This window comes from Candidatus Methylomirabilota bacterium (genome assembly GCA_003104975.1).
Lineage (GTDB): Bacteria > Methylomirabilota > Methylomirabilia > Methylomirabilales > Methylomirabilaceae > Methylomirabilis.
Window position 1 is genome coordinate 1 of record PQAM01000007.1, and the last position, 57,201, is coordinate 57,201.

57 protein-coding genes (1 of these 57 only partly in view) are annotated in these 57,201 nt (G+C 58.9%); 45 read left to right on the forward strand and 12 right to left on the reverse strand.

Features of this window, described 5'->3' with window-relative positions:
• Nucleotides 1-152: 152 nt before the first annotated feature.
• The 6 genes from C3F12_03365 to gnd form a co-directional block, all read right to left on the reverse strand.
• Nucleotides 153-638, reverse strand: coding sequence for a hypothetical protein (locus C3F12_03365; GenBank protein PWB47738.1), 486 nt, complete (start codon nt 636-638; stop codon nt 153-155).
• A 2-nt stretch (nt 639-640) separates the two neighbouring features.
• A complete protein-coding gene (locus tag C3F12_03370) occupies nt 641-976 on the reverse strand; it encodes a transcriptional regulator (protein ID PWB47790.1) in 336 nt (111 codons plus the stop codon).
• Between the two features lie 211 nt (nt 977-1,187).
• Entirely contained in the window at nt 1,188-1,970 is a 783-nt protein-coding gene (locus tag C3F12_03375; protein PWB47739.1) for a hypothetical protein, read from the reverse strand.
• Nucleotides 1,922-2,713 (reverse strand): 6-phosphogluconolactonase, encoded by a 792-nt coding sequence (pgl, locus tag C3F12_03380; GenBank protein PWB47740.1) that lies wholly within the window; start codon nt 2,711-2,713, stop codon nt 1,922-1,924. The genes C3F12_03375 and pgl overlap by 49 nt, the downstream gene beginning before the upstream one ends.
• An 8-nt stretch (nt 2,714-2,721) precedes the next feature.
• Nucleotides 2,722-2,904 carry a hypothetical protein gene (locus tag C3F12_03385; protein ID PWB47741.1) on the reverse strand — a complete coding sequence of 61 codons (183 nt, stop codon included), beginning with the start codon at nt 2,902-2,904 and terminating at the stop codon, nt 2,722-2,724.
• A 5-nt stretch (nt 2,905-2,909) separates the two neighbouring features.
• Nucleotides 2,910-3,893: a 6-phosphogluconate dehydrogenase (decarboxylating) gene (gene gnd / locus C3F12_03390; protein PWB47742.1), complete on the reverse strand. Its 984-nt coding sequence runs from the start codon at nt 3,891-3,893 to the stop codon at nt 2,910-2,912.
• A 627-nt stretch (nt 3,894-4,520) separates the two neighbouring features.
• Here gnd and C3F12_03395 point away from each other — a divergent pair.
• From C3F12_03395 to C3F12_03490, 20 genes are all read left to right on the forward strand, one after another.
• Complete coding sequence (locus tag C3F12_03395) at nt 4,521-5,105, forward strand: hypothetical protein (GenBank protein PWB47791.1); 585 nt, start codon at nt 4,521-4,523, stop codon at nt 5,103-5,105.
• 38 nt (nt 5,106-5,143) lie between these two features.
• Nucleotides 5,144-5,920 (forward strand): hypothetical protein, encoded by a 777-nt coding sequence (locus C3F12_03400; GenBank protein ID PWB47743.1) that lies wholly within the window; start codon nt 5,144-5,146, stop codon nt 5,918-5,920.
• A 166-nt stretch (nt 5,921-6,086) separates the two neighbouring features.
• On the forward strand, nt 6,087-6,464 hold the full coding sequence (locus C3F12_03405) for a hypothetical protein (GenBank protein ID PWB47744.1): 378 nt from the start codon (nt 6,087-6,089) through the stop codon (nt 6,462-6,464).
• A 54-nt stretch (nt 6,465-6,518) separates the two neighbouring features.
• Nucleotides 6,519-6,872: a hypothetical protein gene (locus C3F12_03410; protein ID PWB47745.1), complete on the forward strand. Its 354-nt coding sequence runs from the start codon at nt 6,519-6,521 to the stop codon at nt 6,870-6,872.
• Nucleotides 6,734-8,101: a hypothetical protein gene (locus tag C3F12_03415; protein ID PWB47746.1), complete on the forward strand. Its 1,368-nt coding sequence runs from the start codon at nt 6,734-6,736 to the stop codon at nt 8,099-8,101. Before C3F12_03410 ends, C3F12_03415 begins: the two co-directional genes overlap by 139 nt.
• Nucleotides 8,028-8,681 carry a hypothetical protein gene (locus tag C3F12_03420; protein PWB47747.1) on the forward strand — a complete coding sequence of 218 codons (654 nt, stop codon included), beginning with the start codon at nt 8,028-8,030 and terminating at the stop codon, nt 8,679-8,681. The genes C3F12_03415 and C3F12_03420 overlap by 74 nt, the downstream gene beginning before the upstream one ends.
• Nucleotides 8,682-8,723: 42 nt before the next feature.
• Nucleotides 8,724-9,347 carry a hypothetical protein gene (locus tag C3F12_03425; protein PWB47748.1) on the forward strand — a complete coding sequence of 208 codons (624 nt, stop codon included), beginning with the start codon at nt 8,724-8,726 and terminating at the stop codon, nt 9,345-9,347.
• 93 nt (nt 9,348-9,440) lie between these two features.
• On the forward strand, nt 9,441-10,502 hold the full coding sequence (locus tag C3F12_03430; protein PWB47749.1) for a mechanosensitive ion channel family protein: 1,062 nt from the start codon (nt 9,441-9,443) through the stop codon (nt 10,500-10,502).
• Nucleotides 10,503-10,620: 118 nt separating this feature from the next.
• Nucleotides 10,621-12,849 carry a trehalose-6-phosphate synthase gene (locus tag C3F12_03435; protein PWB47792.1) on the forward strand — a complete coding sequence of 743 codons (2,229 nt, stop codon included), beginning with the start codon at nt 10,621-10,623 and terminating at the stop codon, nt 12,847-12,849.
• Between the two features lie 14 nt (nt 12,850-12,863).
• A complete protein-coding gene (gene otsB, locus C3F12_03440) occupies nt 12,864-13,643 on the forward strand; it encodes a trehalose-phosphatase (GenBank protein ID PWB47750.1) in 780 nt (259 codons plus the stop codon).
• Between the two features lie 242 nt (nt 13,644-13,885).
• Nucleotides 13,886-14,719: an HflC protein gene (locus C3F12_03445; protein PWB47793.1), complete on the forward strand. Its 834-nt coding sequence runs from the start codon at nt 13,886-13,888 to the stop codon at nt 14,717-14,719.
• A 74-nt stretch (nt 14,720-14,793) separates the two neighbouring features.
• On the forward strand, nt 14,794-16,266 hold the full coding sequence (locus tag C3F12_03450; GenBank protein PWB47751.1) for a hypothetical protein: 1,473 nt from the start codon (nt 14,794-14,796) through the stop codon (nt 16,264-16,266).
• 8 nt (nt 16,267-16,274) lie between these two features.
• Nucleotides 16,275-17,567 (forward strand): glycerate kinase, encoded by a 1,293-nt coding sequence (locus C3F12_03455; protein PWB47752.1) that lies wholly within the window; start codon nt 16,275-16,277, stop codon nt 17,565-17,567.
• A 51-nt stretch (nt 17,568-17,618) separates the two neighbouring features.
• On the forward strand, nt 17,619-18,044 hold the full coding sequence (locus C3F12_03460; protein PWB47753.1) for a hypothetical protein: 426 nt from the start codon (nt 17,619-17,621) through the stop codon (nt 18,042-18,044).
• Nucleotides 18,045-18,069: 25 nt separating this feature from the next.
• Entirely contained in the window at nt 18,070-19,281 is a 1,212-nt protein-coding gene (locus C3F12_03465) for a glycosyl transferase (GenBank protein ID PWB47754.1), read from the forward strand.
• A gap of 114 nt (nt 19,282-19,395) precedes the next feature.
• Complete coding sequence (locus C3F12_03470; GenBank protein PWB47755.1) at nt 19,396-20,622, forward strand: hypothetical protein; 1,227 nt, start codon at nt 19,396-19,398, stop codon at nt 20,620-20,622.
• Between the two features lie 24 nt (nt 20,623-20,646).
• On the forward strand, nt 20,647-21,321 hold the full coding sequence (locus C3F12_03475) for a hypothetical protein (GenBank protein PWB47756.1): 675 nt from the start codon (nt 20,647-20,649) through the stop codon (nt 21,319-21,321).
• On the forward strand, nt 21,318-22,517 hold the full coding sequence (locus C3F12_03480; protein ID PWB47757.1) for a glycosyl transferase family 1: 1,200 nt from the start codon (nt 21,318-21,320) through the stop codon (nt 22,515-22,517). Before C3F12_03475 ends, C3F12_03480 begins: the two co-directional genes overlap by 4 nt.
• The gene (locus C3F12_03485) at nt 22,517-23,362 is read left to right on the forward strand and encodes a mannosyl-3-phosphoglycerate phosphatase (GenBank protein PWB47758.1); all 846 of its coding nucleotides are present in this window, start codon (nt 22,517-22,519) and stop codon (nt 23,360-23,362) included. The genes C3F12_03480 and C3F12_03485 overlap by 1 nt, the downstream gene beginning before the upstream one ends.
• Entirely contained in the window at nt 23,343-24,596 is a 1,254-nt protein-coding gene (locus C3F12_03490; protein PWB47759.1) for a glycosyl transferase family 2, read from the forward strand. Before C3F12_03485 ends, C3F12_03490 begins: the two co-directional genes overlap by 20 nt.
• Before the next feature lie 147 nt (nt 24,597-24,743).
• Here the strand turns inward: C3F12_03490 and C3F12_03495 are convergent, their stop codons facing one another.
• The gene (locus C3F12_03495) at nt 24,744-24,977 is read right to left on the reverse strand and encodes a hypothetical protein (protein ID PWB47760.1); all 234 of its coding nucleotides are present in this window, start codon (nt 24,975-24,977) and stop codon (nt 24,744-24,746) included.
• Between the two features lie 68 nt (nt 24,978-25,045).
• Here C3F12_03495 and C3F12_03500 point away from each other — a divergent pair, with 68 nt between their 5' ends.
• From C3F12_03500 to otsB (C3F12_03535), 8 genes are all read left to right on the forward strand, one after another.
• Entirely contained in the window at nt 25,046-26,620 is a 1,575-nt protein-coding gene (locus tag C3F12_03500; GenBank protein PWB47761.1) for a sugar ABC transporter substrate-binding protein, read from the forward strand.
• Nucleotides 26,617-27,483, forward strand: a complete 867-nt coding sequence (locus tag C3F12_03505) for an ABC transporter permease (GenBank protein ID PWB47762.1) — start codon at nt 26,617-26,619, stop codon at nt 27,481-27,483. The genes C3F12_03500 and C3F12_03505 overlap by 4 nt, the downstream gene beginning before the upstream one ends.
• Nucleotides 27,476-28,312, forward strand: a complete 837-nt coding sequence (locus C3F12_03510) for a sugar ABC transporter permease (GenBank protein PWB47763.1) — start codon at nt 27,476-27,478, stop codon at nt 28,310-28,312. Before C3F12_03505 ends, C3F12_03510 begins: the two co-directional genes overlap by 8 nt.
• A 184-nt stretch (nt 28,313-28,496) precedes the next feature.
• Nucleotides 28,497-29,564: an ABC transporter ATP-binding protein gene (locus tag C3F12_03515; GenBank protein ID PWB47764.1), complete on the forward strand. Its 1,068-nt coding sequence runs from the start codon at nt 28,497-28,499 to the stop codon at nt 29,562-29,564.
• 142 nt (nt 29,565-29,706) lie between these two features.
• Nucleotides 29,707-31,047, forward strand: coding sequence for a ribonuclease BN (locus C3F12_03520; protein PWB47765.1), 1,341 nt, complete (start codon nt 29,707-29,709; stop codon nt 31,045-31,047).
• A 319-nt stretch (nt 31,048-31,366) separates the two neighbouring features.
• Nucleotides 31,367-32,818: a hypothetical protein gene (locus tag C3F12_03525; protein PWB47766.1), complete on the forward strand. Its 1,452-nt coding sequence runs from the start codon at nt 31,367-31,369 to the stop codon at nt 32,816-32,818.
• On the forward strand, nt 32,772-33,440 hold the full coding sequence (locus C3F12_03530) for a DNA-binding response regulator (protein PWB47767.1): 669 nt from the start codon (nt 32,772-32,774) through the stop codon (nt 33,438-33,440). Before C3F12_03525 ends, C3F12_03530 begins: the two co-directional genes overlap by 47 nt.
• A gap of 17 nt (nt 33,441-33,457) precedes the next feature.
• Nucleotides 33,458-34,246, forward strand: a complete 789-nt coding sequence (gene otsB / locus C3F12_03535; protein PWB47768.1) for a trehalose-phosphatase — start codon at nt 33,458-33,460, stop codon at nt 34,244-34,246.
• A 261-nt stretch (nt 34,247-34,507) separates the two neighbouring features.
• On the opposite strand, the gene C3F12_03540 is transcribed toward otsB (C3F12_03535), so the two are convergent.
• On the reverse strand, nt 34,508-34,747 hold the full coding sequence (locus tag C3F12_03540) for a hypothetical protein (GenBank protein ID PWB47769.1): 240 nt from the start codon (nt 34,745-34,747) through the stop codon (nt 34,508-34,510).
• Nucleotides 34,748-35,354: 607 nt separating this feature from the next.
• Between C3F12_03540 and C3F12_03545 the strand changes: the two genes are divergently transcribed.
• The 5 genes from C3F12_03545 to C3F12_03565 all read left to right on the forward strand — a co-directional run bounded on the left by C3F12_03545 (nt 35,355) and on the right by C3F12_03565 (nt 42,007).
• The gene (locus C3F12_03545) at nt 35,355-38,156 is read left to right on the forward strand and encodes a hypothetical protein (GenBank protein ID PWB47770.1); all 2,802 of its coding nucleotides are present in this window, start codon (nt 35,355-35,357) and stop codon (nt 38,154-38,156) included.
• Nucleotides 38,157-38,230: 74 nt separating this feature from the next.
• Entirely contained in the window at nt 38,231-39,307 is a 1,077-nt protein-coding gene (locus C3F12_03550) for a cation transporter (GenBank protein PWB47771.1), read from the forward strand.
• A 114-nt stretch (nt 39,308-39,421) separates the two neighbouring features.
• Nucleotides 39,422-40,213, forward strand: a complete 792-nt coding sequence (locus C3F12_03555) for a prolipoprotein diacylglyceryl transferase (protein ID PWB47772.1) — start codon at nt 39,422-39,424, stop codon at nt 40,211-40,213.
• A 6-nt stretch (nt 40,214-40,219) separates the two neighbouring features.
• The gene (locus C3F12_03560) at nt 40,220-41,221 is read left to right on the forward strand and encodes a glycerol-3-phosphate dehydrogenase (GenBank protein PWB47794.1); all 1,002 of its coding nucleotides are present in this window, start codon (nt 40,220-40,222) and stop codon (nt 41,219-41,221) included.
• Nucleotides 41,222-41,230: 9 nt separating this feature from the next.
• The gene (locus C3F12_03565; protein ID PWB47773.1) at nt 41,231-42,007 is read left to right on the forward strand and encodes an alpha/beta hydrolase; all 777 of its coding nucleotides are present in this window, start codon (nt 41,231-41,233) and stop codon (nt 42,005-42,007) included.
• Nucleotides 42,008-42,146: 139 nt separating this feature from the next.
• Here C3F12_03565 and C3F12_03570 read toward each other — a convergent pair whose 3' ends face one another.
• The 3 genes from C3F12_03570 to C3F12_03580 are packed head-to-tail and all read right to left on the reverse strand — an operon-like array spanning nt 42,147 to nt 45,474.
• Nucleotides 42,147-42,830, reverse strand: a complete 684-nt coding sequence (locus C3F12_03570; protein PWB47774.1) for a potassium transporter TrkA — start codon at nt 42,828-42,830, stop codon at nt 42,147-42,149.
• Between the two features lies 1 nt (nt 42,831).
• A complete protein-coding gene (locus tag C3F12_03575; GenBank protein ID PWB47775.1) occupies nt 42,832-43,491 on the reverse strand; it encodes a portal protein in 660 nt (219 codons plus the stop codon).
• A 39-nt stretch (nt 43,492-43,530) separates the two neighbouring features.
• Nucleotides 43,531-45,474 (reverse strand): permease, encoded by a 1,944-nt coding sequence (locus C3F12_03580; protein ID PWB47776.1) that lies wholly within the window; start codon nt 45,472-45,474, stop codon nt 43,531-43,533.
• A 207-nt stretch (nt 45,475-45,681) separates the two neighbouring features.
• Between C3F12_03580 and C3F12_03585 the strand changes: the two genes are divergently transcribed.
• From C3F12_03585 to C3F12_03605, 5 genes are all read left to right on the forward strand, one after another.
• Nucleotides 45,682-46,194, forward strand: a complete 513-nt coding sequence (locus C3F12_03585) for a thioesterase (protein ID PWB47777.1) — start codon at nt 45,682-45,684, stop codon at nt 46,192-46,194.
• Nucleotides 46,195-46,395: 201 nt separating this feature from the next.
• Complete coding sequence (locus C3F12_03590) at nt 46,396-47,505, forward strand: RNA 3'-phosphate cyclase (GenBank protein ID PWB47778.1); 1,110 nt, start codon at nt 46,396-46,398, stop codon at nt 47,503-47,505.
• Nucleotides 47,460-47,948, forward strand: coding sequence for a GNAT family N-acetyltransferase (locus C3F12_03595; protein PWB47779.1), 489 nt, complete (start codon nt 47,460-47,462; stop codon nt 47,946-47,948). The genes C3F12_03590 and C3F12_03595 overlap by 46 nt, the downstream gene beginning before the upstream one ends.
• Before the next feature lie 21 nt (nt 47,949-47,969).
• Nucleotides 47,970-48,899, forward strand: a complete 930-nt coding sequence (locus C3F12_03600; GenBank protein PWB47780.1) for a hypothetical protein — start codon at nt 47,970-47,972, stop codon at nt 48,897-48,899.
• Nucleotides 48,899-49,495 (forward strand): hypothetical protein, encoded by a 597-nt coding sequence (locus C3F12_03605; protein ID PWB47781.1) that lies wholly within the window; start codon nt 48,899-48,901, stop codon nt 49,493-49,495. The genes C3F12_03600 and C3F12_03605 overlap by 1 nt, the downstream gene beginning before the upstream one ends.
• Before the next feature lie 16 nt (nt 49,496-49,511).
• Here the strand turns inward: C3F12_03605 and hpnD are convergent, their stop codons facing one another.
• The gene (hpnD, locus tag C3F12_03610; GenBank protein ID PWB47782.1) at nt 49,512-50,369 is read right to left on the reverse strand and encodes a squalene synthase HpnD; all 858 of its coding nucleotides are present in this window, start codon (nt 50,367-50,369) and stop codon (nt 49,512-49,514) included.
• A gap of 151 nt (nt 50,370-50,520) precedes the next feature.
• Here hpnD and C3F12_03615 point away from each other — a divergent pair, with 151 nt between their 5' ends.
• The 7 genes from C3F12_03615 to C3F12_03645 all read left to right on the forward strand — a co-directional run.
• The gene (locus C3F12_03615) at nt 50,521-51,636 is read left to right on the forward strand and encodes a hypothetical protein (GenBank protein PWB47783.1); all 1,116 of its coding nucleotides are present in this window, start codon (nt 50,521-50,523) and stop codon (nt 51,634-51,636) included.
• A gap of 147 nt (nt 51,637-51,783) precedes the next feature.
• A complete protein-coding gene (locus C3F12_03620; GenBank protein PWB47784.1) occupies nt 51,784-52,155 on the forward strand; it encodes a hypothetical protein in 372 nt (123 codons plus the stop codon).
• Nucleotides 52,156-52,352: 197 nt separating this feature from the next.
• Nucleotides 52,353-54,059 carry an arginine--tRNA ligase gene (locus C3F12_03625; GenBank protein ID PWB47785.1) on the forward strand — a complete coding sequence of 569 codons (1,707 nt, stop codon included), beginning with the start codon at nt 52,353-52,355 and terminating at the stop codon, nt 54,057-54,059.
• A 490-nt stretch (nt 54,060-54,549) separates the two neighbouring features.
• Complete coding sequence (locus tag C3F12_03630; GenBank protein ID PWB47786.1) at nt 54,550-54,822, forward strand: hypothetical protein; 273 nt, start codon at nt 54,550-54,552, stop codon at nt 54,820-54,822.
• Nucleotides 54,819-55,262 carry a PIN domain nuclease gene (locus tag C3F12_03635; protein PWB47787.1) on the forward strand — a complete coding sequence of 148 codons (444 nt, stop codon included), beginning with the start codon at nt 54,819-54,821 and terminating at the stop codon, nt 55,260-55,262. Before C3F12_03630 ends, C3F12_03635 begins: the two co-directional genes overlap by 4 nt.
• 68 nt (nt 55,263-55,330) lie before the next feature.
• Entirely contained in the window at nt 55,331-56,281 is a 951-nt protein-coding gene (locus C3F12_03640) for a patatin (protein ID PWB47788.1), read from the forward strand.
• Nucleotides 56,282-56,301: 20 nt separating this feature from the next.
• Nucleotides 56,302-57,201, forward strand: the 5' portion of a protein-coding gene (locus C3F12_03645) for a nucleotidyltransferase (GenBank protein PWB47789.1). Its footprint extends 558 nt past the window's final position; only the first 900 of its 1,458 coding nucleotides appear in the window; it begins with the start codon at nt 56,302-56,304; the stop codon falls past the right edge of the window.

A 57,201-nucleotide genomic window follows, 5' to 3' on the forward strand; every position in this document is an offset into this window, starting at 1 on the left:
CTCCCGACTGTCCATTCATTTTATAATCGCCCGAAGAGCTCACGGGCTCTCGCCAAGGCCTCGCCAAGCAACAGGACCTTACCGGCTGGCGTCCCGTGTGCGATGCTCCATTTGTGCGCCTCTTCTTCCGTACAGAAGAAGTTGGTTGAGGGTCAGTGGGCTACGGCTAAGTCCAAGTGTGGCGCCCGTTTCATAAGGAGTCCGGGAAGGCCATCCCAGACCACGGTACCCGGAGGCTGGACTGCCGCGATCCGGTTCCTCTCCACGTAAATACGAATTGATCGCCCGCACTGCTGACACGTGGTATTCACGGTAACGGCTGCGCCAAACAGCGGTGCCACACTTAAGGCGTCGATTGCGCACACTGCGTATCGTGGCTTCCCCTTGTCCTTCAGCATTATCTGATGCTGGGTCGGACGGGTTGAGAGCGGATAGGCCGCCGTGATCTGGTTCGAACGCTGATCTCGCACGGCGAGCCCCTTACGCTCAAGCGTAGAAAGCAGCTCATCAGCCACGGACTCAGACACCTCAAGGCGTAAGGCAAGCGCCTTCAGGCCGGGATCTCGACCGGTCCTGAGTATCAGTTCCAGCAGCGCCTTCCGGGCACGGCGTTCAGTTGCAGTTAATGGTCCCCACATTGCTACTTACTCATGGTGGCCCGTGGTTTCCGGGTGTCTGCGATGCGCGTGCAGGCCCAGAGGTGCTCGGCGTTTTTTGCCACCATCTCGCGCGAGAGCTGAAGGATTCGCTTCACCCGCGTATCAGCGATACGATAGAGTGTATAGCGCCCATTAGTGGCGGTCGCGACATACCCGCACCATTTGAGGCAGGCGAGGTGATTTGACACGCGGCCTTGTTGGATGCCGAGTAAGCGAACGAGGTCGGAGACACTTTGTTCACCGTTGAGGAGGATCTCGAGAATCTTCAAGCGGGTCGGATCCCCCAAGCCGCGAAAGAACTTCGCCGACAGCTCCAGCAGCGCAAATTCCCGCTCAGGCACTTGCTTTCTGAGTGCGCTCACGCCGACCTCCCTTAAGTAATGTGAAAACCGTACATACGGATTATCGTATATACGATATACTGCCTGAGGTCCCGTGTCAAATCATTCTGTGATTCTCAGCAAGGGTGACGAATCGGATCGTTGAAGTTAAGCGATGCGGTGGCCGAACGACTCTGGCGGGCGCCGTTCAATGTTTCTTCGTCCATGTCCCGTTGGATTCGGCGCGTCGCTTCAGGCTTAACAGTGTGTCCGCCAAATTGTTCCTGAGGAGATACTCTTCCAGAAACGTGGGAACGAAGAAGCCGCTGTCCAGGGTTGTCGTGTATCGAAGCAGGGTTTTGCCCTGGCCGTACGGGAGGAACTCCCAACCGCCGAACGTCTCTGCAAGGTCGTGCTTTCTCGATTTATCCAGCGTCCAGTTCACCGTTCTGTGCTCGGGCTTGAACACCAGATCGATCGTATAACTGATGACACCGATCGCAACCCGCACCGTTTCGGTCGCCTTCATGGTATGTTGTGTCTTCTCCAATATCTCAAGCTTCTCGAGACGCGGCATAAACTGGTCAAACTTATGATAGTCCAGCATGACCGCCCAGGCGGTGTCCGGTGGTGTGTTGATTACGCAGTAGGCCTTGACGCGAGCGCCGCGCGCCCCATCGGCTGTGGGGTAGGTATCCGTCTTTACCACAGCGTAACCCTTTTCCATTCTGGCTAATTCGTCTGCCGTCAGTCCGGTAATTGCTGACTCATCAGCCGGGAAAGAAACGACCGGAAGCAAAAGCAGAGGTAGAACAAAGAAAAAAAGGCGCGCAAGTCTCGATCTGTGCGGCACGTTACATAGCCTCCAGTGCGGTGATCTCTTCGGTTTGCAGCGACTGTCACGCCATGGGTGGGATCGCGATGGCTTGCCGGCCGCTATCCTCAGGCCCTCCCACCAAGTCCTTTGGCGGCGTCCTGGTCCACCAGCCATATCAGCCGCCCCGAGGCTGGCCGGACCAGGTGGATGGGTAGTCGCTCTGGGGCGGCCGGACCACGCAGAACTGTCTGAAGAATCGGTGCCTTGTCGACCCCTGAAACCAGGAGCAAGATGGTCATGGCTCGATTGAGGATGGGTGGCGTCAGCGTCAGGCGATTCGTCTTCAACATCGGAATATGATTGGAGCAGACCCACCGCCTGGACTCTCGAAGCGCCTGTGTGGACGGGAACAACGAGGCTGTGTGGCCGTCGCGCCCCAACCCCAGGAGGATCAGATCGAAGGCAGGCGGCTCACCTGCCGGTGTCACGGCAAAGGTCATCGCGATCTCGGCCTGATAGTCGCTGGCCGCTCCGTCCAGATCTGACCGCTCGGCCTGCATCCGGTGGATCCGGTCGGCAGGTACCGGAACGCGATCGAGCAGCGCTCTTTTGGCCATGCCGAAATTCGAGTCCGGATGCTCCGGCGGGACGGCTCGCTCGTCGCTCCAGAAGATGTGGGTCTTATGCCACGGCAGCTCAGTGCGGTATGGCTCCGACGCCAGACAGGCGTAGAGGCGTTCCGGAGTTGAGCCGCCCGCCAGCACCAGGGTAACGCGACCGAGACGTGCGACGGCTTTCTGAGCGATCCTGGCGAAGCGCGCTGCAGCCTCGCGGGCAAGAGCAGGAGGATCCGCCGCCACCAGTAACTCATCGATGGCGAGTCGCGTCGAACTGCCGACGTACTGCCCGTTTTCCATCGACCCCCTCAACACCTTGTGCCATCGCAGAGGATATGATCAGGGAGCATGCCGCCATGCGTGAGCGCGTACAGCGCCGGCAGCAGCTTGCGCTGTGTCGGGTTGCCGGAGGCGCCGAAAATGACGAGCGCAGACCCTTCCGGCACTCGGTAGCGAGAGGGGTGAACGATTGCCCCGGTGACGATCCGCATCGTCGCTATCCCTCAGGATGCGGTTCGGCATGCCCGCCGAACTGCGCGCGCATCGCCGACAGCAGCTTGTCGGCGAAGGTGTGGCTTTGCCGGGATCGGAAGCGCGCATACAGTGACGCCGACAGCACATCCGCCGGTACCGCCTCTTCGATAGCCGCCATGATCGTCCAGCGTCCCTCGCCGGAGTCCTGGACGAAGCCCGTGTAGCCCGACAGCGTGGGATCCGCCGCCAGCGCCGTCGCCGTCAGATCGAGCAGCCACGACGAGATGACGCTGCCACGCCGCCAGACTTCCGCGATATCGGCCATATTGAGGTCGTAGCGGTACTCCTCTGGCAGGTCTTGTGAAATGGCGTTACGCAGGATGTCGAAGCCCTCCGCGTAGGCTTGCATCAGGCCGTACTCGATGCCGTTGTGGACCATCTTGACGAAATGGCCGGCGCCGACCGAACCGCAGTGCAGGTAACCGTCCTCCGCCGTGCCGCCCAGCGTCTCGCGACCGAGCGTGCGCGGAAGGTCGCCTCGTCCCGGGGCCAACGTTTTGAAAATCGGCTCCAGACGCGTCATCACACGCGCCTCGCCGCCGATCATCAGACAGTAGCCGCGATCCAGTCCCCAGATGCCTCCGCTGGTTCCCACATCCACATAGTGGATCCCTCGTTCTTTGGCAATCCGCGCGCGCCGCAGGTCGTCCTTATAGTGAGAATTACCACCGTCGATAATAATGTCGTCCGCATCCATGCGCTGCGAGAGCGCCACCACGATCTGCTCTGTCGGCTCTCCCGCCGGCACCATGACCCACGCCGTCCGCGGCCGGTCGAGCAGGCTCACAAGTTCGTCCAGCGATGTGGCGCCCGTCGCCCCCTCCCGCGCCAACTGTCTCACGTTGTCGGCCGTTCTGGCGAATACGACGCACTGGTGCCCCCCGCGCAGCAGGCGGCGCACCATGTTGGCGCCCATCCTCCCGAGACCGATCATTCCAAGTTGCATCGTAGGTGCTCCTTTCAGGAGGGGCGGCAATCAGCCCTCATTGTGACGAGAAAAACGCTCCTGCTTTTGGCGGCAGGATGTGCACTCGGCGGATTGTCGACGGCGACGCGGCCGGCCATCGTCCTCCTCCCTCGATATGTCATTATACCGTAGTTGAGTGAGTCCGCCTAACGGCAGTTCGTCGCTGATCGTATTCTTGGTCCGAGTTCTCAACTCGGTTTATCGGTGGGTTGCGCACTTTGTGTGTTGATCTCCTTGAATTTAGCGTTATACTATGGGATAAAGATAAAAGATGGTTGACGGATCGTGTCATGTCAGGACCCACGTTGACACCTGACTGACGACAGAACGATGTGACGAAACAGTCCTGAGGGGTCCGGGGAAGGCGTTTAGTGTTCTCCGGAGGGCAGAGGGTGGTCGGGCCGCCATCCGCGAAAAGCGGGTGGCGGCTTTTTTATTTGACCACACATGACAACCCAATTGCCGGAGAGCGATGACAAAACTTGACGTTGACAGCCGTTACGGTTTGGGCCATATTATGACTGAATAGTCGTAACTGACCACTTAGTCAACAATGGTTCATAAAAGGAGTGAAATGTGGCCGCCGAAAGCCGAGTAGAACGCCGGATGGCAGCGACACGCGAGAGGCTCGTGAGTGCCGCGCTGGCGTTGTTTGCCGAGCGGGGGATCTACGACACGACCGTTGAGGATATCACGGACGCAGCCGATGTCGGGAAAGGGACCTTCTACCAGCACTTTCCCTCCAAGACCGCCGTCATCGGCCATCTTCTGCGCGATGGGTTTGACGACCTGCTGCAACAGTGCCGGCAGGAACTTCAGTCCGCTTCGACTTCGCAGGAGAGGGTAGAGGCACTCCTACAGACGCAGTTCCGCTTTTTCGAAAAGCGGCGGGACCTCTTGATCCTGTTCCATCAAGTCCGTGGGTTCATGAAACTGCAATTGGGCGAGGTGCGCCTCCTTCGAAAGGAGTACGAACGGTATGTGCAGTTCCTCGCCTCTGAGCTGGCAGTCGCGTTCAACGGAAAGCGGTATTCCCGGACGACACTGACACAGATCGCCTGTGCTATGGCCGGCCTCGTGACGGGCTATCTGTCCTACCTGGTGATCCTTGGCCTGGAGACAGATCGAAGGGCCGAATTGGAAATCTCCGCCAGAATGTTCCTCGAAGGATTTTTGGAGCGACCCCAGTGATGGGGTCGCGTGGTTGTAACTTCAGAAGGAGTTGTGCAATGAAACGTCTCATGTTGTTGGGTTGCGCGATGCTTCTGCTTGCCTTCGGGGCATCGCAAGCCCGCGCTCACGGTGGTGGCGGTGACGCGATGGGGGACTGGGACAAAGCGGATGCGTGCAGTCAAGAAAAGGGCCACTACGCCGTTCACATGACCACCTACCAGCAGAAACGTGCTGCATCAGAGACCCTTAAGCTACAAGAAGTGGGATCGGTGCAGTTTAAAGAAGAATTTCAGTCGTATTGCGGAGGTGTCCCAAAGACCGGTAGGATGTGGATGGCCTTTGATTTGTACAATGAAGAGCTCAGAGCACTGCCAATCTCTATCCGGATCGTCGAAGACGAGGCAGGGGGCCACGAACATGCCGCTGGAGAGGGGGGTCACGACCACGCTATCGTCTCCGTGCCCCCTACTATCTACCGGGATGGCACAGCTAGAGTCTATGTCGAGATTCCAGAGGCCGGCCACTATGCGGCCATCGTGAAGTTGGAAAAGGTTGGACCCGCTATCGCCCACGGCCCTCATCGCGCCGGCGACCCCGGCGAGTGGAACCGGGTCGTTCATCGTCACGGTAGCAGCGACCCAACGCAGGCGGAGATAGATGCCGTCGATCCTACTTACCGCTTTCCCTTTACTGTGGGTCTGGCGATGAAGAGGGAGCTTCCTTGGTTTGTCTCAAATCCTGGATTTCAGACGGCCGGCGCGCTGCTCGTCATCTCCGGCCTCATAGGCGGCGTGCAATTCTACAGGAACGGCAAGCGGAAGACGCGGGCCTGATGGGCGACTACGGCTTCACAGGCTTCCCTCTGATGGATGTGGGAGCTGTGCCCGCAAGCTTGTTCCCGGGTAATACGAGTACGGGTTCCCGGATATGTGGTCTCTGTGACCTGGTCCGGAGTCGGAGCTACGCGATATCTGTCGACGGCTCCGGAGGAGGACTGCGATGAAACTCTGTAAGCCCTTTATCACTCTCACGGTTACCATAGCGTTGATTGCGCTAGGGAAGGCCGGACCGAGTCCGGCAGCAGACCGGGACACTGCCGCGACGCCGACCGAGGCCGCTCAAGGCGAAACGGCCATGGTCCGCACTGTCGTGGGTACCGTCACTGCGGTCGTACCGGAAAGTAACACCCTTGTCGTGGCGGTGCCGACAGGGAAGACCGACACCTTGGTCGTTGGCGCTTCGGTTACCGATCAGACGGTCATTAAGGAGGGGCGAACGACGAAGCGGTTGGCCGATCTCAAAGTCGGTGACCGTGTGTGGATGCAGTTCGAGCGCGTCGAGTCGGGTGATATCGCGCGGACGATCGTCATTAAATAGTCGACGGGATAGGAGTACGACGCTGGAAATGATACCACGAAGAGGGACAGAGGGATGGGAGAGGAGAGAACGATGGGCCGCCCGTATCGTCGTGTTCTGAGTCTTGGTTTCCTTGTCGTGCTGCTCGCGGGCTGCGTCTCGGTGGGGGAGGAGTTCCGGACGCCGACTGCTGAAATGATCAAGAACGGGGTGACCACACGAGCTGAACTGCTTCAACTCTTTGGCTCCCCGACCCAGGTCGGGATCGAGGATGGGAACCAGACCTGGACATGGGTCTACGTGAGGGCGGGCGGCATAGGTCGGCCGCTTTCCAAAGAGCTGCATGTCACGTTCAACGATCGGGGGATCGTCAAGTCGTACTCCTACACCTCCGGCCTGCCGGAGGAGGTGCAGCGACAAGTCCGGTGACGATTCAGACCGGTAGGGAATCATCCCGAGTGCTCCGTCGGGGACCGCGATCCTGGGTCCGGGTCCTGCATCCTTTCACGAGGCTGAAGCTCCCCCAGCCCACGTCGCTGGTGCTTATCGCGATCATGGTGGGCCTCGCTACCGGACTCGGCGCCGTCGCGTTCATCCGCCTGCTGCAGCTTTCCATGTCCGTGTTCTTTGATGGCGGCCGGTGGCTCTTCGCCGGTCTCGGCCGGTACTATGTACTCCTGCTGCCGGCCATCGGCGGGCTGATCGTAGGGCCCTTGATTGTCCACTTCGCCAGGGAAGCCAAAGGCCACGGCGTTCCGGAGGTGATGAGCGCCATGGTGCTCAGGGGCGGTCGGATTCGACGCCGAGTGGCCCTGGTCAAGATCCTCGCCTCCGCGATCACGATCGGTTCCGGCGGCTCCGCCGGGCGGGAGGGTCCGATGATCCAGATCGGATCCAGCATCGGCTCATCGGTCGCGCAGTGGTTGCAGATGCCGACCGAGCGGGTGCGGACCCTGGTCGCGTGCGGCGCGGCGGGGGGCGTGGCGGCTACCTTTAACGCCCCTATTGCCGGCGCTATGTTTGCGTTGGAGGTTCTCGTTGGGCAACTGACTGCCGATTTCAGTCCGGTTGTCCTCTCCGCCGTTGCCGCCGCAGTCGTCTCCAGGGCGATGCTGGGGAATTTCCCCGCGTTTACCCTTCCCCCGTGGGACCTGATCAGTGAAAAGGAGTTGCTCTTCTACGCCTTGCTGGGTCTCTTTTGTGGCCTGGCTGCCTTTGCATTCGTCAAAATCCTCTACGCCTTCGAGGACCTGTTCGCCCGCTCCCGCGTACCCGAATATCTACAGCCGGCGGTCGGCGGTCTCGCCGTGGGCGCTATTGGGCTTTTCCTGCCGCAGGTCTTCGGGACGGGGCTGCCGACCATGGAGCAGCTCTTGATCATGCAACTTCCCGTCGGCACCATACTGGCCCTGCAGCCGGCCAAGGTCCTGGCGACCTCGTTGACCTTGGGCTCGGGTGGGTCGGGAGGCGTCTTTGCGCCATCCCTCCTTATCGGAGGACTAGTTGGGGGGGGCGTTCGGCTCACTGATTCACGCGCTGTTTCCGACATTTACCGCCTCCTACGGCGCCTACGCGCTGGTCGGCATGAGCGCGACGTTTGGGGCGGCCGCCCAGGCGCCGATCACCTCGATCATCATTCTTTTCGAGATGACCGATGACTATCGCATCATCCTTCCGCTGATGTGCACGACCATTATCGCCGTGCTGTTCTACCGAGAACTCAGCGCCGAGTCCATCTACACCCTGAAGCTGACACGTCAGGGGATCCGGTACGGGACGGCGTCTGGGGGTGACCTGATGGCTGAGATCCAGGTCGAGGACGCGCTGACCCATCGTCCGCTCTCCATCCGCCAGGAGGCCACGATCCACGAGTTGTTGCGGCTTGTCGCGAAGGCCGGCCACGAGTGGTTCCCGGTCGTGGATGGCCACGAGGAACTAGTGGGTGTCGTGACCTATCGTGACGTGGCGAAAGCCGTGGACGAAAACCGGTTGGACGACCGCGTTCTTGACTACGCAACCCGTGATCTGCTGTGCGCGTTTCCCGATGAGAGTCTGCGCGAGGTACTGATCAAATTCCATGAGCGCGACCTGGGCCACCTGCCGGTGGTGGAGCGGACGAACTTAAGGCGTCTCGTGGGGATCATCTCTCGCCGGCACGTGATTAAAGCCTACAATCGTGCTCTGGTACGCCGCGGGACCGGAGCACCATCAAGCGATGGAAAGAGCGGCCATGACTGATTCGTATCGTCAACAACGGAAAGGAGCGAAACATTGCGGATCATGGGGAGAGAAGAGGTAAGAGGCAAGGCGCGAAGGGCGAGGCTCCGATGCCGCGCTGTTCTTACAAGTAGGGTGTTGCGTACGGGAACTGCATTGGCGTGCGGTCTTGTATTGGTCTCGATCGTGAATGGGTGGAGCGACGCACCGCTAAGGGGGGGTGGACATCACCAGCACCGCCTGGTGGGACCTCCGCCAGAGTTCCTGCAACAGAGAAATTCGGTAAAGCCACAGCCCCGGCTCGCAATCCCCCCACGGTGGCGATTTGCCATACCAGCCGGAGATCATCACGCTGGACGGCAAGTCTTTATCGACTCTGAATGCTTCAAGTGTCATGAAGTGGCTGGCGAGGACTTTCCCGCGCCTGAAGCCGAACAGGGGGATGTGGGGCCCGCCCTCTCGGGCATGGGAGCGATGCACCCCGCTGAGTATTTCGGCGAAACGATCATCGACCCGAATGCCTCTGCGGTCTGGCGGATCAGGCACCACAAGGATGAAGATAAAGGATATCTCGGCGCTGATGGTCGATCAAAGATGCCCAGCTACAACGACTCGATGACGGTTCAACAACTCATCGATCTCATAGCCTATCTGAAGAGCCTGACCGAAGGCGGGCATCGGCATTGATCGATACAAATACAGCGGCGCACACATTGGTGAAGCAGAGCGGCCATGGTATCCTGATGGGGCCGTCAGGAAGGATCCGACCGAGGGTAAGGTATGGCTGGGCAGAAGATCATCGTTGAGCTGCTGATTGCAACCGCGGTAGCGCTCGGGGCTATCGCGGCTCTCCTGGTGCTGAGACGGGCTGGACTGCGCGCGCTCAGGACCGTGGCCCATAAAACAGAAGGCAGAATGGATGACCTGGCGCTGCAGGCATTCCGTGTGCCGAGTCTCTTGTCGTGTCTTGCGCTTGGGTTGTACATCGGCGTCGCCATGGTCGCCTCCTTTCCGCCCCGAACCGTAGAACTCATCAACGACGGCGTAGCGATCCTTTTGATCATCTCAGTGACACTGGCCGTCGGTCGGTTCCTGGCGGCGGCTACCCGCACGTATGCCGATCGCCTGGGTGTCGAGATGGCGGTGACAGGCCTTACCATCGGGCTCGCCAAGGGGGTCGTCTACGTCTGTGGCGCACTGATCCTGTTAAATACCCTCGGGATATCGATTACCCCAATCCTGACTGCACTGGGTGTCGGCGGTCTGGCCGTAGCCTTAGCGCTTCAGGGTTCGCTGGCGAACCTGTTCGCTGGAATCCACCTGCTAGTGGAAAAGCCGCTTCGGGTGGGAGATTACGTCAAATTGGAATCCGGCCAGGAGGGGTACGTGGTTGATATCGGCTGGCGGACGACACGGATCCGGGCGTTACCGAATAACCTGGTCATCGTTCCCAATGCCAAGTTGGCCGACACAATCCTCACCAACTACCATCTGCCGGAGAAGCGGATGTCGGTCCTGATTCCCATCAATGTCAGTTATGCGTGCGATCCCGGCAGGATCGAAGCGATCTTGGTGGAAGAGGCTCGCTCTGCCATAGGGGATGTTCCCGGACTGCTGGCGGAACCCGTCCCATTCGTCCGCTTCATTCCAGGGTTTGGCGAGTCGTCGCTTGATTTCACCTTGATCGTGCAGGTCAACGAGTTTGTAGATCAGTACCTGGTTCAGCATGAGCTGCGAAAACGGATCTTGGCCCGCTTTCAGAAGGAGCGGATCGAGATCCCCTTCCCGCAGCGGGTGATCTACGTCCACCCCGCCGCTGCGGAGGGGTCGTCTGCCTGTTGACGCAGACACCGCAGGCAAAGCGGGGATCAGGGTGGATGTCTTTAGGCCACCTAACTTCCCGCGAACGAATTGATCGGGACGAGAGGAAAGGCAAATGCGGATTACTCTGCGGCTGGTGCTGGCAATCGTGACGGTCGTGAGCGTGATCGTGCTGGCGTTTACTGTCCTGCAAGTACGTCAGGAAAGGCAGCGGCAGATGGGCGACCTTGAGCGCCGGACATCGCTGCTGGCGGAAAGCCTGGGGGAGAGCGTCGAGCCCCTGATCGGACAAGGCCAGTCGAGACTCCAGCGGATCGTCGAGAAGTTCGGGAACCGGGAAAGGCTCGCCGGAGTAGCCGTCTACGATACGAAGGGGCTCCCTCTGGCGGTCACGCGCACGCTCGCGCCGCATGTCGCCACAGCTCCAAGGCGCGTAATCGAGGCAATCACTGCAGATCGCGAAATGGGCGATCTCATCACCATCGGCGATAAGCTGATGTATGTGTTCGTTCTGCCGCTTCACCCTGAGGCGCAGTTCGCGGGGGCGCTTACGCTCTTCCATGATGCGAGCTATATCCAGCGCCATCTTCGCCAGATCTGGCAACACAATTTCCTACGACTGTTGGTTCAAGCCCTCTTAATCTCGTTGACAGCGTTGTTCGTTATACGCTGGACCCTCATCGGGTCCATCGCAAGAATGGCGGAGCGGATCAAGCGATTGCGCAAAGGGGAGATCATCGATGTCTCATCACTCTCCAGCAAAGATCTCTTGAACCCGTTGGCGACGGAGGTCACGCATCTGGCAAAGAGCCTGTCAGCCGCGAAGGCCGCTGCCGAAGATGCCAAGTTCGGACAAGTGGCGGAGACGCCTTGGACTCCCAGGTCTTTGAAAGAGCACTTGCGGGTAAAACTCCAGGGAAGACCGATCTTTGTCATCTCCAATCGCGAGCCCTTACTCCACGTTAAAAGGGGAAACCGGGTCGAATGCGTTGTTCCGGCGAGCGGTTTGGTTACCGCACTGGAGCCTGTGCTGGCCGCGTGTGAAGGGACCTGGATCGCCCACGGAAGCGGCGACGCCGATAGCGTGGTCGTGGATGACGCCGACAGGCTCAGGGTTCCCCCCGGGGCGCCCAGCTACACCCTGAGGCGAGTGTGGCTGACGAAGGCGGAAGAACAGGGTTACTACTATGGGTTTGCCAACGAGGGTCTATGGCCGCTCTGTCACATTGCCCACACCCGGCCCGTCTTTCGGGCCGACGACTGGCAATACTATCGGGATGTGAACAACAAGTTCGCGCAGGTCACGTTGGCGGAGCTCGAAGGCGTTGAAGAGCCGTGCGTGCTCATTCAGGATTACCACTTCGCCCTCCTGCCCAGGCTGATCAAGGCAAGACGACCTGATGCGCGCGTGGGGATCTTCTGGCACATCCCGTGGCCCAATCCTGAATCGTTTGGGATCTGTCCCTGGCAGCGCGAGCTGCTCCATGGGATGCTGGGCGCAGACCTGATTGGGTTCCATATTCAGTTTCATTGTAACAATTTTCTGGAAACGGTGGACCGAGTGCTCGAATCACGGATCGAATGGGAGCACTTTGCCGTCAGGCGCGGCAACTCTACTACGTATGTCAAACCCTTCCCGATCAGCATCGCCTTCCTTGATGACGACGCGGCGCCGGGTGAAGGCACAGTGGAGCCGCGGAGCACGGAGGCGTTGCTGATGGAATTCGGCATCCGGGCACGCTATCTGGCTATAGGCGTTGATCGTCTCGACTATACCAAAGGACTGCTTGAACGTTTGCGAGGTATCGAGCGGTTCTTGGAGAAATATCCGACGTTCCAGGGAGAATTTACCTTTGTGGAGCTCGGCGCCCCCAGTCGTACCCATATCAAGCAGTATCAAGACCTGATCGCCGCCATCGAGGCCGAGTCGGATCGCATCAACTGGCGCTTCCAGAATGGTTACTGGAAACCGATTCTTCTCCTCAAACAGCATCATACCGGCAAGGCGATTCAGCGATTCTATCAGGCGGCAGATGCGTGCCTGGTAACATCGCTCCACGACGGGATGAACCTCGTGGCGAAGGAGTTCGTTGCGGCGCGGAAGGATGAACAAGGCGTCCTGATATTGAGTCGATTTACCGGAGCGTCTCGTGAGCTGCATGATGCTATTATCGTCAACCCTTACGACGTAGAAGAGATCGCCGATGCCATCTACGCGGCCCTCAACATGGCGAAGGGGGAGCAGGCTCTTCGTATGCGACGGATGCGGGAGGTGGTGAGGGAGCGCAACGTGTATCGATGGGCCGCTGATCTCATTACGGATCTCGTTGAGGTTCGTGTTGAAGAGTCGCGTGCCTCAATAGCCTGATCCTCTCAATCCAGATGGAATGGCTCTGGTCTCAGTGGCCGCGGGTTGCGGCGGATATATTGAGCAGCAGTTATATGGCGCTGCTCCTGGATTACGACGGCACACTCACAGAGATTGCCTCCACCCCGGAGCAGGCGACGCTTGCCTCTTCGACACGGTCGCTGCTCCGAGTACTCTCACGCCGTCCTCGAATGACGGTCGCCGTGATCAGCGGACGATCGCTTAACGAGCTGCGACGGCTGGTCATGGTACGGGACCTGATTTACGTTGGCAATCATGGACTGGAAATGTGGAATAATGGTCGACAGACCGGGGTGATCGTGCCACGTGCTTTGCAAGAAGCGGTCGCGCGGATTCGGTCGCAACTCACCGACGTGGCAGCCGATATCCCCGGCGTGCTGGTCGAGGATAAAGGTCTATCGGTCAGCCTGCATTACCGGTTGGTGGCTCATGGGCTGGAGGGTCACCTCATGGGAGTGTTTGCGCGCGAAATCGTTCCCCTGGTTCGCTCATCGGGACTGACAGTCCTTCACGGAAAGAAGGTGATCGAACTCCGTCCCAAACTCAACTGGACAAAAGGTCACGCTGCACTGCGGGTGTTGAAGCAAATCCGCCGACGCTCGGTCTTACCGATTTACATTGGTGACGATCTTACTGATGAAGATGCATTTGGGGCACTTGCGGAAGGCATCACGATACGGGTCGGCGCCCACGCAGGGTCAAACGCGCACTATTACGTGCGGGGCGTGAAGGAAGTGGTTGCGCTCCTTCAATGGATGGCTGCAGCCCTTTAAACGGGAGAGCGACGGGCCTCACGGCCGGCGCCGTCACTGAACGATGGCATCCATGAATCGCTGAACTTGAGCAGCGGTTCGAGGACGGCACATCGCGGCATATCGACGGTATCTCATGAAGGTGAGGACAATTGTAGAACGAACTTCGACCTTGACGGATGTGCTAAGCGGCCTCTAATGAAAAAGGAGGTAGTGTAATGGCTGAGAACGATGAGTATGTCAGCGCTAAAGACATAATAGATATGATGAAGGGGCCGATGAGGCTGGTCCTGATTATTGGAGCAATTCTGGTGTTGTTCCTGTTTTTTCGGCCATGGGTTCAGGTTGGGGCTGGTGAAAGAGGGGTTGTCATGAATTTTGGCGCTGTTCAGGAGGATGTGCTTGGAGAAGGGCTGCATTTCAGGGTGCCCATCATGCAAACGGTTGTCCGGGTGGATGTCAAGGTGCAGAAGGCCACGACGGATGCGGCAGCCGCATCATCCGACCTGCAGGATGTCAGCTCTACTGTTGCGATTAACTATCATATAATGCCGGATAAGGCAAATGTTGTCTACCAGTCTATCGGTGTAGGGTTTAAAGAGCGGATCATAGACCCTGCAGTGCAGGAGGTGGTAAAGGCTGTGACCGCCAAGTACACCGCGGAAGAGCTTATCACAAAGAGGCCGGCGGTCAGCGATGCCATGAAAGCAACGCTTACTGAAAGGCTCATGTTGCACAACATAGCGGTTGATGCATTCTCTATCGTCGGCTTCAGCTTCTCCAAGGTATTTATGGAAGCCATTGAAGCAAAACAGACAGCAGAACAACTCGCACTGAAAGCGAGAAGGGACCTGGAGAGGATCAAGATAGAGGCAGAACAGAAGGTGACGGCAGCCAAGGCAGAAGCGGAGGCCTTAAGGTTACAAAGAGCAAATATTTCACCAGACCTTATAGAACTGAGAAAAATAGAGGCCAATCTCAAGGCGATAGATAAATGGAATGGAATACTTCCCCAGGTTACAGGGGCTGGGGCTGTACCATTTATCGGCATAGGTGAGATGGAGAAGAGAAAAGAGATAAACAAAAAAGGATCATAATTCCTCCACCCCTAGAGCTGGGCGCACATTAGATTCGGCGGGAATGTGGAGTGGCGGCTGTTGATGAGCGAGCTATGAAACTGGAAGGGGTCTCTGTGAGGATTGGAACACGACTCGTCGTTTCTCTGACGGTCGCGGTGGCGATCGTGACAGGCCTGTATCTGTATCGACAGTTGAGCGCGGAGCGGGTGGCGCTGATTGAACAACGCGAGCGGGAGATTCGGGTGATGGCCCGGACCTTGGAGGTAGCCGTTCGCAATGCCGTTCGTCGCGACCAGTGGGAGGATGTTCAGGATCTCTTTGAGGAGGCGAAGGGATACGCCGGCGTCGCTCGCGTGACACTCTTCCAGGCCGACGGGACTCCACTTGTTGGAGGGGATCAGGAAGGTGTCGAGATGACGCCTGCCAGGCAGGAGTTTCGAGAGGCCGTCGCACGCAAGCAATCAAAGAGCTTCTCCCACAGGTTAGATGGGGAGGAGGTGCTCCATTATCTTCGTCCGATCCGGCTGATCAATAGAGGTCCCGGCCTTCTCGAGATCGTATACCGGACCTCGCAGATCGAGGGAGCCTATCTTCGCCGCCGGGACGAGATCATCTTAGCCGGCATTGCCATCATGGGCGCGATCGCCATGGCGTTCTGGTACCTCACAAAACGAAGCATCTCAAAACCGATTCAAGTGCTTATTGAGGGAGCCGCCGCCATTGGGGCCGGCGAGTTGGATCGGCGGATACCGATCACGCGGAGAGATGAATTGGGTCGGTTGGCGACCGAGTTCAATCGGATGACGGAAAGTCTGAAACAGGCCAGGGAGCAGATCCTGGCGGAGACAACCAAGAAGGTAGATCTGGAGAGACAGCTCCAACATTCGGAGAAACTGGCCGCTGTGGGAAGACTCGCGGCGGGTCTGGCTCACGAGATCGGGACGCCCCTCAACGTTATTTCGGGGAGAGCGGAGTATCTGCTCCCCTGGCTTTCTGAAAGCCATCCGAGCGTGCAAAGCCTTCGGATTATCGTCCAGCAGATCCAGCGGATCAGGCGGATCATCGAACAGCTCTTGGGTTACGCCAGGGCCACCCCGCCCCATATCGCTCCGACGTCCTTGTCGGAGGTCTTTTCGAATGTGCTGCCCCTGCTCGACCACGAACTTGCGCAGCGCGGAATCCGCGTTGAATCGTTGATCCCACACACGCTTCCCAAACTGGCCGCCGATCCATACCTTCTCGAGCAGGTCTTCGTAAATCTTCTGCTCAATGCCCTCGACGCGATGCCGGATGGCGGGAGCGTGCTGGTGGCTGCTCAGGCTCGCGATGACCTGATCGAAGTGCGCGTCGAAGACACCGGATCCGGTATTGCTCCTGAAAGTCTTCCGCGGATCTTTGATCCATTCTTTACGACGAAGAAGGTCGGGGAGGGGACCGGCCTCGGGCTCTCGGTGGTCTACGGGATCGTGAAGGATCACGGGGGCACTATCGAGGTGACGAGTGAGCCGGGTGCGGGAACCGCCTTCCTGATCACGTTTCCCGTTCACCGTCCCCAACCCGTGTAGGCGGCTTAATGGATTGTGCTACGGCCAAGCATAAGCTTCTTGACCAGTTCCGGTCTGTTCTGGATTTCTGTGATATCGGTCGAGCGTTTGATCGTCGTCTGCCGGAGGACGTCATCGCCGGTGCGCATCGGATCCGCGGGCGGGTCTACGTCGTCGCGATGGGCAAGAGCGCAACCGGCATGGCGGAGGCGTTCCTTACGCGATGCGACATTGCGCCATATGCCGGTGTGTTGGCCGATCCAGCGCTTCAGGGCTGGAGTCATCCGCGGTTTCAGACCTTCGAGGGCGGGCACCCGATGCCGAACAGGGCGAGCCTGGATGCCGCTGCAACGGCCCTATCTATGATGCGCGGAGTGACCGGTGATGATTTGGCGATTTTTTTGGTGTCCGGCGGGGGGTCGGCCTGCTTCGAACTGCCGATCAGTGATACCATGACTCTCGCGGACCTTGCGGGGATGAACCGAGCACTGATTTCAGGGGAGTTGACCATCGTCGAGACCAACACGATCAGGAAGCACGTCTCGGCGGTGAAAGGCGGCAGGCTTGCTGTCGCGGCGGCGCCGGCGCAGCAACTGACGCTGTACATCTCCGATGTGCCTCGTGGGCATCCTTCCTTTGTGGCGTCGGGGCCGTCGATGCCGGACGATTCTACCGTTCAGCAGATGCGCGGACTCGTCGAGCGGTATACGCTGACCTCCGTACTTCCCAATTCCATTCGGGCGCTCGTTGATAGTGGCGGCGTGCCCGAAACACCGAAAGCCGACCATCCGGCCTTTCAGAGGGCACAATGGCACAAGCTTCTGGACAACGATGACGCGGTCGCAGCGGCCGTGAGATTTGCTGAAGGGACCGGGTGGAGGCCGATTGTCGTTGAGCTGTCGGACGACACCTCAGCCTCTGATGCGGCCAGGATACTGACTCAGCGGGCCGAGGACGAAGTCAAGGGCCTTGATGGAACGCCCGTTGCGGTGATATCGGGCGGCGAACTGGTCTCTCCGGTACTGGGTGGAGGACGCGGGGGGCGAAATCAGGCATTCGCCCTGGAAAGCGTGGAGGTCATTGCAGGCAAACAGATAGCAGTGCTCAGCGCGGGGACCGATGGAATCGACGGAAACTCCGGTGCGGCGGGCGCGTTTGCCGACGGTACGACACTCAGCAGGGCTGAGGCGGCTGGTCTGGGTATCGCGATAGTGCGCGAAGCATCCGATTCGCATGGATTCTTCGATCGGCTTGGAGATACAATTATCACAGGGCCAACCGGCATCAATGTCCGCGACGTCAGGATCGTGCTGGCCTGGTAAAGCGTCACGGTGAATAGATAAAAATGCGAGCTGCGCTGGTATGGCAAGAGCATGGCTGGTACGCAAAGGGAGGCTCAGTCAATGGACCTGTATGAATTGTACGTACCGAAAATTCTGGTTATCGACGATGATCAGGAGATGCGTCGACTTCTGGAGGATATCCTGACCCGAGAAGGATTCCATGTCACCCAGGCAGCGAATGGATCGGAGGCGCTCCGCACGATTCAGGAGGCCTCATACCAGGTCATCATCCTGGATAAGATCATGACCGACCTGAGCGGTATCGAGATTCTTCCCGAGATCAAGCGCCTCCGGCCGGAGGCTCAGGTCATCCTCATTACGGCCTTCGGCGACCGGGAGACGTGTGTTGAGGCCATGGGGAAGGGGGCGACCGCCTACCTTGCGAAGCCGTTCGGCATGTCGGTCCTCGTTCAGATGGTCAAAAAGGCTCTCGAGCAGAAGATCGGCGAAGCGTAGCGATTGTTCAATCGGAGGGGATCGGATGAGTGATTTCCATCAGACAGGCGTAATCACGACGCTCCATCGGCTGGGAAAGCCGAACCTCGAACAGCTTGAGAAGGAGTTGGAAGAGACACTGTTGTATCGGCCCATCGCGTTGGTGCTGCCGTGTCTCTACTCCGAACTGGAAGGGGAGGCGCTGCCCCGGATTGTCGATGAACTGGCCCAGGTCCGGTATCTGCGAGAGATCGTCGTCGGGCTGGGACGGGCCGGCGAGGAGGAGTTCCTGAAGGCCAAGGCGTTCTTTGCGCCTCTTCCTCAGGCGCCTCTGCTGCTCTGGAACGACGGCCCTAGGATCCAGGCCCTCTATCGTTTACTGGAGGAACGCGGTATCTCTGCCGGACCGGACGGCAAGGGACGATCGGCGTGGATGACGTTCGGCTATGTCCTGGCCCGCGGCCAAAGCGACGTCATTGCGCTTCACGATTGCGATATTCTCACCTACCAACGAGAGTTGCTCGCGCGACTCTGCTACCCCGTCGCGAATCCGCGATTGGCGTTTGAGTTTGCGAAGGGCTACTACAGTCGGGTGACGGATCGCCTCCACGGCAGAGCCGTCAGACTGTTGATAGTGCCCCTCATCCGAGCCCTTCAGCGGATCATGGACCAGCAACCGTTCCTGACCTATCTGGACAGCTTCAGATACCCATTAGCCGGAGAATTCGCTATGATCGCGGATCTGGCCCGGGTGAATCGAATCCCGTGGGACTGGGGGTTGGAGGTCGGGGTGTTGGCCCAGGTCTATCGGAACTGTGCCGTGGGACGGGTCTGCCAGGTAGAGCTGGCCGACACGTATGACCACAAGCATCAGGATCTCTCTGCGACCGACCCGACCAAGGGGCTGACGCGAATGGCTGTCGATATTACCAAGAGCATCCTTCGGACATTGGCTGAAGAAGGGACCGTCCTGTCCGACGGGCTCTTAAAGACCCTGCCGATCACCTATATCAGGACGGCCCGCGACATGCTGAGCCGGTACCAGAACGACGCGTACATCAACCGGCTTGTGTACGACCAGCATCAGGAGGGGCAGGCGGTAGAGGCCTTCGCGAGGGCCATCCAATTGGCGATCGAAGGGTTCCTGGCCGACCCGCTGGGTGTCCCGTTGATCCCCAACTGGAACCGGGTCCTGGCGGCGGTTCCTGACTTCTTGACCAGGCTGCGCGACGCCGTCGATCAGGACAATAAGTTGTGAGCGATACCTTCGGATTTGTGGCAATCGGACGATTGCACGGTTTCTTGTCTCCACCGGCCGATCTCCCGGCCATGGGGGACGACAACTCACACGCTGGAAGGACGGGTGAGGCAGATGTATTGGACAAACTTCGTGCATATCTATCAGCCGCCGACGCAGACCCCGGAGATCCTGGAAAGGGTCACGAATGAATGTTATCGGCCGTTGGTCGCCATTCTCCTCAGGCATCCGCATGCCAGACTGACCCTGAACATCAACGGTTGCCTGACCGAGCAACTGGTCCGTGGCGGCTATCAGGATGTCATAGACGGACTCGGAGAGCTGGCCGCTCGCGGTCAGATCGAATTTACGGGGAGCGCCATGTACCACCCGATCCTTCCCCTGATCCCGGAAGCGGAGGCGGTTCGCCAGATTGAACTGAACACCGCGGCCAACCGTCGCTACCTGGGGAACGTCTACCGGCCGCAGGGCTTCTTTTCCCCGGAGATGTGTTACAGCCGAGGGGTCGCGGAGATGGTCCACCGCCTGGGTTACCGATGGATCGTCGTCGACGAGATCGGCTATTGCGGTACACTGGACATTGTTCGCCCCGATCGACTCTATCGCGTTCGCGGCTTGCGGGATTTTCACGTCTTCTTCAAAGAGCGGTCCACCTCGGCCGGGATCACCTACGGGCGCTTTCCTACCGGAGAGAAGCTGCTTCGACATCTCGGCGCTGCGGTCGGGCACACGCGTTACCTCCTGACCGGTACGGATGGGGAGGTGTACGGTCATCATCGAAAGGGTCAGGAGCAACTGTTGATCGACATCTTTACCTCACGCGCATTGGATCTTTGCCGACTCAGCGATCTGTTTACCCTCTTTGAGGAGGAAGAGGAGGTGGATCCGCTGCCGTGCTCATGGAGCACGTGGGAAGACGAGATGGCCGCCGCCGTTCCGTATCCCCAATGGGCCTACCCGGACCATGATCTGCACCGTGCCCAATGGGCGCTCACCCGCCTGGCCATTGATGCGCTGACCTCGGTCGATCGGTCCGCGCCGGGCTATGAGGCGGCGAGACACTATCTGGACGAGGGACTTCATAGCTGCCAATACTGGTGGGCCTCCTGCCGTCCATGGTGGGATACCGGGATGATCGAGCGGGGAGCCGCCTTACTCAGGCGGGCTGTCGAGGCGGTTCAGTCCCAGATCGCTCCTGAACTGGTTTCCCGGACCGCCGTTCTCGAGGAGGAGATCAGGAAGACGGCCCGGACCTGGCACGAGTCCGGAAAGGCCCATACCCTCAGAAGGCAGTATCTTGAAACCCACAGCGGTGTGGGCTCACTGCTCACCTTCGGATGAGAAAGCGGAGAGAGGAGCAATGAGATGATGGAGCGGGAGGCAACGTCGCCCTTTCTCTTCGTGGGCTGCATCGAGCTCCAGGAGATCCTGGGCAAAGAGGCGGAGAATGAAAAGGAACTGGCCGATCTCCTCGATGAGGTCCCGCTTGATTCGATCTATTATCATACCCACAGCTACTTTCTTCGCCACCCGTTTGTGGCCGGCCTCTACCCCAGCGATTTCGCCACCTGGGTCGCTGTCCAGGTGAGGGACCATATCCTCGGCGAGCGTCTGGCTGTTGTGGACCCCTTCGACTTTGCAAATCTGACCGTGCTTCGCGAAGAGGTCCTTTCAATCGTTGACGACCATCTTTCGAGGATGGCTATCGTACCGCGGGTCGTGTTCGGGGAGCCGTTCTATTTCAAGCAGTCCAGAATCGTCGAGGTCTCCACCGGGCTTGAAGTCAGGACGTTGACAGGGTTTCGAAACGCCCTGGCCGATGTTGATGCCAGCGCCATCTATTTCCACCTTCTCGAGGCGCGCATGCGGCTCAATCGCCGAGAGGGTGATTTTTCCGTCTGGCTTCGGGAATGTCTGCAGATGCCGGAACTGGCTGACGCGATAGGGATGATCAATCCATATCTGGGTAGCCTTGAGCAGCTCCGCTCAAAGCTCCTCACCACCTGCGACGTGTTTTTGAAGCGAGAAGGCGGTCGATGATCTGCAAGGTCGAAGACTATCGCGAGGTGGCTCCGAAAGGAGCGGTCGATCTGCTCTGCCGTTTGAGCGAACGGGTGAAAGGGCGAAGTTTCCTCCACGTCAACTCCACCCGGTATGGGGGAGGAGTGGCCGAGATCCTTACCCGTCTGGTTCCGATGCTGCAGACGCTCGGGATTGACGCGCGGTGGGAGGTGATCGAGGGAACTCCCGATTTCTTCGCCGTCACCAAGCGGTTCCATAACGCCCTTCAGGGTCATGAGCAGGTCATTACCGAGGAGATGTACCGGACCTTCATCGAGGTCAATCGACAGAATGCGAAGTCTCTGAATCTGGACGCAGATCTGGTGTTTATCCACGATCCCCAGCCGGCGCTGTTGATCGAGCGCCGGACAAGGGGGCGGTGGATCTGGCGGTGCCATATCGATGCGTCCCACCCCCAGCGGCGAGTCTGGAACTTCCTTCGCCACTTTGTCGCGCAATTTGACGCCACCATCTTCTCGCTGCCCAGCTTTGGCCAGCGACTTCCGATCCCCCAATTCCTCATTTACCCGTCTATCGATCCGCTGAGCGATAAGAACCGGGAGTTGTCCCGATCGGAGGCCAACAGCGTCCTTGATCGTCTTGAGGTGCCAAGGGATAAGCCGATACTTCTTCAGGTCTCCCGCTTTGATCGCTTCAAAGATCCCTTGGGGGTGATCAATGCCTATCGGCTTGTCAAACGGTATCATGACTGTCGACTGGTGTTGGCCGGCGGCGGCGCGGCCGACGATCCGGAGGGAGCGACAGTACTGGCTGAAGTCCGTGAGGCGGCGGGGCAGGATCAGGACATCCATATCCTGGAACTCCCGCCGGACGCTCATCTGACCATCAACGCACTTCAACGAACGGCGACAATCGTACTGCAGAAATCTACCAGGGAGGGTTTCGGCCTCACCGTGTCGGAAGCGATGTGGAAGGGCAAGCCGGTAATCGGCGGAGCCGTGGGCGGCATTACCGTTCAGATCATCGACGACGTGACCGGTTACCTTGTTCATACGGCAGAAGGCGCGGCCTTCCGGATCAGCCATCTCCTGAACCACCCTGAGTTGATCAAGAGGATGGGCGCCACCGCCAGGGAATACGTCCGGGGAAATTTTCTCATTACCAGGCATCTGAGGGATTACCTTACCCTCCTGACGAACTTTACGGGATCGTGATGGACGGCGTCGACCTGGTTATATTTACCGACCTGGATGGGACGTTGCTGGATTATAAGACGTACAGCTTCGATCCGGCTCGAGACGCGTTGGAAAAGGTCAGGCAACGCGGCATTCCCCTCGTCCTGTGCACCAGCAAGACGAGGGCCGAGGTGGCGCGGTACCGACAGCGCCTCAACAACGATGATCCGTTTATTGTCGAGAACGGAGGCGCCGCCTTTATCCCCGCGGGCTATTTTCCCTTCGCCTATCCGTATCAGCGCGACGTGAACGGCTACCACGTTATCGAGTACGGTACCCCCTACCACAGGTTGGTCGATGTATTGAGGGCGGTCCGAGCCGAGAGTGGGGCCAGGATTGGCGGCTTCTCGGACCTGAGCGTCGAGCAGGTCGCCGCGTTGACGGGTCTCTCGGTGGAGGAGGCCCGTCTCGCGAAGGTCCGGGAGTACGATGAACCGTTTTTCGTCAAAGATCCTGCTGAAGAGCTGGAGCGTGTGGCGACGCTGTTCGGAACGCGAGACCTCCGATGTACGCGGGGCGGAAGGCTTTACCACCTCACGGGAGCCAATGACAAAGGGAAAGCGGTGACCGATGTGACGCGGCTGTTCGAGCGGGCGCGCGGTGTCGTGCGTACTGCCGGGATCGGGGACAGCCAGAACGACCTGCCCATGCTGTGGGCCGTCGACGTCCCCATCCTCGTCCAACGGTTCGACGGGAGTTACGACTCCACCGTCAAGGTTCCCAACCTGATCCGGGTCGAAGGCATCGGGCCGCGGGGATGGCGAACGGCCGTCCTGAACCTTCTATCCGCAGGGACTGAAGGCAGTGGAACAGTTCCTTTATGAGCCCGTTCTGGAGAGACTGCAGGAGATCGGGAAGGCCGACATCCTGATCGGGATCCCGAGCTACAACAACGCCGGTACGATCGGGGATGTCGTCAAGACCGTCGCCTCCGGACTCGCCCTGTACTTTCCGCATGCGCAATCGGTCATCGTCAACTCCGATGGCGGATCTCAGGATGGAACCCCCGAGGCTGTGCAGGCAGCGCTTCGAGAGTCGTCCGCACTGCTTGTTCAGCAGCCCGTTCCGCCCATCCACGAGATTATTACCCCGTATCATGGGATCCCGGGAAAGGGGAGCGCTTTTCGAACGATCTTCAAGATAGCCGAGACGCTTCAGGTCCAGGCCTGCGCGGTTGTCGACTCGGATCTCCGCTCTATTACTCCGGAGTGGGTCGAGCGGCTGGTCCGACCCGTGTACGACGGGAGATTTGATTATGTGGCGCCGCTGTACCGCCGCCACAAGTATGACGGGACTATCACCAACAGCATTGTCTATCCCCTGACCAGGTCCCTGTACGGTCAACGGATCCGACAGCCTATCGGCGGTGACTTCGGTTTCTCGGGGAAGCTGGCTGCGCTGTACCTCACCAAGCCGGTCTGGGAGACCGATGTAGCCCGCTTCGGGATCGATATCTGGATGACGATCACCGCGGCGGCCGAGGGATATCGAATCTGCCAGGCGTTCCTCGGGGCCAAGGTTCACGAGCACAAGGACCCGGGGCTGCATCTCTCAGGTATGCTGGTACAGGTGGTGGGTTCCCTCTTCAGCTTGATCGAAGCGTACCCCAATGTGTGGCAGGCGACACAGGGATCGAGTCCTGTCCCGATCTTCGGACCGTTGCGCGAGGTAGAGGTCGAGCAGGTCTCGGTCAGCGTAGAACGGATGGTGAGCGCCTTTGCGCAGGGCGTCCGCGATCTGCTCCCTATCTGGGAGACGATTCTCGCCCCTGAGACCTTGACCGAACTGCGGCTCATCGCTTCCCGAGAGACGGAACAGTTTCGGTTTCCACTCGATGTCTGGGTCTCTGTGATCTACGATTTTGCGCTGGCCTACCACCATCGAGTCCTGCACCTGGAGCATCTGCTCAGGGCGCTGACCCCGCTCTACCTCGGCAGGACCGCGTCCTTTGTCCTGGAGACGCAAGAGAGCGGCCATCAGCAGGTGGAAGAGGTCATTGAGACGATGGCTGAACGGTTTGAGGCGATGAAGCCCTACCTGGCGGCGCGTTGGAGGTGACACGATGAATGAACTGTGGCAAGAGGCGATGCTCGACGCCATTCGCAATACGGGCAAGCAGATGACCCTCTTTTTACCAAACCTCCTGGCCATGATGACCCTCATCGCGATCGGCCTCGTGGCCGGGTGGATCGTCAAAAGCGTCCTTCACCGGATCCTGCTGGCCGTCGGGTTCGATCCGCTCTGTGAGCGATGGGGAGTAAGCCAGGCCCTGGCCAAGGCAGGGGTGAGACGACCATGTTCCTCCCTCGTCGGCCGTCTGAGCTTCTGGGCGGTGTGTCTGGTGTTTGCCTTCATGGGGATCGACGCGTTAAACCTGCCGGCGGCCACGCGCCTCACCGCGGGCGCCCTGAGTTTCCTACCCCAGCTCCTGACCGCCATTCTCCTCCTGTGGGCCGGGTGGCTGCTGGCCGTTTTCTTGGCTCAGGGCGCCCTGATTGCCGCGGTCAATGCCCAGATCCGGGGTGCGCAGCTCATTGCGACCCTTATTCGGTGGGGCGTGCTGGTGTTTACCGTCGCGACGGTCCTCACTCAACTGGGGATCGCCAAAGAGATGGTGGTGGCGGCGTTCTCGATCACGTTCGGCGGCCTCGTCCTGGCGCTGGCGCTCGCCTTTGGCCTGGGCGGTCGGGACTTGGCCAGAGAGTTGCTCGAACGCCGCCTTCACCGTGAGAAGGAAGAGGAGGAGCGGGACGAGATCTCTCATTTGTAGCGGACCGGGATGCGGTGTCCGGATGACGGTGTGTCGACTGCTGGGACTATCCCTCCTCGTCACGTCCCTCGTTGTCGCCGTCGGGTGTGCGAGAGAAGAGACCGTCACCCACGAGAAGGGGACGGTGGAACTGGTATTCGCTCACTTCAAAGTGCCCTCTCCTGAAGCCCTGACCGGGCTGATCGAGGCGTTCGAACAACAGAACCCGGGGGTCGAGGTCATCGAGGAGGTGCTCCCCACCTCGACGGACCAGCAGCATCAGTTCTACGTGACGGCCCTCGAGGGCCGATCGGCAACCTTTGACGTGTTCGCGCTGGATGTCATCTGGATTCAGGAGTTCGCCAGAGCGGGGTGGCTTATGGATCTCACCCGGAGATTGGGGACTGATGGATTGACGGGGTTTCTGCCGGGTCCTGTAGAGGCTTCAACCTATAAAGATCGCATCTATGCGCTTCCGTGGTTTGTCAACGCGGGAATCCTCTACTTTCGAAAGGACCTGCTGTCGAAGTACGGGTTCGCGCCACCCCGGACGTTCAAGGAGCTGTCCCGACAGGCGAAGATCATCTTGGACAGCGAACAGGATCCGGATCTGAAGGGCTTCGTCTGGCAGGGGAAGCAGTATGAGGGGTTGATCTGTGTCGCCCTGGAGTTCATCCACGGCAATGGGGGTCGCGTGCTGGATGGCCGCGACTCAGCCCTCCGCGATGCAAGGGCGGTTGAGGCTGTCCGGTTCATGCGTGACCTGGTCGCGGTCGACAAGGTCTCCCCTGCATTTGTGACCTCAGCGGATGAGGAGGCGACCCGTCACCTCTTCGGAGCGGGTCGAGCGATTTTCATGCGGAACTGGCCCTATGCCTTGACGCTGTATGACCGGGAGGGTTCGACAATGCGGGGAAGGGTCGGAATTGCCACGCTCCCGTCCTTTGAAGGGTATCATAGCGCTCCGACGTTAGGGGGCTGGCTGCTTGGGGTCAACCGTTTTTCAGCACATCCGGATTTGGCCTGGAAACTCGCCGAGTTCCTGACCAGCCAGGAAGCTCAGAAGGTCCTGGCCATGCGGCTGGGGTTTCCTCCGGCGCGCGATGCCCTCTACCACGATGCGGAGCTCAACCGGACAAACCCGTTCATCCTGCCTCTCTACGAGGCGATGCGGCGGGCCCGTCCGAGGCCGGTGACCCCCTTTTACCTCATGATCTCCCAACTTCTCCAACCGGAGTTCAGCGCGGCCATCATGGGGGTGAAGTCACCTGAGCAGGCTCTTGACGACGCCTCCCGACTCATCGAACACGTCTTGAAGCTGGAGGTGGAATGAGAGGGGATCGGGCGTTCCTGATGATCCTGCCGGCCTCTCTGATGATCGGAGTGATCGCCATTTTTCCGATCGTGCATGCGTTCAGGATCAGTCTTGATCGGAGGATGCCGGTATTCGGCATTTCGTATTTCGTGGGGGTCGACAATTACCGCTTCCTTCTCCAGGATTCCCGCTTTTGGCAGAGCTTCCTGAATACGGCGTACTTCTCGCTGCTCTCGGTCTCCCTGGAACTGATCACGGGCCTCATCCTGGCCATCCTCCTCCACCGGTCGTTTCGAGGACGGGGTCTCTTCAGGGCGCTGGTGCTCATCCCCTGGGCTGTTCCTACCGTCGTGTCGGCGAGGATGTGGGAATGGATCTTGAATTCCGAGTTCGGCGTGCTGAATTATCTGCTACAGCAGATCGGCCTGCTGTCCGCCCCGCTTAATTGGCTTGGGGATCGCACGTTGGCCATGTTTGCGCTCATCCTGGCGGACGTCTGGAAGACCAGCCCCTTTGCCGCCATCATCCTGCTGGCCGGTTTGCAGATGATCCCCGAGGAGTTGTACGAGGCGGCGAGAGTGGACGGCGCCGGTGAGTGGCAGATCTTCCGACGAATCACCGCGCCTCTGCTGTTGCCCTTTATGGTGATCGCCCTGCTTTTCAGGACGCTCGATGCGTTTCGGATCTTTGATCTGGCCTACGTGCTGACGGGAGGGGGACCGGCCAGCACCACCGAGAGCTTGAGTCTGTACGCCTATACGCTGCTGTTTCAGACCCTTCAGTTCGGCTACGGTTCGACCGTCGCCGTCGCCACCTTTCTTGCGGTTCTGTTGTTGAGCGCTGTGTACATCGTCGTCTTCAGAAGGCAACGTCATGGATAGGCGGGTAGGGCGGGTCGCACAGGGGGCCATCTTTTGGGCGATCTTGACGGGGCTGGCCGTCTTCTGTCTCGCGCCCTTCCTGTGGCAACTGCTCACCTCACTGAAGCCGACTTCCGAGGTCGGGACGCTGCCGCCGCTCTTGCCGACAAGGCCGGTCTTCGACCATTACCTCGCGATCTTTCAACATCGTCCGTTCGGGCGATTTATTCTGAACAGTGTGATTGTCGCCTCGCTGACCACCGTATCCTGCCTCTCCATCGGCTCGCTGGCAGCATTCGCGATTGCGAAGCTTCAGTTTCGGGGCAGGCATCTCCTGCTGTTCGCCGCGTTGTCCATCTCGATGTTTCCTTCCATCGCCACCGTAAGCCCCCTCTATCTGCTCATTCGGGTCTTTGGGTGGCGGGATACCTATGCGGGTCTCGTCGTCCCCTATACCACCTTCGCCCTTCCGCTTGCCATCTGGATCCTGTGGAGCGTCTTCAGGGAGATCCCGGACGATTTGTATCTGGCCGCTCTGGTGGACGGCTGCACCCCGTTTCAGGTATTCGTTCGCATCTTCGTCCCCCTCGCTGCGCCGGGGATCGGAACGGCTGCCATCCTGGTCTTTATCTTCGCGTGGAATGAATTTCTCTATGCGTTGACCTTTACCTCAACGGAGACGATGCGGACGATTCCGGTGGCCATCGCGCTCTTTCCCGGCCTGCACGAGGTCCCCTGGGGAGAGATGGCGGCTGCTACGGTCGTCGTCACCACACCGCTGATTCTTCTCGTTTTTCTCTTCCAACGCCACATCGTCTCCGGTCTTACGGCCGGTTCCGTAAAGGGGTGAAGGCTAGTGCTTAATTGCAAAAATCAGCGATACCAAAAGCCGTCACCCCGGCGAAAGCCGGGGTCCAGAAGTTCATGAAAACTGGATTCCGGCTTCCGCCGAAATGACTATGTAGTTGTTGAAATATTACGAGCACTGACGCAATCAGACGCTAGAAACAGCTTTATAGGATTAGGCGTATTCTATGGCCATAGTTGAGATATATCGAGTCACAAAGCAATTCGGATCAGTTCTGGCCGTAGATGGGGTGAACCTGACCGTCAACGATGGCGAATTCTTTGTCCTGCTCGGCTCGTCAGGGTGTGGGAAGTCCACCCTGCTCCGCCTCATCGCCGGTATAGAGTCGCCCACCGGCGGCGAGATTCGCATCGGAGGACGGCTGGTGAACGATCTCCCTCCACAGGCGAGGCAAGTCGCTATGGTCTTCCAGAGCTACGCGCTCTATCCTCATATGACGGTCGGCAGGAACATTGGGTTCCCTCTCACGGTGCAGGGATTAAGAACCGCAGCTATTAGAGAGAAGGTCCAGCGGGCTGCCGCCATGTTCGGAATCGAACAGTTACTCGATCGGAAGCCTCGTCAGCTTTCAGGGGGCGAGCGGCAACGGGTAGCCCTGGCGCGGGCGCTGGTTCGAGAGCCGGCGGTATTTCTGCTCGATGAACCACTCTCAAACCTCGATGCGCGGCTCCGGACCGCTGCCCGAGAGGAGCTTCTGCAGTTGCAACGGCAAATCGGGACCACCACCATCTATGTCACACACGACCAGGTGGAGGCCATGGCCTTGGCGGACCGGATTGCCGTGATGGATACCGGACAAGTCAGGCAGATCGGTACGCCTCGAGAGATCTATCACGAACCGGCCGACACCTTTGTAGCCGGCTTCCTTGGATCACCTCCGATGAACCTCGTGGCGTATGGGGATGAGATCATCGGTCTCCGTCCCGAGCAGCTTCTCCCGAAAGAGGCCTATCGGGGACACGGCAGGCCGGTATCCTTTCGGCTTAGGGTAACGCGGGTGGAGGACCTGGGGGCCGAACGCATCGTCTACGGCTGCTTAGAGGAGCAGCTCGGAAACGCCCGCGTGTCGGCTCGGCTATCGCCAGATATCGCGATCTCCTTCCAACAGGGCAAAGATTACGAATTCGTCATCGAGGAAACAGCGCTGCGACTTTTCGATCGAGCGACCGGGCTCAGAATCGGGACTACCGGCGTGATTGATACGCGAAGAGGTGACTCGATGCTTGTACAATAGAAGGAATCGGCGGTTCGCACCTATACCAAGGTGAAACATTCCTGATGAGACTTCAGGCAGCGCCTGACGGAGAATAACATTATGTCGGGTTGTGCGCTTTCGCTCAGCCGTCGACCGTGGTTTGCGGAGTAGAGGTCCTTCTATGCTGGACAAGGTGAACAAGCTGCTCCACTACGACGTGTGGGCGTCCGAGTTGGATCGTCTGGCGCCATGGGCGCGCGCAGGGGTCCGCCTGCTGCGCATCATCAACGTGGCCGGGTCGGAGTTCCGTGAGAACCTGCTCAGCAACCGGGCGGCCGGCCTGGTCTATACCACCATGCTTTCCCTCGTGCCCTTTTTGGCCGTGATGTTCTCTGTGCTGAAGGGCTTCGGCGTGCACCAGCAGATCGAGCCGTTTCTGGATCAGGCCCTGGAGCCACTTGGCGAACGGGGCCACGAGGTCACCATGCAGATCATCGGCTTTGTCAACAATCTCAAGGTCGGTGTGCTTGGGGCTGCCGGTGTGGCGACGTTGTTCTGGACGACGTTTTCGGCGATCCATCAGATCGAAGACGCCTTCAATGCGATCTGGCGCGTGCGCCAGTCCCGTTCCCTTGGCCGTAAGTTCAGAGATTATCTCAGTGTCGTGCTGGTCGGCCCCGTCCTGGTCTTTGCCGCGTTCACGATGATCGCCTCGGCGCAGAGTCATTGGCTGGTTCAGCGCGTGCTGGAGATTCAGCCGTTCGGGTATCTGATTGTACTCGGCGCGAAGATCCTGCCTTTTGCGATCCTGTGCGGCACGTTTAGTTTCTTGTACGCATTACTCCCCAATACACAGGTCAGACTCACCTCGGCGCTTGTCGGCGGACTGACGGCAGGCGGTTTGTGGCAGCTCGCGGGAACGGCGTTTACCTCGTTCGTGGCCGAGTCCGGGAGGTACAGCGCGATCTACTCCGGTTTTGCGATCGTAATCCTGTTCCTGCTCTGGCTGTACATCACCTGGATTATTGTGCTGCTCGGCGCACAGGTGGCGTATTTCTACCAGCACCAATCGGCCTATCTCAGCGGTGTCGTCCGGCGCCAACGGACCCACGAGTTTCGCGAATGGGCGGCCTTAACGGTACTTGCCGAAATTACGCGGCGCCACCTGGCCGGGCAGCCGCCCGCCGGAACCGCGGAGTTGGTCTTCAAACTGGATATTCCCCTCGGGGTAGTCGAAGAACTGACGGAAGAGTTTGTCCGCGGCCGGCTGCTGCTTCGTACGGAGGACCCTCCCGGGTTCACTTTAGGCCGGCCGCCCGAATATGTGCCCATCTTCGAAATCCTGGCACTGGTCCGAACCTCCCGGCCAGGCGCGGCGGCCGACGTCGCCATGACCGGTCCTGTCGCTGCGGCGTTGCGGCGGCGGGAGGACGCGACGCGGCTTGCGCTGCAAGGGGTGACCTTGCGTTCTCTGGCCGCAGAGGGGCCGCCCGAGGCGATCAACGGTCTTCTCCTTCGTTGAGGGTTGAGTTGGCATCTCACACCGCTCTTCAGATTGTGACGGGATCCGCGATAGTGAAACTGCTCTAAAGCCCTCCACGTCAGACCGTTCACAGGCGAAAGACAGAATAGTCAGACGAGTGAGGGTATCCCGCCTTCGTCCGGTTCTTCCTTTCGTGTGACCATACTGTAGCTGGTAGAAGGGGCGACAAGCCAGCCGAAAGATACCCGGCGCTGAGCCGAAAGATAGCTGGCGGGCGAAGGTCGAAGGTGTTAAATGAATAACGTAAAGAGGAACCGCGCTTAAGATTTGGCGGAGGTGCGCCGATGTGGGCTGGGACATGATGTTTCCTCCGTTCCTTGGCAGAAGACACGTCGTACTCGCCTGTGCGGCAGCGCTGATCGGAGCCGTGGCCGTCATCGATTGGCGTGTGGCGGTCGATGTCTCTTTTGGGTTCCTGTATGTGTTTCCCGTGATGTTGGCGGCGAGTGTGCTGCCGCGTGGGGCGATTGCGTTGACGGCGGTTCTCTGTATGATGCTCTCCGATCTCTTCAACCCCGTTCCTTTTCCTCTCAGCGTCGCGCTGCTACGCGATCTCTCGGTGTTTGCCACATTGACAGGGGCCGGGTTGTTCGTCCATGAGGTGATCAGGAGCCGCCGAGGCGAGATGGAGCACCTCCAGCGGATTGAACAGGAAGTCGTAGCTCGGCGCCAAGCAGAGGAGCAGTTGGCGTTTCTCATCGATAGCAGCCCTGTTGCCATTCTCACAATGAGTGGCGACGGCGCAATTCTTCAGGCAAATGTATCGGCGCACCGCCTGTTTGGAGCGCCGAATGGAGAGCTGCCCGGGAGAATGATCAGCCGCTATGTTGTGGCCTTAGGCTCGGTCCCGTCTGTTGAGACCACACGTCAGACCTTTCGGACCGAAATGCAATGCCGTGGATCGCGAGACGACGGCAGCATCTTCCCGGCTCGCGTCTTCTTCTCGACCTACAGTACGGCAGCAGGTCCCCGCCTGGCCGCTTTGATCGTCGATCTTTCCGAGGAGTTGAGGGAACGCGAGGAGTCGAGTTTTGAGCACCTCCTGGCCGGCTCGCGAGTCGTTGTCGGAGCGGTGTCTCATGAAATCCGAAACGTGTGTAGCGCTATCGCCGTGCTCTACGAGAACCTCGCACGGGGTGGGCGTCTCGTGGCGAATAAGGATTTCGAAGCCCTCGGCTCGCTGGTCGAGACGCTGAATAAGATCGCCTCATTGGAGCTCAAACACAGTACAAGCGGGACAAGAACGGCGCAGATCGACGGGACCGACCTCGTTGAGATGTTCGATAGTCTTCGGATCGTCCTGGAATCGTCCTGCGAGGAGGCCGGCATTACAGTACACTGGGAGATCCCTGAAGGACTTCCTCCGGTGTGGGCCGATCGACACCTCTTATTGCAGGCTCTATTGAACCTGACAAAGAACGCCGAACGAGCGTTGGAGGGCGCCGATGTGAAGAGAATCGATATCTCCGTCTCTGTCGGCAAAGGCCACCTGTCCCTTCGGGTGACCGATACGGGGCCTGGAATCGGTTCGGCGGAAAAGCTATTTCGACCTTTTCAAGCGGGCGCCGAATCAACGGGCCTTGGTTTATTTCTCTCTCGAGCGCTCGTGCGATCTTTTCGTGGGGATCTCCGGTACGATCCTACCGTACCAGGGTGCTCCTTTGTCATTGACCTGGCAGTAGCCGGTTCCACTGAGACGAATTATGGAAATACAGGCAGACATGAAGCGAATACGGGTGCTGTTGCTTGACGACCACATCCTGTTTCGAGAGGGCTTGAGCCGGCTTCTGCAATCGGAGCCCGATTTCGACATAGCAGGAGTCTGCGGTACCTCTGCCGAGGCGCTTGAGATCCTGAGCCGCTTCCCTGTTGATGTCGTCTTGTTGGACTTTGACCTCGGAGAGGATTATGGAAATCTGTTTATCTCATTCGCTCGCGAGGGAGGGTATGCAGGGAAAATCTTAATGGTCACGGCGGGGATGAACGCCGCAGAATCCTCAGCCGCGTTGAAACTCGGCGCATCGGGTATCTTTCTTAAGCACAGTCCGCCCGATGCCCTTGTCACAGCCATACGGCGAGTCGTGAGAGGAGAGGCGTGGGTCGATCAGAGGGTTATCCAACTCATGGCCGATGCGGTGAATCAGCCTGAGGAACAAGAGGGTCACAAGCGCCTCACCGAACGAGAGGAACAGGTGCTTCAGGCCGTATTTGAGGGTCTCACGAATAAGGAAGCCGCTACCAAACTAGGAGTGACGGAAAGCGCAGTGAAAGCGACGCTACAGCATTTATTTCAAAAGACCGGCGTGCGGACGCGCAGTCAGCTTGTCCGGGTGGCGATTGAGGGCTCTCGCCGAACTGAGAGGAAGTTCTGAACCCTCCTCAAACCTCAATGAAACAGCTCAAAACACAGTGGCCGCGGGTCGCGGCGGAAATCGTGAGCAGCAGTCACGTGTTGGTGCTCGTGGATTACGACTGCACGCTGATGCGGATGACTCCCACCTCAGACCGGGCAACGCTTCCTGCTTCGATCCGGTCGGTGCTCCGAGCGCTTTCACGCCATCCTCGAATGACGATCGGCGTGATCAGCGAGCGACCAGTCGCCGAACTGCGGCGGCGGGTTGGGGTACGAAACCTGATCTATATCGGCAATCATGGACAAAGGGTGTGGCGAGTTGGTCGTCAGGCTGAGGTTATCGTGCCGCAATCTTTTCAGAAAACAGTCGCCTGTATTCGGTCGAAGCTCGCCAGTGTCGCAGCAGATATCCCTGGGGCGCTCGTCCAGGCCAAAGGCCTGTCAATCAGTCTGCATTACCGGTTGGTGGCGACCGAACTGGAGAGTTGTCTCATGGGGAGATTCGCATCTGAAATACTTCCCCTTGCTCGCGCTTCGGAACTGGCAGTGCTTTACGGAAGGAAGGTTATCGAACTCTGTCCCAGAGTCAAGTGGATAAAAGATCATGCCGCGCTGTGGTTGATGAAGGACATTCACCGACACTCGGTCCTGCCGATATATATCGGCGACGATCACACTGATGGAGGTGCATGCGGGGTGTTGGCCGATAGCATCACGATACGGGTTGGCGCCCGTGCGGAATCACAGGCTCACTATTATGTGCGGGATGTGGGGGAGGTGGTGGCGTTGTTTCAATGGATGATGGCAACCTGTTCAACAGGATAGCGGGGGCCTCAATGCCGGCATGATCAATAATCGAACGAGATGATAGGCGTCGAGAAGTTCCCCTAACATGCGACCGGACAGTAGTAAAGAATAAGATCAGACTTGTCCAGATTCATCGCAGTCGAGCTCTATCTTGGACAGCAGCGGTCTCGACGAGATCCGCGTCAGCCGTCCGGTTGCCAACGCAGACGCAGGACAGACCCCGTAATATGAATCGCCGGCGAATTCACGAGTGAACGACCCAGCTTTTCTCACATCGGGTTACTTGGGCTCCGAAGGCTCATCCGGCCGTTCTTCTTTCTGGGTGCCGGGTTTTTCTTTGCCGCGGATGAGCTGTTCCAGTCGGACCAGCGCATCGGCTGTTTTCTGTCGCGCCGTTTCGGACGTGATGCCGAAACCCTCTACCTGGCGCTTGAGGTCTTCCGTGCCCCCGGTGCGTTTGAACGCGGCAATGGCAATGCCCAGCGCGATGAGGGCGATCAGCAGTGTGAGAGCTTCCATCGTTTACCTCCAGGCCGGCGTCTTCAGGGCTGAGCGGCCCCATCCGACCACTCAGAGGTGAAGAAGAGGATCGTCCAATGGATGGATGTCGTCTTGCCCTCCGCCTCTTGTGCCTACCCGATGGTCTGGCCGGTCCGGGTATCAGTGTCTGTGTATTTTGTCGTCGCGCAGCCACTCTCAACAACAGTTACGGAAAATGCAAACATCACCAGCACACCGAATTGCCTCACGTGGCCCCCTCGACGTCGCCCATGTTACAAATGTTATGCGCGCACTGGAATTTGTCAATAATTGCGAGAGGCGATTTGCCTTGACTTTGAAGGGGGTTTGACTATAGTGGATTTTAGTGACGCTTTGTGATCTATTTGCAATTGATGCGAGCTGAGGCTGCTTGTTTACGTGATGTTGTCTGTTCGTGGGACGCCAGAGGTTGTCGCCGATCATCCATTTGATCTGATATAAAACTGCAATGGATTTATCCCAAGAGGTCCGGAGATAGATCTATTTCCGGAGGAGAGAGGGTGGTCGGGCCGCCATCCGCGAGACGCGGAGGCGGCCTTTTTATTTCGTTGAACGGCAAGATCCTGTCAGATAGGAGGGCTGTCGGATGGGTCTTCGACGGGTGCTGTCTCATACGGTGCTTACCTACCCCAGAACCACGTTGATCGTCGCGGTGCTGCTCACGCTCGTGTCGGTGTGGGTAGCAATCACACGACTGAGCTTCACCTCTACGCACGAGGCGCTCTCCGCCCTTAGCGGCAAGGTCGGGCAGGCCCAAGAACGCTATCACCGAGCGTTCGGCGATCCGGACCGGGTGGTCATTGTCGTGGAGGCCGCCGACAAGGAACAGGCCGAGCGGTACGCCACTGTCCTTGCCGGACGGCTGGAAGCGTTGGCGGAGATCGAAGAGGTGATCTATCGCTTCGATCTCACGTCGCTGGAGGATCATTTCCTGATGTACCTGACCCCGGAGCAGCTCAGCGATCTGCGGAGTAAGCTCCAGGAACATGCCTCGCTGTTGAAGGAGCTGTCGGCCGAACCGGGCTTGAATCACCTGTTCCAACTGATTCACCGAGAGATCAGCGCGGCGTTGGTCGGTCATCTGTTTACGGGTTTCCTGGAAGAAGAGGACGAGGGTGAGGTCAGACGCCCCGTGGAGCTTCAGCCGCTGATTGCGCTGCTCACGCAACTTGAGGCGTGGGCCGCCGCCCCGCGGACCTACACCTCCCCGTGGAAGCAGTTCATGGTTGAAGCTGAGGAGAACGGCGATCGGGAAGGCTATTTGTGGTCCGACAACAAACAGCTCCTCTTCGTGCTGGCCACTGTGAACGCCGATACGGCCAGTGTGCACAAGTTCGAACGGCCTATTCAAGCCATCCGTCGGGAGATCCGGTCGCTGCACGCCCTGTATCCTGGGGTCAGGGCCGGTGTTACGGGAGGTCCGGCTCTCGAGTACGATGAGATAACTGCGGCGCAACGCGATTCCGGGCTGATGACGCTCATTTCCGTCGGCGGTGTGGCCCTTCTGCTGGTACTGAGCTTTCGGAGCGTGTTCAGGCCCCTTATGGGAATGGTTGCGCTGGTCATGGGCGTCTGCTGGGCCTTCGGATTTGCCGCCGTGACAGTCGGCCATCTGAACATGTTTTCGATGGTGTTGGCGCCGATGTTGATCGGGATCGGGATCGATTACAGGATTCATCTTCTGACCCGCTACGAGGAAGAGCGAGGCGCCGGCTATTCGACTCGCGAGGCGTTGGAGCGGGCCATCGAAGGTGCCGGTTCCGGCATTGCTCATGCCGCGTTGACCACCTCCATAGCTCTTTTTACGCTGATCCTTACGGGGATCAGCATTTTTCAGGAACTGGGCCTGATTACAGGATGCGGCTTGCTGCTGATGCTGGTCTCAGCCTTTGTCGTTCTCCCGCCGCTGCTCTTGTTATGGGATAAGCGGCGCGATCCCCACACATCGACGGTGCCTGCCGCCGCGTCAACTCACGGGCGCCCGCCCGCAGGAAAGACCGGTGAGACTCACTGGCATTTCCCATCTTTACCGAAGCCTCCGGATTTTATGGAATCCTGGTACCGTAAACCCCGTACTGTCCTGATCCTGTCGGCGGCCGCGACGCTGCTGGCCCTGTATGGGGCGAGTCGCGTCGAATTCGACGGCAACGTCCTCCGCCTTCAGGCGGAAGGGACCGAGTCGGTGGACTGGGAGTTGAAGATCATCCGGCAGTCGGAGCGCTCGACCATCTATGGGGTGATCCTGGCCGAGGGCCTTGAAGAGATCAGGGCAAAGACCGAGGCGCTTGAGGCTCTTCCGTCGGTGAGCAAGGTGGAAAGCATTGCGATGGTCATCCCGGAAAATCAGGAGCGCAAGCTCCTGCGGGCTCGCGAACTCAAGCCGGTCCTGGCCGGGACGGACCTCTCAACACTTCCCCAACCTGCACCGCTTGATCTCGATGGGCTGCTGGATACACTGCACCGGATGAAGGCCAAGATGCTGACGACGGAGGCCGCAGACAAGTGGATCGGAGCGGAGAAGCCGCCCCTGGAGCAGATGGCGCAGGTGCGAAGGCTGATCAATCGGTTCGAGCGCCGGCTTCGGCAACGGGGACACGCAGAGGTTGGTCGGAGGCTTACCGTCTTTCAGGACAAGCTGTTCGACGATTTCTATGATCAGTTGTCGCTTCTCGCCAGGGCGGTCGCCTCCGGTCCGGTCGGGCTTGATGACCTGCCGAACGATCTGAAAAAGCAGTTCGTGGGGCGGGACGGTTCGTATCTGATTCGGGTCTACCCACGGGACAATCCGTGGGAGTTCGATTCACAGAGCGCGTTTGTCGCCGACCTGAGGTCGGTCGATCCCGACGCCGTCGGCGACCCTGTGAAAGGATACGAGGTCATTACAGCGATGAAGCAGGGGTACCAGCAGGTGGGAATCTATGCGTTAATCGGGGCGGCGGCGGCGTTCTTGCTGCATCTGCGCGATCTCCGCTACTTCCTCCTGGCCAAGGTCCCGCTGGTGATCGGCGCCATCTGGACCGTCGGCCTGATGCATCTCTTTCAGGTCAGGTTCAACCTGGCCAACTTGATTATCATCCCGCTGATCGTGGCGTTCGGGGTGGAAAACGGCCTCTTGATCATCCACCGCTTCCGGGAGGAGGGGGAGACTGCAGTGCTGCCATGGAGCATGGGGAAGGGTGTGGCGCTTTCGTCGTTGACCACCATGATCGGCTTCAGCAGTCTCCTCATTGCTCATCATCGCGGCGCATTCAGTATCGGTCTTTTGGTTACACTTGGCATGGGGGCCGTCCTGGTGGTCTCTTTGGTCGTATTACCGGCTCTTCTCACCGTTGTCGCGAAGCAGGCGCGGAAAGTGGTTCCAAGGTCCGGGTTGCAGGTTTCAGGTTAACAGCATTTCCGGGCAGTTGAAGCCGCTGGTAACAGAGGCACACGTCAGCGGTCTATGTGTCATCAACGAGGATCATGACATTGTCAGAGATTGCGGTCATCATCGGCCTGGGACTGATCATGGGGATGGTGCTGGTTCTGCCTTTCTCCGTCCGTTGGGTGGAGGAGGAGCTCGAGGTATTCCTCCTGGTTATGGGATGCCTGGCTGTGACGATGAGCGGGCTGTGGAGCCGGCATCTGATCGGAGAGGTGCTGACCGAGCCAATAAAGATCTCAGCCGCTGTTCTTGTCTTTGGAGTGCTCTTTCGCCAGTGCCGGGACTTCATACGACATCGGGTCTCGCGGTTGGCGCGTGGGGTGGGCTTGCCGTATTTTCTGTTTACGTTGGTGGTCGGGTTGGGGATCATCTCGAGCGTCGTCACCGCCATTATTGCCGCACTGATCTTGGTGGAGGTGATTTCAGGGCTTCGCATGGAAAGGGACAAGGAACGCTCGATCGTCATTGTCGCTTGCTATTCCATCGGCTTGGGGGCGGTGCTCACGCCCATCGGGGAACCGCTATCCACCATTGCGACGGCCAAACTCTCTGGTCCTCCGCACTCTGCCGGATTCTTCTTTTTGGCAAAGCTCCTTTGGCCATGGGTAGTCGCGGGGATTCTCTTCTTGGGACTACTCGCGGCCGGATTTGGGGGTCGTCAGGTCAGCACGGCGGAAAGTCTGACCGAGGATGTTCCTGAAAGTTACCTGACCATCACTCTTCGAGCGGTAAGGGTCTACGCCTTCGTTGCGGCCCTCCTGCTGCTCGGGCACGGCTTCGCACCTGTGGTCGATCGGTATCTCGTTGTGATGCCTGAGTCCGTGCTGTACTGGGTAAATATGGTATCGGCCGTCCTGGATAACGCCACACTGGCGGCTGCCGAAATCTCGCCTCTCATGAGCGTGTCGAAGATCCAGTTCCTTGTGATGGGGCTGTTGATTTCCGGCGGCATGCTCATACCCGGCAACATCCCCAATATCATCTGTGCCGGCAAACTTGGTATCAAAAGCCGGGAATGGGCGAGGCTTGGCGTGCCCCTGGGCCTAATCCTGCTGCTCTTGTACTTTATCCTCCTGCAAATTGCGCCTGGCAGCATCGGTCCCTCCCCTGCTTGACATTTACTGTATGCCGGCGCAGCCAGATTTGCCTTGACTTCACTCGATTTTTGGCTACAGTGAGCCGAACGTAAGCTACCGAGAGATCTGACACCAATACTAGATGAGGTGTGTATGTTCGCATCGCCAGGTCCGTTGGTTCTGCAGATCGGCCCGATTTCCATTCGTTGGTACGGCCTGCTCTTCGCCGTCGCGGTCTTACTCGGGACCTGGTTGGCGCAGCGCGAGGCGGCCCGTCGTGGGGAGGATCCGGAACAACTCTTGAACGTGATTGTGTACGGCGTGATGTGGGGTCTGCTGGGCGCGCGGCTCTACTACGTCCTGTTCAACTGGGGCTATTATAGTCAGAATCCGCTGAAGATCCTGGCGGTGTGGGAAGGGGGCCTGGCGATCCACGGCGGCCTGCTGGCGGGGGGGCTAGCCGCGATCATCTATTCGGTCAGGAAGAAACTCCCCGTGTTGGCTTACCTGGACATCATGGCGCTTTCGGCTCCGCTCGGACAGGCGATCGGACGGTGGGGCAATTTTTTTAATCAGGAGGCCTTCGGAATTCCAACTGACGTGCCGTGGAAACTGTACATTGAGCCGTACCACCGGCCGCCCCATCTGGCCGCTTACGAGTATTTTCACCCGACGTTTCTGTACGAATCGCTCTGGAATATCCTGGTTTTTGCGATCCTCTACTTCCTGCTTCGCAAGCGCCTGGAACCGACTCGCGGCGCACTGACGCTCTGTTATCTTGGACTGTATTCTGTGGGGCGGTTCTTTATTGAAGGATTTCGAATCGACAGTTTGATGTTGGGACCTGTACGCGCGGCCCAGATCATGAGTCTGGTACTGATTGTGCTCTCGGGAGCGGGACTTGCCTGGTTGCGTGCGGCCGCCAGGCGCTCTCGGCGCTCTTAAGAGATGATGATGGAACGAATCGGTGTCGTCGGTGCCGGGGCCTGGGGGACCACGCTCGCCAAGCTGTTGGCCGAGAAGGGGTACCAGGTGACGCTCTGGGTGTGGGAGCGCGAACTCGCCGCCTCGATGGCGAAGGAGCGTGAGAACAGCGTCTATCTCCCGGGGATTGAACTACCCGAGGCGCTCGAGATCACCGACACGCTCGCTCAAGCGGCTCGGGGCTGCTCGGCGGTCCTGCTGGTGACCCCCTCGCATGTTATGCGTTCCGTATGTGCCGCGTTGCTTCCGTTCATCCGGGAATCGACGATTTGCGTCATCGCGACGAAGGGCCTGGAACCGAATAGTTGTATGACGATGTTGCAGGTAGTGCATGAGGTGGCACCATCGATCACGACGCCGGCGGTGCTTTCAGGCCCGACCTTTGCGAAGGAGGTGGGCAGGGGATTGCCGACGGCGGCGGTCGTCGCCTCGGCAGAGGCTTCCGTGGCAACACGGGCGCAGAGCCTGCTGAGCACCCCCACCTTTCGCGTCTATGCCGGGACCGATCCGTTGGGGGTCGAGTTGGGCGGGGCGATCAAGAACGTGATTGCCATTGCGGCCGGCATCGTGGACGGCCTTGGACTCGGGCACAATGCGTTGGCTGCCCTCATTACACGGGGGTTGCGCGAAATGACCCGGCTGGGCGTCGCCATGGGCGGACGCGCCGAGACCTTTGCCGGTCTGGCCGGGCTTGGGGACCTGGTCCTGACCTGTACGGGGGATCTTTCGCGGAACCGGCAGCTTGGACTGGCGCTGGGCAGGGGCGCGGCGCTTTCCGATCTGTTGCCGCGCAGCCCGACCGTGAAGGAAGGGGTCAACGCGTCGAAGGGCGCGGTCGAGCTTGCCCGTCGCTTCTCCGTGGATATGCCGATTTGTCAGGAAACCTATGCGGTCCTCTTTGAGCATCGGTCGCCGCAGGAGGCGGTGGTAAAGCTTTTAGGCAGGGCGTTGAAGGCTGAAGCGACGTAGGGACGCGACGTGCCGTACGTTCAGGTCAGGAGCGCTCCAATCCATTTCATCGAACAAGGTCCGACACCGGTCGGCCATCTGCCACCAATCCTATTCCTCCACGGCGCAGGAGGGAGCCATCAGGTGTGGCTCCAGCAGCTCAGGGTGCTGGGGCGTCGGCGAAAGGCCATCGCGATAGACCTTCCCGGACATGGCGGCTCTGAGGGGGGTGGCGCCGATCGGATCGACGTGTACTGCGACGCCATCAAAATATTCCTGACGGTCTTGGGTCTCGACCGAACCGTGTTGGTGGGCCACTCGATGGGTGGAGCTATCGCGCAAAGGCTTGCGCTGGTCGATCCCGGACTGTTTGCGGCAATCGTTTTGATAGGGACCGGGGCACGATTACGCGTACGGCCGCAGATTTTTGCGGGCCTTCATGATGACACAGAACGAACGGTCGAATTGATGGCCAGTTGGGGGCGCGCGCCCGGTTCTCCCGCGGAACTGCTCAAACAGGATGCCGATGCGATGCTGCGCACCCCGGTCTCAGTCATCGAGGGCGACTTTCGCGCGTGCGATGCCTTTGACGTGATGGAGCAGGTCAAGGTGATTACCCTTCCGACTTTGGTGATCTGTGGAACCGACGATCTGATGACCCCGCCGAAATACGCCGAGTATCTGCACCGGCAGATCAACGGATCGCAGCTTCTCCTCATTCCCTCGGCTGGCCACATGGTGATGATCGAGAAGCCCGACGAGGTGAGCGAGGCTATTGAAGCCTTCCTTGATCGACTGGGCTGTTAAGCCGTCGTCCGGTTAACCATTCAGGCTGATAGGCTGAAGACTAAAGGCTGTCGGGAGTGTGGCATGCGTGATCACACAACACCTCTGACGTGACAATACCACGTATAGCCTTCAGCCTTCAGTCTAAACCGCTACCCACTTACGCTTTCTGGTGCGCTTCCGGTCGACCGAAGAGTCTGGCCAGCTCTTCGGCCCCTTCACGGTCAGCAATTGCGAGCACCTCATCCCCGACCTCAAATCGAGTGTCCCCGCGCGGAATGAGAATCTGCCCATGCCGGATGATCGTCGCGATCACCGAATTCGCCGGCAGAGTCAGATCTTTGATGGCGACGCCCAGGGCGCGCGCTTCCGGCGGGATCTTCTCTTCGACCAGGGAGTAGCGGCCCCTGCGCAGTTTGAGCAATGTCATCATATCGCCGAGCGACATCTCTTCTTCAATCAGACTGCTGAAGATCTCGGCCTGATTCAGCGCCACATCGACGTGAAACTTTTCATCGAAAAGCCAGGCGGCGCGAGGATTATTCACCCAGGCGATGATCCGAGGCACATTGTAGCGAGTACGGGCAAAGTAACAGAGCGCAAGATTATCCTCATCGACAGAGGTGCACGCAGCCAGCACCTTCGCCCGCCCGATACCGGCTTGCTCTAATACCTGCGAGTCGATGGGGTTGCCTTCGTAGATCACCTCGGTAGGCAACTCATGGTGCAGGTTCGCAAGTACGTCACGTCGGTGTTCGAGCACTCGGACCTCATGCTGATGAGCCAGCAAGAGAGCGGCCAGATGTGCCGCGGTTCGACCTCCCCCGGCGATCAGAACGAACATATCAGCCCCCTTGTGGCGTCTTCAGTCGCTCGCGCAATGTTTCGATGCCCTCCATCGTCGAACTCAGATGCAAGATATCGCCGGTCTCCAGAGGTTCCTCCAGGGAGGGGAGCATGGCCTTACCGGCCCGCGTCAGCGCCACCGCCAGACACTGGCCCGGGTGGAGGAGATCCCGGAGGGTACGGCCACGCCAAGCCTCAGTTACCGAGAGTTCATAGATCTCAACCTCGCCGTTACCGGCCGAGAAGACGCAACGAGCCAACGCGGGATAGAGCAACTCCTCGATGCGCTGCGCGCCCCAACTGGTCGAGCTGACGACCTGCAAGCCGAAGGTCTCATGGAGGATTCGCCAGCGAGGGTGGTAGTTGCGGACAACGACCTGCGGCACACAATACACAGTTCGCGCGACATGCGCGACCACGGCGTTGAGCGTATCGGAATTAGTCACAGCGGCCAGGCCGTCGGCCTGCTCGATGCCGGCTCGACGCAGGACATCTGCGGCCAGGGCCTCACCATGTATGGTCCGCCCGCGAAAGTCGGTCGGCAGGTTGTTCAGCGCGGAGGCGACCTGATCGACCACCGCGACGTGGTGGCCCTTTTGAAACAGGCGATAGGCCAACTCGGCGCCGACCCGTCCGCATCCTACGATCACAATATTCATAACTGTTCGATCTCTCCCATGCCTCGTCAAAGCCGCATGTTACTCCACCTGATACGGCACGTCGGTAATCACGATCCCCGACTTGAACAAGAGTGTCAGCCGCAACCACATGGCGGCCTGCGTGTGCAACAGGTTATGCCACCAGCGGCGCGGCACAAACTGCGGGACGATGATCGTGATAATTTCGTTCGGCTGACGCTGCGCAGCAATCTCTTCAATGTACCCCAACAGGGGCTCCAGAAACAACCGATAGGGGGAATCCAGCACAACGAGGCGGACCCCATCGCCCCACAGCTCCCACTTGCGGCGCACACTGTCCACCTCGGCCTGATCCATAGAGATATGGACGGCCGTGATGTCGTCGGACAGGGTGCGGGCATAGCGAAGCGCCGCCAGCGTCCCGCGATGCACGCCGCTGAGCGGCAGGATCACCCGCTGACGGGTGACGCGGCCCGGGGTGCCGTACCGCTCCAGCGACAGCCGCGCGGCCAGATCCCGGTAATGGCGATGGATCGCAAAGAAGATACCGGTCAGGATCGGGATCAGGAACATCACGATCCATGCCCCCTCGTGAAACTTCGTTACAGCGAAGACCAGCGTCACGACCGCCGTGCACAGGGCGCCAAAGCCGTTGATCGCCATCTTGACCGCCCAGCGAGATTCGTAGCGGAGCGTTGAGCCGCGCTCGGCGACCTCCTCACCCGGTCTGAGACGACCGACCTTCCACCACCGGTGCGCCATGCCGGCCTGCGCCAGCGTGAACGAGACGAAGACCCCGATGGCATAAAGCGGGATGAGCGTATTGACGCTGGCGCCGAAGACGACGATGAGACCCGACGCGACGAGAGCCAGTGCCACAATGCCCCTCGAATAGACGAGACGGCTCCCCCGATAGGTCAGTTGTCGGGGTAAAAAGCCATCCTCCGCCAGCAGGGCGCTTAGCCGCGGGAAGCCGGCAAATGACGTATTGGCGGCCATAATCAAGATCAGTGTCGTGCCGCCGATCATCGCCAGGTACAGCAGGCTGCGTCCGCCGTACGCGGTCCGCGCCAATTGCGAGATGATCGTCTCGGTCTCAGAAGGGATCGCACCGATCTTGCCGGTCAGGAAGGTGATGCTGAAGAACAGGCTGCCCAGGATCGCGGACATCCAGATCATCGTCATGGCGGCATTGCGACTGCGTGGCTCTTTGAAGGCTGTCACCCCGTTCGAGATCGCCTCGATACCGGTGAGCGCCGTCGTCCCGTTGGCAAAGGCGTGGAGAATCAAGAATAACGTGATGGATTCAAGGTGAGCCTGTGTCTCCAAATGCGGGGGGTCCTCGACGATTCCGAGGTCTCCCGTCAGATACCGAAGGAAGCCGCTGCCGACGGTCAGGAGGGTGATGGCCAAAAAGAAATAGCTGGGGATGGCGAGAATGGATCCGGACTCCCTGACGCCTCGAAGATTGATCACCATCATCACCAGCACCATGGCGACCGCCAGCGGCACCCGATAGTCGAGGAGAACCGGGAATGCCGACGCCAACTGGGCGACGCCGGATGCCACTGAGACGGCGACGGTCAAAATGTAGTCGACGAGGAGCGCTGAGCCGGCAACCTGGGACGGCAACTCCCCCAGGTTGTCGCGGGCGACGATATAGGCGCCGCCTCCTCCGGGGTAGGCATGGATGATCTGCTTATATGAGAGCGTGACAATGGCCAGTAACGTGACGATAGCCAGAGAAATCGGGAGGGAATAGACGAATGCGGCCGTTCCCGCGGCAGCCAGGACGAACAGAATCTCATCCGTGGCATAGGCGGTGGACGAGAGGGCATCTGACGCGAATACGGCCAGGCCGACGGTCTTGCCGATCGTCTGATGAGGCGCATCGGCGGTCCGGAGTGGCCGCCCGATCAGCCAGGTTCGCCACGAGCGCGTTGGCTGGTATTCGACCGTACGCCGCAAGACGGCTGGTCCGCTCTCTTGATCGAGCGTAGACATAGATAACCTCACGATACCATGTACCGCATTAGCAGGGTTCGTCGACTGCATACCCGCCCCATGTCGGGATGGTATTCTCAGCAGCGCATTCCGTCAAGTCGGCGGGTGCTATCATAACGTGCTGCAGCGTGCGACGCCGTCCGTATGGTAGCATGGAGTAGACAAGGTAGAGCATGTCGCAAAACCGGCCCAATCTAGTCACTCTCCATGAGCCTGTCAAGCACTATTCTACATGGGATTCAGCGACGGAGGCTGGATGAGGAGGTGGGAGGAGCGATGAGCCTGCGCGAGGGGATGATGTTCGAGAAGGCGTGGAGGGTGACCGAGGCCGAGGCGGCCGATCGGCATGGGAACCCTCATGTCCATGTCCTTACCACGCCGGTTGTGGTGGAGTGGATGGAGGAGGCGGCGACGGCGGGGGTGCAGCCGTATCTCGCCGACGGGCAGGGGACGGTCGGTCGTACGATCACGATGACACATCTGGCGCCGACTCCTGTCGGGGTCATCGTAAGGATAGTAGCGCGCCTGACCGCGATCGACGGTCGACGCCTGCTGTTCCGAATCGAGGCCTTTGACGAAGTGGAGAAGATCGCCGAGTGTGAGCATGAGCGGGTAATTGTTGAGCTTGGGCGTTTCCACGATAAGGCCCGAAGAAAGGCGCAGCGCGAACGGCTCGCAAATGAAGCCGTTGATGGGTCCGCCGCCCAAGAGTTTCCTTGACAGTTTCCGGTGGCAGGCAAATAATACCGTTCCGGATAATGCCATCTCGGCGGTAGAGATATGTCGCGACGGCTCCCTCCGCTGTTGATATTATAGTCGATGGCATCGATCATTGTAGGGGCAGGGCTTGCCCTGCCCAGCGGTACCTGATCCCGAGCAGGGCGCAGCAAGCAGCGCCCCTACGGTTGGGCGAAGTATGGCATGGGTATGACAAGCATGTCTGTACTCACCATCGACGGCTCATACGGGGAGGGAGGCGGACAGGTTCTCAGGACGGCGCTGGCCCTGTCCGCTGTCCTTGGTCGGCCCACAGAGCTTGTCAGGATTCGGGCGGGTCGGAGGAACCCAGGTCTTCAGCCGCAACATCTCTCCTGTGTCAAGGCGCTCGCGGAGATCACGGGCGCCGAGGTGCAGGGCGCGGAGATCGGCTCTTCACGGCTCTATTTTGCTCCCGGACCGATCACCGGAGGATCGCGTCGGTTGGACATCGGGACGGCCGGGGCTGTGCCGCTGCTGTTTCAGGCCGTTGTGGTGGCGCTTGCGTTTGCCGACCGCCCGTCGACGTTAACCTTTACGGGTGGAACGCATGTCCCATGGAGCCCGCCCGCCCCATACATCTCTGAGGTCTTTTTGCCGATCGTAAGGAGAATGGGATTAATGGCGGCCTGGCAGGTGCACCGGAGCGGCTTTTACCCGAGGGGAGGCGGCGAGGTGCGAGCCGCGGTGGAGCCGCCCCTGCGCCTTCACGCCATTGATCTGACGAATCGCGGCGCGCTGGCGGCGATTCGGGGGATCTCAGGCGTCGCCGGACTGCCCAGGGCCATTGCGGAGCGTCAGGCGGATCGAATCCGGTCCCGGCTTGCCGATGCCGGGTACGCCATCGAGATCGAGGTGGCGGAGTTGGAGGCGGCCTGCCCGGGCGATACCCTGTTTGTATGGGCCGAATTCGAGGAGAGTCGTGCCGGCTTTAGCGCGCTCGGCGAACGCGGCAAACCGGCCGAGCGCCTGGCCGACGAGGCTGCCGATGCCCTGCTTGGCTTTCTGGCCGACGCTGCGGCAACCGAAGGCCATCTGGCCGACCAGCTTGCGGTCCTCATGGCCTTGGCCGATGGCCGTTCGGCGCTCACGACCGCCCATGTGAGCCGACATCTGCTGACGAATCTGTGGACGATTCAGCAGTGTTTGCCGATACAGATATCGCTGGAGGGCGAGTACGGGAGGCCGGGACGATTGACCATCGACGGGGTCGGACTGAAGCGCTCCACATGGACCGCAATGACGGGGATTCCCGATCGAGGTGTCGGTTGGTGAGAAAGGCGGAGCCGGCCGATGTTCCCGCTATCGCATATCTGGTGAATCTCTACGCCGGCACGGGCGATCTGTTGTCGCTGACGTTGCAAGAGCTCTACGGCCGCATTGCGGACTTTCGCGTCTGTGAGCAAGATCGGCAGATTGTTGGGGTCTGTTCCCTGTATATCTATGGAGCAGATCTGGCGGAAATCCGGTCGCTGGCCGTTCGACCGGGGTATGGGGGGAAAGGGATCGGCCGCTCAGTGACCGAGGCCTGCATCGCGGCAGCCAAAGAGCGGGCGATCGGGCGTGTCTTTGCATTAACCTATAAGCCGGCCTTTTTCGAGTGCCTGGGGTTCCGCGTGGTGGAGAGGTTGGCCCTGCCGGAAAAGGTATGGAAGGATTGCCGCCACTGCAGCAAGTGGGATTATTGCGACGAGGTGGCGGTGCTGCTGGAGCTGTAAAGAGGACGGGAGGCATCCGCTGTGAACCTATCATCCGCTGCAGGCCGGTATCAGATCTTTGTCGTCTCAGACGCCACGGGTGCGACCGGCGAACTGGTGGTCCGAGCGGCACTGGCACAGTTTCAGGTGACGGGGGTCGAGATCCGCCGCCTGTCGAATATCAGGACGGTTGATGAGGTGGGGCGCGCCGTCGAGGTTGCTCAAGCCACCAACGCGATCATTGTGCATACGCTGGTGTCGGAAGAGCTTCGCCAGATGATGTTGCGGGAGGGACGGGAACGGGGGGTTGAGACGATCGATCTGATCGGTCCGCTCCTGCTTCGCCTGAGCGACCAACTCCGCGTTCCGCCGCTCATGCAGCCGGGTCTCTTCAGGCAGTTGGGGCAGGAGTACCTCCAACGGATCGAGGCCATCGAGTATACCGTCAAGCACGACGACGGCCAGCACCCACTTGGCCTTGATCGCGCCGAAATCGTCCTGGTCGGGATCTCACGAACATCGAAGACGCCCTTGAGCATTTACCTGGCCGGAAAGGGATGGCGGGTAGCCAATATCCCGGTGATTCTCAATCTGCCGCTGCCAAGCCGGCTCATGACCATCGATCAAAGTCGCGTCGTCGGTCTCATCGTCGGGGTCGATCGACTGGTCGAGTTGCGGCGAGCCAGGCTCGAACGCAAGCAGACGCCGGTCGCCGAGACCTACGCGGCGGCGGAGAAGGTGCGCGCGGAGCTTGCCTATAGTCGTTCGCTCTTTCGGAAGGCAGGCTGGCCGGTCATCGATATGACCAGCAAATCGATTGAGGAAGCCGCGAGCGAACTCCTCGTGCTCATCGCTGCGCCCGAGGCGACGCAACCGGACGAGCGGAAGGCTGCGGGCGTCGCTCGCAAGCGCAGGGGAAGAACATCGCCCCACATGAAGGCGATGCAGAGAGAGGACAGTCGGAGGGAGTAATGACAAAACCGGAGATCGAAAAGTCGCAGGTGAAGAAGGAAGCAAAACAGAAGGCACGAGAGGAACGGTCCGAAGCGCAGCGGGCGAAACGTCGCGAGCAACGCACAGGGCAGATCGGATTGTACGCCGTGGTCGCCGTGGTCCTGCTGGTGGCGGGCTATTGGGGATACGGCAAGATGACGGAGACGCACACCTGGACGACGGTTCCGATTCTACCGAGTCCCCATGTTCCCCTCGGGATGCCGCATCCGCCGTATAACAGTGACCCGCCGACGTCTGGCCCTCATGCCTCGGGACTGGCTCGATGGGGCGTGTATACCGAACCGGTTTCGAAGGAGTTGCAGGTGCACAATCTTGAGGATGGCGGGGTCGTGATTCAGTACGCGTGCCAGGATTGCCCCGACCTCGTCAAACAACTGACTGCGATCGCCGAACGTTACGATCACGTCATTCTTGCTCCCTACCCGGATATGGATCGCAAGATCGCACTGACCGCGTGGGGTAGGATCGACAAGTTTGATGAATTTAACGAGGCGCGCATCGTCACCTTTATCAAGGCGCACATCGGGATCGATCATCACGGAGAGGGGCGCTAATCGGACGACGAGTCGATTACAGGCTGAGCATCGATCGCAACCAGAGGCCGCCGGCCAACAGCAGTTTCTGGGGTTTGCCGATGGTGATATCCGCATGGAAGACATCGTACCGTTGGGCTTCGATCCTGAGCAAGAGGCGATAGTAAATAGCCCGCATGATCTCCGCGGCCAAGAGTGACCGCGTGTCCTCCGTGGTCAGCGCGTCCGATGCGGCTCGAAAAAAGCCTCGCGCTCGTTCGCATTGGAACCGCATCAGCTCGGTGAAGGCCTCGTTGTAACGGCCTGCCAGGAGCTCTTCCTCGGAGTACCCGAAGCGTCGAAGCTCATCTTGTGGAAGATAGATGCGTCCTCGCTGTGCGTCCACCCCCACATCTCGCAGGATGTTGGTCAGTTGAAACGCAATCCCCAGTTGTTCGGCATAGGTCTTCGTCAGCGGATTGGTATAGCCGAAGATTTCGACGCAGATCAGACCCACAACGGACGCCACGCGATAGCAGTAGAGATACAGTTCCTCGAACGTCGCGTATCTCACGCGGGTCAGATCCATCTCCATCCCATTGAGCAACTCGTCGAAATAGCGCTTCGGGATATGAAAGCGGCGCGCGACCTCACCGACCGCGTTCATGGCCGGTATATCAACGCCGCCGTCGAAGGAGGCATCGAGGGCGCGTCGCCACCGGGCCAGCGCATCTGCGGGATTGGCGCCGGCCTTCGTCTCGTCCACCAGATCGTCGCTTAACCGGCAGAAGGCATAGACCGCGTAGAGCGCTTCGCGCTTGGGTTTCGGGAGGAAGAGGAAGGCATAGTAGAAATTCGACCCGCTCTGTTTGGTGATCGTACGGCTGGTAGCCTGAACATCAACAATCTGATTCATGGATCGTATTATAGAAAAATCAAGGCGTTGAGGCAAACCTCGTCGAAGGGAGTGCTGTGCTAAGAGTCCAGCCGATCCAACCGTGAAAAGAAGTTGACACCCCAGCCGGTCGTAGCCCTATACTAAGAGGCCTGTGATACAAGAGCAAGGGATGACAGTGCTGTGTCGGCAGAGTACCCAGAGAAAGGAGCGCAGGATGGATTCTCGATGGCGAATCGGCATGATATGCCGGATGGTGGTCGCTGTTGTCGCAATCAGCGCCTCTGATGCCGGTGCGGCGGAGCAGGAGAACGCTATTGTCAAAGAGGAATTTTTAGTACAAGGCAAGGACCAGGGGATAAAACTATTTGTTAGAGAGAAACGTCTTGCAAATCTGCCGAAGATTGGAAAAGAGAATGTGGTGTTATTTATTCACGGGATTCCAAGTCCGGCGTCGGTGATGTTTGATGTAGCTGTTCCCGGCTATTCGTGGTTAGAGTATATGGCTCAACGCGGCTTTGATGCATTCACGCTGGACATCCGAGGATTCGGACGCTCGACCAGACCACCGGAGATGAGAGAGCCTCCGCATCAAAACCTGCCCATCGTTCGGGCGGATCAGGTCATGCGGGATATCGATGTGGCCGTCGATTTCATTCGCTCTAAACGGAAGGTGGATAAGGTCAATATCATCGGCCACTCCATCGGCGCCTCGTGGTCGGCCCTCTATGCAACGCTTCATCCGGAAAAGGTTGGGAAGTTGGTGATGTTTGGGGCGGTTTACGGTAGGAATTCCACATTCATCAACACCTTCGGTGATCCGATCAACCCGGATCGACCAAACCTTGAAATGGGCGCCTATCGTTACGTCGGTCGGAGGGAACTCCTCGATCAGTGGGATGGGTGGATTAAGCCGGAATTGCAGGATGAATGGCGAGACAAGGAGGTCATCGAGGTATGGCTCGACGCGTTCTTCGGCTCCGACCCTACCGCGAAACAACGCAGTCCGGAGTCGGTCCAGGTTCCCAACGGTCCATACATTGATTGGCACGAAATCCATGCGGGCCGTTCGCTGTTCGATCCGTCGAGGATCAAAGCACCCACGATGATCGTGCGGGGAAGCGCTGAAGAGTTGATCACCAATGAGGCGGCCGACGAGTTACTGCAGAGACTGACGTCGGCGCCGTCCAAGCGGCGCCTGGACATCGGCGATTCGACCCATTACGCCATGTTGGAGAAGAATCGCCTTCAGCTCTATCGAGGTGTTCAGAACTTCCTGGAGGAGTAAGTCCGGGAAGGATACGTTAGTTATTGTCCGAATCCCTGATCAATGGACGCGCTGCAGGCGAATCTGACGCTTGAAGTCACATAGAGCATTAGGTTATTATGAATATGTGATTGTAGCGACCGGGAATATAAACCTACTACCGTATTTATGGCAACATTGGTCACCTTTGCGAGGGGCGTCATGGAGTCGACAGAAGAGTATCGAGATCCGTTTGAACGCATCAACGTTGAGACGGCCAAGAATCTGATCGAAGCAGGGGGTATGGTGGTCATTGATGTTCGGGAATCGGCCGAGTGGAATCAAGGACACATTGCCGAGGCCGTACACATCCCCTTGGCCACATTGATGAATCGTCCGCGAGACCTGCTCAAGCAGGATGGTATCATCTTTGTATGCGCTGAAGGAATCCGAAGCGCGGTGGCCTGCGAGGTCGCGGCGGCGGTCGGCAGGACCCGGCTGTATAACCTCGAAGGGGGAACACGGGCCTGGTTGAAGCAAGGTTACCCCGTTACGCGATGATCACGATTCGGTTAGGGCCATCTGACGCTTTCCAGTGATGCCAACATTTCACGTTCCCACTCCGAATTATTGAAGCTTGCATCAGTAATGTAGTCCCCGGTGCTTCCGTTCATGGTGAGCTTGTCGAACCGTGAGCGGAACGGCCTTCGACGGGCTCAGGCTGAACGGATAAGCGAGCAAATCGTGTTTCGTTACTTATGCAAGACTCAATAGGAAACATTGCTCATCCTGTGATTCGTACTCTGAAGGCACATCTCACTGAGTCGCTGCTGACGGTCGTCAAGCAGGCCGGCTTCGAAGCGGGACTCCCGCAGGACGTCCCGGCATCGCCGACGTGGGAATATCCGGCTGACCCGGCCTTCGGTGATCTGTCAACGACGCTGGCCTTCGGTTTGGCGAAGATACTGAAGCGGAAACCTCGCGAGATCGCGCAGCAGTTGGCGTCCTCCGCGACCTTTCCTGCCGATCTCGTGGATCGTGTCGAGGTGGCGGGCGCCGGCTATCTGAACTTCTTCATCGCAAAACCGTTCTGGCATCAGCTCGTTCACGAGGTGCTGCGGTCCGGATCGGTATATGGAAGGGCTGACATCGGCGGAGGACGCCGTGTACTCGTGGAGTTTGTCAGTGCCAACCCAACAGGACCGCTCGTCGTCGTCAATGCCCGGGCTGCGGCGGTCGGTGACGCCATCGCCCGGCTTCTGGAGGCCGTCGGCTATCGCCCCCACCGAGAGTATTACGTCAACGATGCAGGGAACCAGTTCCGTAATTTGGCCTTGGCGATGGAGGTCCGGTGCCGTCAACTGCAGGGCGAGGAGTGCCCGATGCCGGAGGACGCCTATCCCGGCGAGTATCTGGTCGATCTGGCCCGCGACTATTTCGAGCGCTATGGGCCGGCGTCGCTCTCAGCGCCGGAGCCGGAGCGACGCGATCGATTGGGCCGTTTTGCGGTGGCGCGAATCCTTGACTGGCAGCGGGCCGCGCTGGAAGCATACGGGGTGACCTTTGATCGGTGGTTCAGCGAGCGCGAGTTGCGGGAAGGGGGCGAGACGCAGCGAATACTGGACGCGTTAAAGGCGCGCGATTTGCTATATGAGCATGAAGGGGCCCTGTGGTTTCGCTCAACCCTCTTTGGCGACGACAAAGACCGGGTTCTCGTGAAGGGCGACGGCGAGATCACCTATTTCTTACCGGATATCGCCTATCACCAGGACAAGTTCGCCCGCGGGTTCGAGCAGGTGATCGACCTGTGGGGGCCGGATCATCACGGCTATGTGCCCCGGATGCAGGCGGCCATGCAGGCGCTTGGCCATCCACCGGAGGCGCTGCGTATCCTCATTGTACAGCTTGTCCGCCTGATGCGCGGGACCGAACAGGTCCGGATGTCCAAGCGGGCGGGACAGTTTGTGACGATGGGCGAGCTGGTCGAGGAGGTAGGACGGGATGCGGCGCGCTTTACCTTCCTCACCAGACGGTGCGACAGCCAGTTGGACTTTGATTTGGAGCTCGTCAAGTCGGCGTCGGAGGAGAACCCGGTCTACTACGTACAATACGCCCACACCCGTCTGTGCGGGATCCTCCGGGAGGCGGCAAAGGCGCAGTTTGCGGTCCCATCGTCTGAGGACGACCTCGGGCGGCTTGATCTGCCGGAAGAGATCGGGTTGATCAAGCAACTGGCGCTCTACCCCGAACTGGTGATCGGGGCAGCACAGGCCCTGGAGCCGCACCGGCTCACCACCTACCTGCACGACCTCGCCGCGCGATTTCACGGCTACTATACCCGCCACCGGATCATCTCCGCCGATCGGGACCTCACGCGCGCCCGCCTGGCGCTGGTCGCCGCCCTTCGCGTGGTCATGGCCAACGCCCTCGGCCTGCTGGGCGTCTCCGCCCCAGAACGGATGTAACCACACGGTCACGCTCACCTATATGCGGCATCATAAATCGCAACAATAGCCGTCATTCCCGCGAAAGCGGGAATCCAGAAAAGCCCTGGATTCCGGAGCCTGCCCCGGACTCGATCCGGGGTCAAGCCCGGAATGACGAACTGCCTGAGATTTGTGGCGTCATGTATAAGTATCCCTCACTCCCTCGCAACTTCTCGACATTCTTGACTCTTGACGTATTAGTGCGTGAACCGGTAGGTCGAATGGCTTGATAGGACGGTAGCATTCACTGCCGTCACTGTTGCGAAAGTCTCCCGTGTCATTGCGAGGCGAAGCCGAAGCAATCTCACAGTCGTTCGGGGCAACTACGGTGAGATTGCGGTGCACCCTGCGGGTGCTCGCAATGACAGACACATGAATGAGCTGCGCAATCACCCTCTATTCTTAGGGACTCGAACATACTTGACAACACACCATTGGTACGCCTAGTATATGTTACAGGAGGTACGTCATGGCGCGTGTCAATGTGTTCTTGAAAGACGAATTACTCGATCAAATCAACGAGGAAGCAAAAGATGAGGGCACTAATCGCAGCGCTCTCATTACGACTGCATTAGAAGAATACTTGCAGGCGAAACGGAAAAAGCGGGAAGAAGAGGAAAAGCGGCAAGAGATGAGAGAGGCCTCCCGTAGAATCGACGAACTGGCCAAAGAGCTTGGGGATTGGGATCCCGTAGCCATCATTCGCCGCTTTCGCGACACCAATCTGAAAGGCGAGCGATGATACCTGCATACCACCAAGGCTACGTGGTAGATGCGTCTGTTCTCACCAAATGGTTTGTGGAGCGCGATGAACCTGACCGAGACCGGGCTCTGGCGCTCAAAGAGTTCCATACATCAGGGCGCTGCACTATCTATGGGACTGAGCTCACCTTCTTGGAGGTACTCAACGCTATCCCTTTCGGTTCACGGGCTACAGAGGAGCATGGAGCAAGAGCCATCGCCGGGCTCGAAGGGCTACACCTCACCATCAGAGCTGCTGATTTTCAACTCCTGCGTAAAGCCAACGCCATTGCCTGGGCCTATAAGATCACCATCTATGACGCGCTTTATGTCGCGCTTGCCGAGCACTTGGGCTACCCGCTCATCACGGCTGATGAGGTCATGCTGAAAAAGCTGCGGGGCCACAGCATTGTGGTACCTTTGCGAGAGCTTGAGTTTTAGGGAGACAATGAAAAGAACAGAGAAAAGCAAATCGCATCGAATCAGAAGGATGACAGACAAGAACCAAGATGACTGAACCGGTGCCAGAGCGCTTCCAGATTCTGTCTCTCGATGGTGGTGGGATTAAGGGTCTCTTTTCTGCTGCCGTTCTCGCAGCGATCGAAGGAGACCTCGATATTAGCGTAGTTGACCACTTCGACTTGATCACTGGGACTTCGACCGGTGGAATTATTGCATTGGGGCTGGGTCTGGGTTTGAGGCCCCGAGAGGTAGTAGAATTCTACGTCGACAAAGGACCGGGTATTTTCGGAAATCGTTTCAAGGCTCGTTCCTTCAAGCACTGGTTGCTCCACAAGTTTCCACAAGCGCCACTCCGCGATGCTCTTAAGAAAATCTTTCGCGATAAGCGACTCGCTGATAGCAAGAAGAGACTTGTAATTCCAGCGTACAATTTGGGCGAGGACGATGTATACCTCTTCAAGACGCCCCACCATGAACGGTTGAGGCGTGACTATAAGGAATTCATGTGGAAGGCAGCGCTTGCGACAAGCGCTGCCCCCACCTATTTTCCTTCGTGCCGAGAAGTCAATTCCATCCGCCTAGTCGATGGTGGAGTGTGGGCAAATAACCCGACTATGGTCGGTATCATCGAAGCCGTCAGTGTGTTGGGTGTCAATCTAAAGGCAGTGTCGGTTCTCAGCCTCGGTACGTCCGATCCGGTAATCCTCCGACCGAGGCGACTCGACTGGGGCGGGAAGTTGCGCTGGGCGGCCTCCGCAGTAGACGTCTTCATGCGAGGTCAAAGTCTGGGCGTTACGAAGCAAGCGCAGCATTTGCTGGGTGAAGGTAAGGTGGAGCGACTTGACCCGAAAGTTCCAGATGGGCTCTTTGCCATGGATAAAGCCAGCGTTGACGATCTGCTGGCAAAGGCCGCACACGAAAGCCGGGTCTTCGCTCCGAGGTTTGAGAAGAAATTCAAACCTCATATTGCCGCACCATATACCCCTTGCTACACGTGATTATGAGAATGGAGGACGATATGCAGATAATGTCTCAAAACCAACTTGGCGAACTTCTTAGGGCCATCGCTGAGTCGTTGGACATTCCACAGCATCTCTACGAGGATGCAGTCCTAAAATATGAAGATGTGGGTGTGTGGTTAGCCTCCGAGGATTCGGAACTACAAAGTTATTCTCCGGAAATCTATCCGCAAGGATCGTTCCGAATCGGTACGATGATCAAGCCGCTTACTGACAAAGACGAGTATGACATCGATCTGGTCTGTCGCCTAAAAATCGAGAAGCAGAATGTTACCCAGAAATTGCTGAGACAGATGATAGGCGACCGTTTGAAGAAGCGCGAAGATATTGCGCAAATCTTGGAGTCTGGTCGCCGATGCTGGACCCTCAACTTCCGAGAACAATTTCATATGGATGTGCTTCCTGCGATTCCCAACATGGAGCGGCCTCCTGTTGCCATTTTGCTGACAGACACGGATCTTGTAAGGTGGCAGAAGAGCAATCCCATTGCCTATGCAGATTGGTTCTATGATCGTATGAAGGTGATCTTTGAAGAAAAGAGAGCCGCACTGGCGAAATCCTACCAAGTGAACGTAGAGGAGGTCCCAGAGTGGCAAGTAAAAACTCCGTTGCAGCGGGCGATTCAGATATTGAAACGGCATAGGAACTCCCACTTTCAGAACGATCAAGACAACAAACCCGCCTCAATTATTATTACGACCCTTGCAGCTAAAGCGTACCGCAACCAGGAAGATCTTTGGGATGCACTCGTGGATATGATCCGTGATATGGCACGCTTCATCGAGCGCCGCGATGGGAAATGGTCAATTATTAATCCGGTGGATCCGGAGGAAAATTTTGCAGACAAGTGGAACGAAGACGTAGAGCGCCCTCGCGCTTTCTTCGCATGGCTGGAAAAA

Excerpts from the sequence above, each read along its gene's own strand:
- C3F12_03430 (PWB47749.1), top strand. The coding sequence starts at position 9,441 with ATGGCTGGGCAGAAGATCATCGTTGAGCTGCTGATTGCAACCGCGGTA.
- C3F12_03495 (PWB47760.1), bottom strand. The coding sequence starts at position 24,977 with ATGGCGGTCAGGAGCTGGGGTAGGAAACTCAGGGCGCCCGCGGTGAGG.
- C3F12_03510 (PWB47763.1), top strand. The coding sequence starts at position 27,476 with ATGGATAGGCGGGTAGGGCGGGTCGCACAGGGGGCCATCTTTTGGGCG.
- C3F12_03555 (PWB47772.1), top strand. The coding sequence starts at position 39,422 with ATGTTCGCATCGCCAGGTCCGTTGGTTCTGCAGATCGGCCCGATTTCC.
- C3F12_03415 (PWB47746.1), top strand. The coding sequence starts at position 6,734 with ATGGGTCTACGTGAGGGCGGGCGGCATAGGTCGGCCGCTTTCCAAAGA.
- C3F12_03560 (PWB47794.1), top strand. The coding sequence starts at position 40,220 with ATGATGGAACGAATCGGTGTCGTCGGTGCCGGGGCCTGGGGGACCACG.
- C3F12_03575 (PWB47775.1), bottom strand. The coding sequence starts at position 43,491 with ATGAATATTGTGATCGTAGGATGCGGACGGGTCGGCGCCGAGTTGGCC.
- C3F12_03410 (PWB47745.1), top strand. The coding sequence starts at position 6,519 with ATGGGAGAGGAGAGAACGATGGGCCGCCCGTATCGTCGTGTTCTGAGT.
- C3F12_03375 (PWB47739.1), bottom strand. The coding sequence starts at position 1,970 with ATGGCTGGTGGACCAGGACGCCGCCAAAGGACTTGGTGGGAGGGCCTG.
- C3F12_03425 (PWB47748.1), top strand. The coding sequence starts at position 8,724 with ATGGGGAGAGAAGAGGTAAGAGGCAAGGCGCGAAGGGCGAGGCTCCGA.
- C3F12_03470 (PWB47755.1), top strand. The coding sequence starts at position 19,396 with ATGTATTGGACAAACTTCGTGCATATCTATCAGCCGCCGACGCAGACC.
- C3F12_03505 (PWB47762.1), top strand. The coding sequence starts at position 26,617 with ATGAGAGGGGATCGGGCGTTCCTGATGATCCTGCCGGCCTCTCTGATG.
- hpnD (PWB47782.1), bottom strand. The coding sequence starts at position 50,369 with ATGAATCAGATTGTTGATGTTCAGGCTACCAGCCGTACGATCACCAAA.
- otsB (PWB47768.1), top strand. The coding sequence starts at position 33,458 with ATGAAACAGCTCAAAACACAGTGGCCGCGGGTCGCGGCGGAAATCGTG.
- C3F12_03405 (PWB47744.1), top strand. The coding sequence starts at position 6,087 with ATGAAACTCTGTAAGCCCTTTATCACTCTCACGGTTACCATAGCGTTG.
- C3F12_03640 (PWB47788.1), top strand. The coding sequence starts at position 55,331 with ATGACTGAACCGGTGCCAGAGCGCTTCCAGATTCTGTCTCTCGATGGT.
- C3F12_03590 (PWB47778.1), top strand. The coding sequence starts at position 46,396 with ATGGGTATGACAAGCATGTCTGTACTCACCATCGACGGCTCATACGGG.
- C3F12_03455 (PWB47752.1), top strand. The coding sequence starts at position 16,275 with ATGGATTGTGCTACGGCCAAGCATAAGCTTCTTGACCAGTTCCGGTCT.
- C3F12_03605 (PWB47781.1), top strand. The coding sequence starts at position 48,899 with ATGACAAAACCGGAGATCGAAAAGTCGCAGGTGAAGAAGGAAGCAAAA.
- C3F12_03580 (PWB47776.1), bottom strand. The coding sequence starts at position 45,474 with ATGTCTACGCTCGATCAAGAGAGCGGACCAGCCGTCTTGCGGCGTACG.
- C3F12_03635 (PWB47787.1), top strand. The coding sequence starts at position 54,819 with ATGATACCTGCATACCACCAAGGCTACGTGGTAGATGCGTCTGTTCTC.
- C3F12_03595 (PWB47779.1), top strand. The coding sequence starts at position 47,460 with ATGGACCGCAATGACGGGGATTCCCGATCGAGGTGTCGGTTGGTGAGA.
- C3F12_03550 (PWB47771.1), top strand. The coding sequence starts at position 38,231 with ATGACATTGTCAGAGATTGCGGTCATCATCGGCCTGGGACTGATCATG.
- pgl (PWB47740.1), bottom strand. The coding sequence starts at position 2,713 with ATGGAAAACGGGCAGTACGTCGGCAGTTCGACGCGACTCGCCATCGAT.
- C3F12_03445 (PWB47793.1), top strand. The coding sequence starts at position 13,886 with ATGATGAAGGGGCCGATGAGGCTGGTCCTGATTATTGGAGCAATTCTG.
- gnd (PWB47742.1), bottom strand. The coding sequence starts at position 3,893 with ATGCAACTTGGAATGATCGGTCTCGGGAGGATGGGCGCCAACATGGTG.
- C3F12_03545 (PWB47770.1), top strand. The coding sequence starts at position 35,355 with ATGGGTCTTCGACGGGTGCTGTCTCATACGGTGCTTACCTACCCCAGA.
- C3F12_03475 (PWB47756.1), top strand. The coding sequence starts at position 20,647 with ATGATGGAGCGGGAGGCAACGTCGCCCTTTCTCTTCGTGGGCTGCATC.
- C3F12_03585 (PWB47777.1), top strand. The coding sequence starts at position 45,682 with ATGAGCCTGTCAAGCACTATTCTACATGGGATTCAGCGACGGAGGCTG.
- C3F12_03385 (PWB47741.1), bottom strand. The coding sequence starts at position 2,904 with ATGCGGATCGTCACCGGGGCAATCGTTCACCCCTCTCGCTACCGAGTG.
- C3F12_03620 (PWB47784.1), top strand. The coding sequence starts at position 51,784 with ATGGCAACATTGGTCACCTTTGCGAGGGGCGTCATGGAGTCGACAGAA.
- C3F12_03630 (PWB47786.1), top strand. The coding sequence starts at position 54,550 with ATGGCGCGTGTCAATGTGTTCTTGAAAGACGAATTACTCGATCAAATC.
- C3F12_03365 (PWB47738.1), bottom strand. The coding sequence starts at position 638 with ATGTGGGGACCATTAACTGCAACTGAACGCCGTGCCCGGAAGGCGCTG.
- C3F12_03400 (PWB47743.1), top strand. The coding sequence starts at position 5,144 with ATGAAACGTCTCATGTTGTTGGGTTGCGCGATGCTTCTGCTTGCCTTC.
- C3F12_03515 (PWB47764.1), top strand. The coding sequence starts at position 28,497 with ATGGCCATAGTTGAGATATATCGAGTCACAAAGCAATTCGGATCAGTT.
- C3F12_03420 (PWB47747.1), top strand. The coding sequence starts at position 8,028 with ATGAGCGCGACGTTTGGGGCGGCCGCCCAGGCGCCGATCACCTCGATC.
- C3F12_03520 (PWB47765.1), top strand. The coding sequence starts at position 29,707 with ATGCTGGACAAGGTGAACAAGCTGCTCCACTACGACGTGTGGGCGTCC.
- C3F12_03395 (PWB47791.1), top strand. The coding sequence starts at position 4,521 with ATGGCAGCGACACGCGAGAGGCTCGTGAGTGCCGCGCTGGCGTTGTTT.
- C3F12_03540 (PWB47769.1), bottom strand. The coding sequence starts at position 34,747 with ATGGAAGCTCTCACACTGCTGATCGCCCTCATCGCGCTGGGCATTGCC.
- C3F12_03460 (PWB47753.1), top strand. The coding sequence starts at position 17,619 with ATGGCTGGTACGCAAAGGGAGGCTCAGTCAATGGACCTGTATGAATTG.
- C3F12_03480 (PWB47757.1), top strand. The coding sequence starts at position 21,318 with ATGATCTGCAAGGTCGAAGACTATCGCGAGGTGGCTCCGAAAGGAGCG.
- C3F12_03570 (PWB47774.1), bottom strand. The coding sequence starts at position 42,830 with ATGTTCGTTCTGATCGCCGGGGGAGGTCGAACCGCGGCACATCTGGCC.
- C3F12_03530 (PWB47767.1), top strand. The coding sequence starts at position 32,772 with ATGGAAATACAGGCAGACATGAAGCGAATACGGGTGCTGTTGCTTGAC.
- C3F12_03465 (PWB47754.1), top strand. The coding sequence starts at position 18,070 with ATGAGTGATTTCCATCAGACAGGCGTAATCACGACGCTCCATCGGCTG.
- C3F12_03625 (PWB47785.1), top strand. The coding sequence starts at position 52,353 with ATGCAAGACTCAATAGGAAACATTGCTCATCCTGTGATTCGTACTCTG.
- C3F12_03485 (PWB47758.1), top strand. The coding sequence starts at position 22,517 with ATGGACGGCGTCGACCTGGTTATATTTACCGACCTGGATGGGACGTTG.
- C3F12_03525 (PWB47766.1), top strand. The coding sequence starts at position 31,367 with ATGATGTTTCCTCCGTTCCTTGGCAGAAGACACGTCGTACTCGCCTGT.
- C3F12_03615 (PWB47783.1), top strand. The coding sequence starts at position 50,521 with ATGACAGTGCTGTGTCGGCAGAGTACCCAGAGAAAGGAGCGCAGGATG.
- otsB (PWB47750.1), top strand. The coding sequence starts at position 12,864 with ATGGAATGGCTCTGGTCTCAGTGGCCGCGGGTTGCGGCGGATATATTG.
- C3F12_03450 (PWB47751.1), top strand. The coding sequence starts at position 14,794 with ATGAAACTGGAAGGGGTCTCTGTGAGGATTGGAACACGACTCGTCGTT.
- C3F12_03500 (PWB47761.1), top strand. The coding sequence starts at position 25,046 with ATGCCCAGATCCGGGGTGCGCAGCTCATTGCGACCCTTATTCGGTGGG.